Here is a 43,462-nt window from a genome sequence, read left to right as displayed (position 1 = left end):
GCCATGGCGCCCTTGATCAGCGGCACCAGCTGCGCCTTGTCCCCCGAGAAGCTGCGCGCGACGTAGGTCGCACCCAGTTGCAGCGCCAGGGCGACGAGGTCCACCGGGCTGTCGCTGTTGACCACGCCCTTCTTGCTCTTGGAGCCGCGGTCGGCGGTGGCCGAGAACTGGCCCTTGGTCAGGCCGTACACGCCGTTGTTCTCGACGATGTAGGCCATGCAGACGCCGCGCCGCATCGCGTTGGCGAACTGGCCCAGGCCGATCGACGCCGAGTCGCCGTCGCCGGAGACGCCGAGGTACAGCAGGTCGCGATTGGCGAGGTTGGCGCCGGTCAGCACCGACGGCATGCGGCCGTGCACGGTGTTGAAGCCGTGCGAGGCGCCGAGGAAGTAGTCCGGCGTCTTGGAGCTGCAGCCGATGCCCGAGAGCTTGGCCACGCGGTGCGGCTCGATGTCGAGCTCCCAGCAGGCCTCGACGATCGCCGCGGAGATCGAGTCGTGGCCGCAGCCGGCGCACAGCGTCGAGACCCGGCCCTCGTAGTCGCGCCGGGTGTAGCCGACCTTGTTGCGGGTCAGCGTCGGATGGTGCAGGCGGGGTTTGGCGATGTAGGTCACACGAGCTCCTTGCGGGCGCGCTTGCCGGCGGCGGCAGCGGCCTTCTCGACGTTCTGGCGGATGGCGTTGGTGATGAAGCGCGCCGTGATCGGCGTGCCGTCGTAGTGCAGCACCTTCACCAGCCGGGCCGGATCGATCTCCAGCTCGTTGACCAGCAGCTGGCGCATCTGCGCGTCGCGGTTCTGTTCGACGACGAACACCTTCTCGTGCGCCGCGATGAACTCGGGCACCGAGTCCGGGAACGGGAACGCCTGCAGCCGCATGGCGTCGAGGTGCACGCCCTCGCCCTCCAGCACGTCCAGCGCTTCGCGCATCGCCGGGCTGGTCGAGCCGTAGTAGATGACGCCGAACGGCGTCTTCTTCGGCGCCGCGCGCACGATCGGCTGCGGCACCAGCGTGGCGGCCGTCTTGAACTTGCGCAGCAGCCGCTCCATGTTGTAGATGTAGTCCGGCCCGCGCTCCGAGTAGCGCGCATACGGGTCGCGGGTGGTGCCGCGCGTGAAGTAGCTGCCCTTGGTCGGGTGCGTGCCGGGAAGCGTGCGCCACGGGATGCCGTCGCCGTCGACGTCCTTGTAGCGGCCGAAGTCCTTGCCCGCCTCGAGTTCCTCGGCGGTCATCACCTTGCCGCGGTCGTAGTCGCGTCCTTCTTCCCAGACGAACGGCTTGCACAGCCGCTGGTTCATGCCGATGTCCAGGTCGGTCATGACGAACACCGGCGTCTGCAGGCGGTCGGCGAGGTCCAGCGCGGCGGCCGAGTGCGTGAAGCACTCGTGCGGGTCCTGCGGGAACAGCAGGACGTGCTTGGTGTCCCCGTGCGAAGCATAGGCGCAGGCGATCAGGTCGGACTGCTGGGTGCGCGTGGGCATGCCGGTCGACGGGCCGCCGCGCTGCACGTTGATGATGGTGACCGGGATCTCGGCGAAGTACGCCAGGCCGATGAACTCCGTCATCAGCGACACGCCGGGGCCGGAGGTGGCAGTGAACGACCGGGCGCCGTTCCAGCCGGCGCCGACCACCATGCCGATCGAGGCGAGTTCGTCCTCGGCCTGCACGATCGCGAAGTTGTGGCGGCCGGTGGCCGGGTCGACGCGGTACTTCGAGCAGTATTTCTGGAACGCTTCCGGCACCGACGACGACGGCGTGATCGGATACCAGGCCGCCACCGTGGCGCCGCCGTAGACGCAGCCCAGCGCCGCGGCGCTGTTGCCGTCGACGAAGATCTGGTCGCCGACGTTGTCGCAGCGCCGCACCTTGATGCCCAGCGGCTGCAGGTGCTCCTGCGCGAACTCGCGCCCGAGCTGCAGCGCCCGCAGGTTCGAATCGAGCAGCTTCTCCTTGCCCTTGTACTGCTCGGAGAACAGCTTCTCGAACACGCCGCCTTCCATGTCGAGCAGCACCGACAGCGCGCCGACGTAGATGATGTTCTTGAACAACTGGCGCTGGCGCGGATCGGAATACACCGCGTTGGTGATCTCGGTGAGCGGCATGCCGATCACATGCAGGTCCTCGCGGAACTTCGAGGCCGGCAGCGGCCGCGTGCTGTCGTAGAACAGGTAGCCGCCCGGATCGACCTCGGCGACGTCGGCGTCCCAGGTCTGCGGATTCATCGCGACCATCATGTCGACGCCGCCGCGCCGACCGTGGTAGCCCTGTTCGCACACGCGCGCCTCGTACCAGGTCGGCATGCCCTGGATGTTGCTCGGGAAGATGTTGCGCGGGCTGACCGGCACGCCCATGCGCATCACCGCCTTGACGAACAGCTCGTTCGCCGAGGCCGACCCGGAGCCGTTGACGTTGGCGAACTTGATGACGAAATCGTTGACTGCTTCGATGCGCTTCATGCCAGCTCCCTCTGCGGTTGGCGTTGGTCCCGGCACCCGGGTCCAGCCTTTGTCATGTTCAACAGGAATTTCTGCATGTCCCACGCGCCCGTGGGGCAGCGCTCCGCGCACAGTCCGCAGTGCAGGCACACGTCCTCGTCCTTCACCATCACCCGTCCCGTCTTCAGGCCGCCCGACACGTACAGCGCCTGGGCCGGGTTCAGCGCCGGGGCCTTCAGGCGCTGGCGCAAGTCGGGTTCCTCGCCGTTCACGGTGAACGTGAGGCAGTCCATCGGGCAGATGTCCACGCAGGCGTCGCACTCGATGCACGCCGTTTCGGTGAACACGGTCTGCACGTCGCAATTCAGGCAGCGGCCGGCTTCCTTGAAAGCCGTCGCGGCGTCGAAGCCGAGCTCGACCTCGATCTTGATGCTCGCCAGCGCCTGTTCGGCCTTGGTCCACGGCACCTTGAAGCGCTGGTCGTTCGAGGTGTCGTTGTCGTAGCTCCACTCGTGGATGCCCATCTTCTGGGACACGATCCGAACGGCGGGCGCCGGGCGGACAGCGACGTCCTCTCCGCTCAGCAGCCGGTCGATCGACACCGCCGCCTCGTGGCCATGGGCCACCGCCGTGATGATGTTCTTCGGGCCGAACGCGGCGTCGCCGCCGAAGAAGACGGTGGGCACCGTCGACTGCAGGCTGTCCTTGTTCAGCACCGGCAGGCCCCATTCGTCGAAGGCGATGCCGCAGTCGCGCTCGATCCAGGGGAACGCGTTTTCCTGGCCGACCGCCACCAGCACCTCGTCGCATTCGAAGAAGGCATCGGGCTGGCCCGTGGGCAGCAGCTTGCGCCGGCCCTTCTCGTCGTAGACCGCCTTGACGATCTCGAAGGTCATGCCCTTGAGCTTTCCGTTCTCGTGCACGAACTCCTTTGGCACGTGGTAGTTGATGATCGGGATGCCTTCGTGCATCGCGTCTTCCTTCTCCCAGGGCGACGCCTTCATCTCCTCGAAGCCGCTGCGCACGATCACCTTGACGTCGGCGCCGCCGAGCCGGCGCGCGGAGCGGCAGCAGTCCATCGCGGTGTTGCCGCCGCCCAGGACGATGACGCGCTTGCCGATCGACTTGACGTGGCCGAACGAGACCGACGCGAGCCAGTCGATGCCGATGTGGATGTTGCGGGCCGCCTCGGTGCGGCCGGGGATCTGCAGGTCGCGCCCGCGCGGCGCGCCGCAGCCGACGAACACGGCGTCGTAGCCTTCGGCCATCAGCGCCTTCATCGAATCGATGCGCTGGTTGTTGCGGAAGTGCACGCCCATGTTGAGGATGTAGCCGGTTTCCTCGTCGAGCACCTCCTCGGGCAGCCGAAAGCGCGGGATCTGGGTGCGCATGAAGCCGCCGGCCTTCGGCTCGCCGTCGTACACCGTGATGTCGTAGCCGAGCGGCGCCAGATCGCGCGCCACGGTCAGGGATGCCGGGCCCGCGCCAACGCACGCCACCCGCTTGCCGTTCTTCGGCGCGATCTTGGGCATGCGCGCCGCGACGTCGTCCTTCATGTCGGCGGCGACGCGCTTGAGGCGGCAGATCGCCACCGGTTCCGGATGCTCCCCGTTGTTCTCTTCCACGCGCCCGCGCCGGCAGGCGGGTTCGCATGGCCGGTCGCACGTGCGTCCCAGCACGCCCGGGAACACGTTCGAGTTCCAGTTGATCATGTAGGCGTCGCTGTAGCGGCCCTGCGCGATCAGTCGGATGTACTCGGGCACCGGCGTGTGCGCGGGACAGGCCCACTGGCAATCGACGACCTTGTGGAAGTACGCGGGGTTGGCAATATCTGTTCGGTGCAAAACTGACCTCCTAGCCTTATCCACGCTGCCCCGGGTGCCGGAGCCTGAGGGTGCGCGGACAGTCTACGCGACGCGTGCAAAAAAGTACGCTCGGGTTGAACCCCAAGCGTGACGATGGGAGGCCAGCTGAACGACTGCGGTGCTGCACTTCCATGAGCACGCATTTAATCCCTCCCAGCTGCAGAGTGCATTGACTCTCATCAACTGGGCGGATGAGGTACCTGGTCAGGTTGGAGCGTCGCCGCGCGCGAGTGTTTCGAACGCGTTGATCAGCTCCGGCGGCGCCTGCACGAGTTCGATCAGCACGCCTTCGCCGCCGACCGGAAACTGCTCGTTGCCCTTGGGATGCACGAAGCAGATGTCGAAGCCGGAGCCGCCGCGACGGATGCCGCCGGGGGCGAAGCGAACGCCGTTGGCGGCCAGCCACTGCACGGCGCGCGGCAGGTCGTCGATCCACAGCCCCACGTGGTTCAGCGGCGGCTGGTGCACCGCGGGTTTCGCGTCGGGATCGAGCGGCTGCATCAGGTCCACTTCCACCCGGAACGGGCCGCTGCCCATCGCGCAGATGTCCTCGTCGACGTTTTCGCGCTCGCTCTTGAAGGTCCCCATCACCTCGAGCCCGAACATGTCCACCCACAGCCTCTTCAGCTGCTGCTTGTCGGCGGCGCCGATCGCGATCTGCTGGATGCCCAGCACCTTGAATGGCCGGTCGCTCATGGAGTCCTCCGAACGATGGTTGTACGCTTGCGGCTCAGCCGCGGACCTGCAGTTCCTCGAACGCGACGCGCTGCGCGCGCGCCGCCTCGCCTTGGCTGTCCTTGACCGACAGCTGCACGGCGCGGCCGGCCCAGTCGATGTCCACCATGCCGTAGTGGAGATCGCCGAACGGCGCGCCCAGCCGGTTGGGCCCGGCTTCGGCCGCGTCGCGCCAGCTGTGGGTGACGCCGCTGGCGGTGACTTCGTACAGCGGATACGCGGTGCCGGCCGGCTCGCGATAGATCGCGCCGAAATGGCGGTCGCCCGACAGCAGCACCACGCAGCCGGCCCGGGTGTCGGCGATCAGCCGGTACAGCCGCTGCCGCTCCAGCGGAAAGTTGCCCCAGCGCTCCCAGCCGTGGCCCTCGGCGACCACCTGGATGCCCGACATGAGCAGGCGCAGCTGGGCCGGCTCGCGCAGCTGCGCCTCCAGCCAGCGCCATTGGGCCTCGCCCAGGATGGTGCGGGCCGGATCGGCGTCCGGCAGGTAGCGCTCCTTGCCCGGCTTGCCGCGCTCGTCGGTCGGCTTCCAGGGCGAGCGGAACCAGCGCGTGTCGAGCAGGATCACCTGGACGCGCCGCCCCGGCGGGCCGAACATCCGGGCGTGGTAGATGCCTTCGCGCGTGCGCCGCGGGTCGTCGGCCGCCACCTGCCAGAAGCGCAGGAACGCCTCCTTGGACTCGCGCTTGTGCGCGAACTCGGCGCCGCCGTCGTTGAGGCCGTAGTCGTGGTCGTCCCAGATCGCCAGGTGCGGCACCGCGGCGCGCAGCCGCGCGAACTCAGGCACCGCGGCCTCCAGCGCATAGGCGCGCTCGAGCGCCGCGCGCGACCACGGCTGGTCGCTGGCATAGACGTTGTCGCCGCCGAACAGCATCAGGTCGGGCCGGTCGGCCAGAACGCGATCCCACAGCGGCTGCGGCCTGGTCTCGTCGGTGCACGAGGCGAACGCGACGCGATGCAGCACCGCCGCGCCGGCCGGCTGGCGCGCCCCGGGCCAGGTGCCGCAGCCGGCCAGCGACAGCGCGCCCGCCGCCGCCAGCCACTCACGCCGCCGCCAGCCGGACCTCATGCGAATTCGATGATCGGCTGGTCCACGGCCAGGCTCTCGCCCTTGTTCGCGAGCACCTTGCCGACGACGCCGTCGGCGGCCGCGAACAGCACGTTTTCCATCTTCATCGCCTCGATCACGGCCAGCCGCTCGCCAGCCTGCACCTTCTGGCCCGGCTGCACGGCGATGTCCACCAGCAGCCCCGGCATCGGCGAGAGCAGGTAGCGGCTCAGGTCGGGCGGCGCCTTGTACGGCATCAGCGCATGCAGTTCCGCGGCCCGGGGCGTGAGCACCAGCGCGTCGAGGCGCGTGCCGTTGTGCACGATGCGGATCGCCAGCGGGTTCTTGCCGACGCCGCGTTCGACCTGCGCGGTGAACGGCTGGCCGTTGACGCTGCCGCGGATGCGGTTGCCGCCGAGGTGCCAGTTGCTGCAGATGTCGTAGCGCCGCTCGCCGATGGTCACGGTGCTGGAGCCGGAGTCGGCGCGGAAATCGTGCACCCGCGCGGGCTGCCGCCGATGGTCGCCCGCCGCGTCGAGCACGACCACGACGAACTCCTGGCCCACCTCGAACTCGTGGCCCGGCATCTGGCCGCTGATGCCGATCGCGCGCTGCAGGATCCTGCGCTTGACGTAGGCGGCCAGCGCCGCCAGGAAATCGGGATCATCGTGCGGCACGTCCTCGGCGCGGAAGCCGTGCGCGTAGTGCTCCGCGATGAAGCCGGTGTTGAAGTCGCCGGCGACGAACCGCGGATGCGCCAGCAGCGCCGCCTGGAACGGGATGTTGCTCGAGATGCCGCGGATGACGAACCCGTTGAGCGCCTCGCGCATCTTCGCGATGGCTTCCTGGCGGCTGTGGCCGTGCACGATCAGCTTGGCGATCATCGAGTCGTAATACATCGGGATCTCGCCGCCGTCCTGCACCCCGGTGTCGACCCGCACGCCGTACAGGTGCTCGGTATCGCCGGCCCACATCGTTTCCTTGGGCGGCTGGAAGCGCACCAGCCGGCCGGTACTCGGCAGGAAGCCGCGGAACGGATCCTCGGCGTTGATGCGGCACTCGATCGCCCAGCCGCGGCGCTGGACGTCGGCCTGCGCGAGCGGCAGCCGCTCGCCGGCCGCCACGCGGATCATCAGCTCCACCAGGTCGAGACCGGTGATGCACTCGGTCACCGGATGCTCCACCTGCAGCCGCGTGTTCATCTCCAGGAAGTAGAAGCTCTGGTCCTTGCCGACCACGAATTCCACCGTGCCGGCGCTCTCGTATCGCACCGCCTTGGCCAGGGCCACCGCCTGCTCGCCCATCGCCTTGCGGGTCGCCTCGCTGATGAACGGCGACGGCGCCTCCTCGATCACCTTCTGGTGGCGGCGCTGGATCGAGCACTCGCGCTCGTTCAGGTAGATCACGTTGCCGTGGCTGTCGCCCAGCACCTGGATCTCGATGTGGCGCGGCTCCTCCACGTACTTCTCGACGAAGACCCGGTCGTCGCCGAAGCTGTTGCGCGCCTCGTTGCGGCAGGAGGTGAAGCCGTCGAATGCCTCCCGGTCGTTGAAGGCCACGCGCAGGCCCTTGCCGCCGCCGCCGGCCGACGCCTTGATCATCACCGGGTAGCCGATGCCGTTGGCGATCTCCACCGCGTGCTCCGCGGTCTCGATCGCGTCGTTGTAGCCGGGGATGGTGTTGACCTTCGCTTCCTTGGCCAGCCGCTTGGAGGCGATCTTGTCGCCCATCGCCGCGATGGAGTGGTGCTTGGGCCCGATGAAGACGATCCCTTCCTCTTCCACGCGGCGCGCGAAGCCCTCGTTCTCCGACAGGAAGCCGTAGCCGGGGTGCACCGCCTGGGCCCCCGTCTGCTTGCAGGCGGCGACGATGCGGTCGGCCAGGAGGTAGCTCTCGCGGCTGGGCGCGGCGCCGATGTGGACAGCCTCGTCGGCGAGTTCGACGTGCCGCGCGTCGCGGTCGGCGTCGGAGTACACGGCGACGGTCTTGATGCCCATCCGGCGCGCGGTCTTGATGACGCGGCAGGCGATCTCGCCACGGTTGGCGATCAGAATTTTCGTGAACATGGGATCTCCTTAAACCCGACAGCCGAACGCAGAGGGCGCAGAAGCACGCAAAAGACGCGGAAAAGAAAAGAGGGAATGACTCATTTTCTTCTTCTGCGTCCTCTGCCCATTCTTTGCGTCCTCTGCGTTCGGCTGCTGGGGTTGGCTGTTCAGAGAGGGATGTTCCCGTGCTTGCGCCACGGGTTCTCGAGCTTCTTGTCGCGCAGCATCACCAGCGAGCGGCAGATCCGGCGGCGCGTCTCGTGCGGCAGGATCACGTCGTCGATGAACCCGCGCGCGCCGGCCACGAACGGATTGGCGAAGCGCGCCGAGTACTCGGCCTCACGCGCCTTCAGTTTCGCCGGATCGTTCTTGTCCTCGCGGAAGATGATCTCCACCGCGCCCTTGGCGCCCATCACGGCGATCTCGGCGTTCGGCCACGAGAAATTCACGTCGCCGCGCAGGTGCTTGGAGCTCATCACGTCGTAGGCGCCGCCATAGGCCTTGCGCGTGATCACGGTGATCTTCGGCACGGTGCATTCCGCGAACGCATACAGCAGCTTGGCGCCGTGCTTGATGATGCCCCCGTACTCCTGGCTGGTGCCCGGCATGAAGCCCGGCACGTCGACGAAGGTGATCACCGGGATGTTGAAGGCGTCGCAGAAGCGCACGAAGCGCGCCGCCTTGATCGAGCTCTTGATGTCCAGGCAGCCGGCGAGCACCAGCGGCTGGTTGGCCACGATGCCCACCGTCTGGCCTTCCATCCGGCCGAAGCCCACGACGATGTTCTTGGCGTATTCGGGCTGCAGTTCGAAGAAATCGCCATCGTCCACCGTCTTGACGATCAGCTCCTTCATGTCGTACGGCTTGTTCGGGTTGTCGGGCACCAGCGTATCCAGCGACAGGTCCATGCGGTCGGCCGGGTCGTTGCTCGGGCGCACCGGCGCCTTCTCGCGGTTGTTCAGCGGCAGGTAGTTGTACAGGCGGCGCAGCATCAGCAGCGCCTCGACGTCGTTCTCGAACGCCAGGTCCGCGACCCCGCTGCGCGTCGTGTGGGTCACGGCGCCGCCCAGCTCCTCGGACGTCACTTCCTCGTGCGTGACGGTCTTCACCACTTCCGGCCCGGTGACGAACATGTACGAGCTGTCCTTGACCATGAAGATGAAATCGGTCATCGCCGGCGAGTACACCGCGCCGCCCGCGCACGGGCCCATGATCATGCTGATCTGCGGGATCACGCCGGACGCCATCACGTTGCGCTGGAACACGTCGGCGTAGCCGCCCAGCGACGCCACGCCTTCCTGGATCCGGGCGCCGCCGGAGTCGTTCAGGCCGATCACCGGCGCGCCGACCTTCATCGCCTGGTCCATCACCTTGCAGATCTTCTCGGCGTGCGCCTCCGACAGCGCGCCGCCGAACACGGTGAAGTCCTGGCTGAACACGAACACCAGCCGGCCGTTGATCATGCCGTAGCCGGTCACCACCCCGTCACCCGGGATCTTGTTGTTCTCCATGCCGAAATCGGTGCAGCGGTGCTCGACGAACATGTCCCATTCCTCGAACGTGCCTTCGTCCAGCAGCAGTTCCAGGCGCTCGCGCGCGGTGAGCTTGCCTTTCGCGTGCTGCGCGTCGATGCGCTTGCTGCCGCCGCCCAGCCGCGCCGCGGCGCGCTTCTTTTCGAGTTGTTCGAGGATGTCGTGCATGAATCTTCTCCGTGTCCTTATGCCGGACGCGCGGCATCGGCGCCGTCGTCCCCGGTTGTGTCCTGCCAGGCCCGCAGCAGCCGGCGGGCGGCGGTGGAGGCCGGCAGGCGCCCCTCGCCCACCTGCGCCACCATCTGCGGCAGCAGCCGCCTGACTGCGGCGTGCTGGCGGAAGTCGCGCTTGAGGCCGGCATCGATGCGCTCCCACATCCAGCCGAGCGCCTGCCGCTGCCGGCGCGCCGCCCATTGTCCGTTGGCCGTCTGCAGGTCGCGGAACTGCGTGACGGCCTGCCAGAAGGCGGCCACGCCTTCACCGCGCAGCGCGCTCAGCTGCAGCACCTGCGGTTGCCACCGGCCGGCGTCGTGCCGGGCGTGGCGCGGATCGCCATGCTGGCCGAAGATGCGCAGCGCGCTGGTGATCTGGGCCCGGGCCCGGGTGGCGGCGTCCGGGTCGAGATCGGCCTTGTTGATCACGACCAGGTCGGCCAGCTCCATCACGCCCTTCTTGATCGCCTGCAGGTCGTCGCCGGCGTTGGGCAGCTGCAGCAGCACGAACATGTCGGTCATGCCGGCGGCGGCCGTCTCGCTCTGGCCCACCCCGACGGTCTCGACGATCACCACGTCGTAGCCGGCGGCCTCGCACACCAGCATCGCCTCGCGCGTCTTCTCGGCGACGCCGCCGAGCGTGCCGCCGGACGGACTGGGCCGGATGTAGGCCTGCTCGTGCACAGACAGCTGCTCCATCCGCGTCTTGTCGCCGAGGATCGAGCCGCCCGAGACGGTGCTGGAGGGGTCGATGGTGAGCACCGCGACCCGATGGCCCTGTGCGATCAGGTGCAGGCCCAGCACCTCGATGAAGGTGCTCTTGCCCACGCCGGGGACGCCGCTGATGGCGAGCCGGAACGACCTGCCGCTGTGCGGCAGCAGCTCGGTCAGCATCTCGTCGGCCAGCGCGCGGTGGTCGGCACGGGTGGATTCGAGCAGCGTGATCGCCTTGGCGATGGCCCGGCGCTGGGCCGGACCACGGGCGGCAAGGACCTGCTGGGCGTGGCTCATCGAGGCACCGCCCAGCGCCGCTGGCCGGCGATGATCCGGTCGGCCAGCTGCCGCGCCCATTGTGGATACAACGCCGGCCCCGGATGAAAGCCGTCCGGCGCGAGCAGCGCCGGGTCGTCGGTCCAGCGCAAGCCGCAGTAACCGAGCTCCTGGCGCCGCGCCCATTCGCTGAGGGCGGCGTCGAAACCCGCCGCATAGCGGCCCAGGTACCAGCGCAGCGGCTGCGGCACGGCGCTGAGGCGGTGCATGGGCGGCAGGCCCGACAGCACTGCCCAGCGGGCGCCGGTGCGCTGTCGCAGGTCCGACCACAGTTGCGAGGTGTGGGTGATGAACGCGCCGGCCGACAGCTGCGCGGTCACATCGTTGACGCCGAGCGCCGTGACCACGACGTCGGCCGGCGCCAGGCGCGACCGCGCGAGCAGCGCCCGGGCGCCGGCCGTGTTCAAGCCGGTCTCGGCGACCAGTTGCCAGGCCACCGGCACGCGCAGCTCCTGCGCCATCAGGCGCGCGAGGGGCAGCGCCAGCGCCTGCGACTGGTGCTGCACGCCCACGCCCGCGGCCGACGAATCGCCGACCACCAGCAGGCGCAGGCCCGCTTCCCCCTCGCCCACCAGCCCTTCCCGTGCGCCGCCGGCCTCCGGCAGGCGCAAGGCGGTACGCCGCAGCGCGCCCGCCTGCTTCAGCAGCAGCGGCCCGAGCGCGAGCTTGGCGGCGGTCAGCATCAGGCGGCCAGCCCCTTCTTGATCTGTTCCAGCACATCCTTCGCGCTGGCCGGAATCGGCGTGCCGGGGCCGTAGATGCCCTTGACCCCGGCCTGGTACAGGAAGTCGTAGTCCTGCTGCGGCACGACGCCGCCGACGAACACCACGATGTCGCCGCCGCCCTGCTCGCGCAGCGCCTGGATGATGGCCGGCACCAGGGTCTTGTGGCCGGCCGCCAGCGTGCTGACGCCCACGGCATGCACGTCGTTCTCGATCGCCTGCCGCGCGCATTCCTCGGGCGTCTGGAACAGCGGCCCGATGTCGACGTCGAAGCCGAGGTCGGCGAAGGCGGTCGCCACCACCTTGGCGCCGCGGTCGTGGCCGTCCTGGCCCACCTTGGCGATCATCACGCGCGGCCGGCGGCCCTGCGCCTCGGCAAAGGCCGCGATCTCACCCTTCAGTCGGTCCCAGCCCTCGGCCGAGTCGTAAGCTGCTGCATACACGCCGGTCACCTTCTGCGTATCGGCGCGATGGCGCCCGAACACCTGCTCCAGGGCGGCCGAGACCTCGCCCACCGTGGCCCGCTGCCGCACCGCCTCGATCGCCAGCGCCAGCAGGTTGCCGGTGCCCGCTCGCGCGGCGCCCGTCAACGCCTCCAGCGCCGCCTGCACCTTGGCCGCGTCGCGCCGGCCGCGGATCTCCTTGAGCCGCGCGATCTGCTGCTCGCGCACCATCACATTGTCCACTTCGAGGATGTCGATCGGGACCTCGCGCTCCAGCTTGTACTTGTTGACGCCCACGATCACGTCCTGCCCGGAATCGATGCGCGCCTGCTTCTCGGCGGCCGCCGCCTCGATCTTGAGCTTGGCCCAGCCCGAGTCGACGGCCCGGGTCATGCCGCCCATCGCCTCCACCTCCTCGATGATCTTCCAGGCGGCGTCGGCCATTTCCTGGGTCAGCTTCTCCATCATGTAGCTGCCGGCCCAGGGATCGATGACGTTGGTGATGTGCGTCTCTTCCTGGATGATCAGCTGGGTATTGCGGGCGATGCGCGAGGAGAACTCGGTCGGCAGCGCGATCGCCTCGTCGAAGGAGTTGGTGTGCAGCGACTGGGTGCCGCCGAACACCGCCGCCATGGCCTCGATCGTCGTGCGCACGATGTTGTTGTACGGGTCCTGCTCGGTGAGCGACCAGCCCGAGGTCTGGCAGTGCGTGCGCAGCATCAGGCTCTTGGGGTTCTTCGCGCCGAAGCCGCTCATGATGCGCCACCACAGCAGGCGCGCCGCGCGCATCTTGGCGACCTCCAGGTAGAAGTTCATGCCGATCGCCCAGAAGAACGAGAGCCGCCCGGCGAACGCGTCGACGTCCAGGCCCTTGGCGATGGCCGTCTTCACGTACTCCTTGCCGTCCGCCAGCGTGAAGGCCAGTTCCAGCGCCTGGTTGGCGCCGGCCTCCTGCATGTGGTAGCCCGAGATCGAGATCGAGTTGAACTTCGGCATGTGCCTGGCCGTGTACTCGATGATGTCGCCCACGATCCGCATGCTGGGCTCGGGCGGGTAGATGTAGGTGTTGCGGACCATGAACTCCTTGAGGATGTCGTTCTGGATGGTCCCCGACAGCTGTTCCTGCGCGACGCCCTGTTCCTCGGCCGCCACGATGTAGCCGGCCAGCACCGGCAGCACGGCGCCGTTCATCGTCATGGACACGCTGACCTTGTCCAGCGGAATGCCGTCGAACAGGATCTTCATGTCTTCCACCGAGTCGATCGCCACGCCGGCCTTGCCGACGTCGCCGGTCACGCGCGGGTGGTCGCTGTCGTAGCCGCGGTGGGTGGCCAGGTCGAAGGCCACCGACACGCCCTGCCCGCCGCCCGCCAGGCCCTTGCGGTAGAAGGCGTTGGATTCCTGCGCGGTGGAGAAGCCGGCGTACTGCCGGATGGTCCAGGGGCGCGCGGCGTACATGGTCGCCTGCGGTCCCCGCAGGTAGGGCGCGAAGCCCGGCAGCGTGTCGGCGTAAGGCAGGCCCTGCAGGTCCTGCGCCGTATAGAGCGGCTTGACGGTGATGAAGTCCGGCGTGACCCAGTTCAGCGCGGCGAGGTCGCCGCCGGGCGCCGACTTGGCGGCGGCCTGCGCCCAGGTCTCGAGGGGGACGCGCTTGTATTCCGGTTCGCTCTGGCTCATGGGGACACTCCGATCAGCAGTGCACGGCTGCGCGAATTGTGCGTCGGCGCCGCGCGGTACCGGCGAATCTTAGCGCAACATGATTCATAATTATTGATAAATCATCCTGCGAGTCCTAGAATCCCGCCATGGCGTCCGCCCTCTCCCTGGCCCCGCGCGCGCTCTACGAAGAGGTCGCGGAGCTGCTGCGCCAGCGCATCTTCCGGCGCGAGCTCGAGCCGGGCAGCTGGATCGACGAGCTGAAGCTGGCCGAGCAGTACGGCATCAGCCGCACGCCGCTGCGCGAGGCGCTCAAGGTGCTGGCCGCCGAGGGCCTGGTCACGATGAAGGTGCGCCGCGGCGCCTACGTCACCGAAGTGTCGGAGGCCGACCTGCGCGACGTCTACCACCTGCTCTCGCTGCTGGAAAGCGATGCCGCCGGCGTGGCCGCCGGGCGCATCACCGAGGACCAGGTGCGCGAGTTGCAGGACCTGCACCAGCAGATGGAGGCGGCTGCCGGCGACACCGAGCGCTTCCTCGCGCTCAACGAGCGCTTCCACATGCGCGTGCTGGAGATTGCCGGCAACCGCTGGCGCAACCAGATGGTGACCGACCTGCGCAAGGTGATGAAGCTCCATCGGCGCAATTCCCTGCTGAAGTCGGGCCGCGTGCAGGAATCGATTCGCGAGCATCGCGCGATCATGCGGGCGCTCGCCAAGGGCGACGCGGGCGCCGCCGCCCAGAAGATGCAACTGCACTTCCGGCACGGGCTCGAAGCGGCGGGCTGAGCCTGCCGCGGCCGCGCGCGGCGGCTACGTGGTATCCCTCATGCGAGGCGCGCGCCCGTGTACGTGGTTCCACGGATAGGCGTCCGCTAGCACCAAAGAAGCAAGCGTTTCTCAGGTTGACACTGCGTTCGGGCGCCACCTAGCATTGGTCCGCTCGTTTGACTTGGCGCCGCCCGCGGGCGGCGCCGCATTCTTCCCGGAGACCCAAGAACCATGTTTCGACATTTGATGCGCATCTGCGTGGCGATCGCGGCCCTGGCATTTGCCATGGGGGCGATGGCCCAGAACATTTCGATCGGCACCGGCGGCACCGGCGGCGTCTACTACCCGATGGGCGGCGGCCTCGCGGCGGTGCTGTCCAAGTACGTGCCCGGCATGCAGGCCACGGCCGAAGTGACCGGCGGCTCGGTCGACAACCTCAAGCTGATCGGCACCGAGAAGCCCTACATCGGCTTCACCATGGCCGACGCCGGCCTGGACGCGCTCAAGGGCGAGGACAAGTTCAAGGGCCACAAGGTGCCGCTGCGCACGCTGATGGTGCTCTATCCGAACCGCATGCATCTGGTGTCGGTGGACGGCCGTGGCGTGAACAAGCTGTCCGACCTGAAGGGCAAGCACGTCTCCACCGGCTCGCCCGGCAGCGCCACCGAGGTGATGGCGTTCCGCATCCTCGAGGCCGCCGGCATCGACAAGGACAAGGACGTCAAGCGCGAGCGCCTGGGCGTCGCCGAGTCCGTCAACGCGATCAAGGACAACAAGATCGACGCCTTCTTCTGGGTGGGCGGCCTGCCGACGGCGGCCGTGACCGACCTGGCCAACACCCCGGGCACCAAGATCAAGATGATCGACCACTCGGAAGTCGTGCCGAAGATGAACCAGAAGTACGGCCAGCTGTACGTGCAGGACACCATCCCGAAGGCGATGTACAAGGGCATGGACGCGGACAACAAGCAGGCCACCGTGATGAACCTGCTGGTGGCGCACGAGAAGATGGACGACAAGACGGCCTACAACATCGTCAAGGCGGTGTTCGACCACAAGCCGGAACTGGTCGCCGTCCACAAGGAAGCCGAGAACTTCAAGATGGAGAACCAGAAGGCGGCCGCGACGCCGATTCCCTTCCACCCCGGCGCCGTGAAGTACTTTGCCGAAAAGGGCATCAAGATCAACTGAGCGCAGGCCCGCGCCGACGCCCCGCCGCCCACCGGCGGGGTTTTTTGTTTCAGCAACGAGATTTCCGACGTCACCCATGACCGGCACCAACAACCACCCGCACATGACTGACCAGTCCGCCGCCGTCGCCAGCGAAGCGGCCATCGTGAGCGACGAGGCGCTGCAGAAGGCGCAGGAGTTCATCGAGGAAGAGGAAGGCGCGGCGAACCAGCTGGCCGGCTGGCGCGCCGCCTTCGTCACGCTGCTGGCCGTCGGCGTCTCGATCTACCACCTGTATGCGGCCTACGGCATCGTGCCGGCGCAGGTGCTGCGGCCGGTGCACGTGGGGGTCGTGCTGCTGCTCACGTTCCTGCTGTTCCCGATCGCCAAGCGCTATCGCAACCGCATCCTGTGGTGGGACCTCGCGGCCGCGGCGCTCGCCATCGGCTCGATCGTCTACATGATCCAGGGCGGCGACGACCTGATGGACCGAAACACGACGCCCGACCCGTGGGACATCTTCTTCGGGGTCGCGCTGATCGTGCTGGTGCTCGAAGGCATGCGGCGGACCGCGGGCTGGATCATGCCGGCCGTCACCGGCGCCTTCATCGCGTACGCCCTGTTCGGCGCCTATCTGCCGCACCCCTGGACCCACAAGGGCTACGAGGTCTCGCGCCTGGTCGGCCACCTCTACATGACGCTGGAGGGCATCTTCGGCGTGGCGGTGGACGTCTCGTCCTCGCTGATCATCCTGTTCACGATCTTCGGCGCATTCCTGCAGTACTCGGGCGCGGGCAAGTTCTACATCGACTTCTCGTTCTCGGCGATGGGCGGCAAGCCCACCGGCGCCGGCCGCACCGTGGTGCTGGCCTCGTTCCTGCTCGGCGGCCCGTCCGGCTCCGGCGTGGCGACCACCGTGACGCTCGGTTCGGTGGCCTGGCCGATGCTGGCCAAGGTGGGCTACGAGCGCAACGCCGCCGGCGGCCTGCTGTCGGCCGGCGGCCTGGGCGCGATCATCTCGCCGCCGGTGCTGGGCGCCGCGGCCTTCCTGATCGCCGAGTTCCTCAAGATCTCGTACCTCGACGTGCTGCTGATGGCCGTCATCCCCACCTTCCTGTTCTATCTCGCCCTGTTCCTGATGGTCGAGATCGACGCGCGCAAGTACGGGATGCACGAGGCGGTGTTCGAGAAGGTCGACTCGCTGTGGCACCTCACCCGCCGCTACTGGTTCCACTTCCTGTCGCTGATCTCCATCGTGATCTTCATGATGTGGGGCTTCTCGCCGGTGCTGTCGGTGTTCTGGGCGACCCTGGTGTCGGCCGTCGTCAGCCTGCTGCGGCCGGAATGCTCGCTGATCCCCTACGACGTGTTCCGCGGCCGCGGCGCCGTCTTCCGGCAGCTGTGGAACTCGAACCTGGTCAAGGCGCTGGAAGGCGGCACCATCGGCGTGCTCAACGTGGCGGCCACCTGCGCCGGCGCCGGCATCATCGTCGGCGTCGTGACGCTGACCGGCCTGGGCCTGAAGTTCAGCTCGATCGTGATCGACATGGCCGGCGGCTCGCTGTTGCTGACCGCGATCTACACCTCGCTGGTGGTGTGGGTCGTGGGCCTGGCCGTGCCGGTGACGGCGTCGTACATCATCTCGGCGGTGATCGCCGCGCCGGCGCTGATCAAGCTGGGCGTGCCCGATTTCGCCGCGCACATGTTCATCTTCTATTACGCGGTGCTGTCGGAAGTCTCGCCGCCCACCGCGCTGTCGCCCTTCGCGGCGGCGGCCATCACCGGCGGCGATCCGTACAAGACCACCTTGCAGTGCTGGAAGTACACCGTCCCGGCGTTCCTGGTGCCGTTCATGTTCGTGCTGGACCCGAGCGGACAGGGCCTGCTGCTGATGGGATCGACGAAGGCGCTGGCCAGCGCCAACTGGTGGTCGATTGCCGAAGTGACCTTCACGGCCGCCGTGGGCGTCGCGGCGCTCGCGGCGGGCTTCCAGGGCTGGGCCGTCAAGAAGACGACGGTGATCGAACGGGTGATGTTCATCGTCGCGGGCTTCGCGCTGGTCTATCCGACGGCGGTGGCGGACGTGGTGGGGCTCGGCCTGGTCATCGCGGCGCTGGCCCTGCAGTTCTTCCGCAGCCGCTCGGTGGCGGCAGCCGGTACGCCCAGCTAAGGCCCAGGCGGCGCCAAAGAAAAAGGGCTGCGGCATGCCGCAGCCCTTTGCACGTCAGGCGCCGCCGCTCAGAACGCCGGAATGCCGGTCTGCGCGCGGCCCAGGATCAGCGCGTGCACGTCGTGCGTGCCTTCGTAGGTGTTGACCACCTCCAGGTTCACCAGATGGCGGGCGATGCCGAATTCGTCGCTGATGCCGTTGCCGCCCAGCATGTCGCGCGCCATCCGCGCGATGTCCAGCGACTTGCCGCAGGAGTTGCGCTTCATGATCGAGGTGATCTCGACCGCGGCCGTGCCCTCGTCCTTCATCCGGCCCAGGCGCAGGCAGCCTTGCAGGCCCAGCGTGATCTCGGTCTGCATGTCGGCCAGCTTCTTCTGGATCAACTGGTTGGCCGCCAGCGGCTTGCCGAACTGCTTGCGGTCCAGCACGTACTGGCGGGCCCGGAACCAGCAATCCTCGGCGGCGCCGAGCGCACCCCAGGCGATGCCGTAGCGGGCGCTGTTGAGGCAGGTGAACGGCCCCTTCAGGCCGCGCACCTCGGGAAACGCGTTCTCCTCGGGACAGAACACGCCGTCCATCACGATCTCGCCGGTGATCGAGGCGCGCAGGCCCACCTTGCCGTGGATCGCGGGCGCCGTCAGGCCCTTCCAGCCCTTTTCCAGCACGAAGCCGCGGATCTGGCCTTCGTCGTCCTTGGCCCAGACCACGAACACGTCGGCGATCGGGCTGTTGGTGATCCACATCTTGCTGCCGGACAGCGAGTAACCGCCGTCGACCTTCTTGGCGCGCGTGACCATGCTGCCGGGGTCGGAGCCGTGGTTCGGCTCGGTCAGGCCGAAGCAGCCGATCCACTCGCCGGTGGCCAGCTTGGGCAGGTACTTCTGCTTCGTGGCCTCGTTGCCGAACTCGTTGATCGGCACCATCACCAGCGAGGACTGCACGCTCATCATGGAGCGGTAGCCGGAGTCGACGCGCTCGACCTCTCGCGCGACCAGGCCGTAGCAGACGTAGTTCAGGCCGGCGCCGCCATAGGTCTCGGGAATGGTCGGCCCCAGCAGTCCCAGCTCGCCCATTTCGCGGAAGATGGCCACGTCGGTCTGCTCGTTGCGGAAGGCCTCGAGCACGCGCGGCGCCAGCCGCTCCTGGCAGTAGGCGTGGGCGGCGTCGCGCACGGAGCGCTCGTCGTCGGTGAGCTGCTGTTCCAGCAGGAGTGGGTCGGCCCAGTTGAAGCTTGCTTTGGAAGTTGCCATGGTTGTCTCGTCCAGGGAATGCGTGTGAGTTTAATGGCGACAAATTCTGGGGACAAACGTAAAATCAGCTTGTTATGCATGAATTTTACGAATGAACCGGCATCGGCTGCTGCCCTCCATGTCCTTGCTGACGGCTTTCGAGGCGGCGGCGCGCCACCAGAGCTTCACCCGGGCCGGGGAAGAGCTGGCGCTGACGCAAAGCGCCGTCAGCCGGCAGGTCCAGGCGCTGGAGGCGCTGCTGCAGGTGGAACTGTTTCGGCGGGCCGGCCGGCGCATCACGATCACCGACGTGGGCGCCATGTACGCGCGCGAGACGGCCGCGGCCATGGAGCGCATCCGCAGCGCCAGCTCGCAGGTGGCGGCGTTTCGCTCGGGCGTGGGTTCGCTGCACCTGGCCACCCTGCCCACCTTCGGCTCCAAGTGGCTGCTGCCGCGCCTGAGCGCCTTCTATGCCCGCCACCCCGGCATGCTGGTGCACATGCACTCGCGCATCGGCGAGCTGGACCTGGACAAGGCCGGCATGGACGTGGCCATCAACGTGGGCGACGGCCACTGGCCCGGCCTGCTGTCGCACAAGCTGGCCGACGATCGGCGGGTGGTGATCGCCAGCCCCGCCCTGCTGCAGCGCGAGCCGCTGGCCGCTCCCGGCGACGTGCCGCGGCACCTGTTGCTGCAGGTGGCCACGCAGCCGCAGGCCTGGCACGAATGGTGGCAGGGCCAGGCGCTGCCGATGCGCGCCATGCGCCTGGGGCCCCAGTTCGAGTACGTGGCGCACATGATCCAGGCCGCGATGTCCGGCATCGGCATCGGGCTGGTGGCGCGCAGCCTGGTGGAAGAAGAGCTGCGCAACGGCTCGCTGGTGATCGCGCTGGACATCCCGGTGCCGACCCAGCGGGCGTATTACCTGCTGTACACGCCCGAGAAGGCCTCGTTCCCCCCGCTGGTGGCATTTCGCGACTGGCTGCTCGAACAGGTGGCCAGGACGCCCGCGCAGCACTGACCGGGCCGCCGCGCGCTCAGTCCGGCAGCACGGCCGTGCATTCGATCTCGACCTTGGCACGATCCTCGATCAGGGCCCTCACCTCCACCGCCGTCATCGCCGCGTTGTAGGCGCCGATGATGTCGCGATACGCCCGGCCCACTTCTCGCGAAGCAGCCAGGTACTCCCGCTTGTCCGTCACGTACCAGGTCATCCGGACGATATTTTCGGGCTTTCCGCCCGCTTCCCTCAGCACGTCCGCAATATTTTGAAGGGCTTGCCGGGCCTGGGCAGCGAAATCGTCGCTGTGGAACTGCCCGTCGGCGTCCCAGCCGATCATGCCGGCGATGAAGAGCATCGAGCCGCGGGCGACCACCCCGTTGGCATAGCCTTTCGGGCGCGGCCAGCCCGGAGGGAGGATCACTTGCATCAGACGTCCTTTCCGGCCGCGGCCAGGTCCTTGAGCAGTTCGCGCGCGATGATCAGCTGCTGCACCTCGCTGGCGCCCTCGTAGATCCGCAGCGAGCGGATCTCGCGGTAGAGGCGCTCCACCGGCTGCTCGCTCACCACCCCGAGCCCGCCGAAGATCTGCACTGCGGAATCGATCACCTGCTGGGCGCCCTCGGTCGCCGTGAGCTTGGCCATCGCCGCCTCCCGGGTGATGCTGTGCCCGCCGTCGCGCATCCAGGCGGCGCGGTACACCAGCAGCGCCGAGCTGTCGATGGTGGTGGCCATCTGCGCCAGCTTGGCCTGGGTCAGCTGGAAGTCGGCCAGCGTCTGGTTGAACATCCGGCGGGTGGTGGCCCGGTGCAGCGCCTCGTCCAGCGCCCGGCGGGCAAAACCCAGCGCGGCGGCGGCGACCGAGGTGCGAAACACGTCCAGCGTGCGCATCGCGACCTTGAAACCCTCGCCCGGCTGGCCCACGCGCTGCGTCAAGGGCACGCGGCAGTTGGTGAAGCGCAATTGCGCCAGCGGATGGGGCGCGATGACGTCGATCCGCTTGGCGATGTCCAGTCCGGGCGTGCCGGCATCGACGATGAAGGCCGAAATTCCGCGCGAGCCGGCCGCTTCGCCGGTGCGGGCGAACACCACGTAGAAATCCGCGATGCCGCCGTTGGAGATCCAGGTCTTTACGCCGTCGATCACGGCATGGCTGCCTTCGATGCGGGCGCTGCACTGCAGCGCGCCGACGTCGGATCCGGCCTCGGGCTCCGACAGCGCGAAGGCGGCGATCGCCTCGCCGCGGCCGACCCGCGACAGATAGCGCTCGCGCTGCTCGGGGGTGCCCTGCAGGCTGATCGCGCCCGATCCCAGCCCCTGCATCGCGAAGGCGAAGTCCGCCAGCCCGCTGTGCCGCGCCAGCGTCTCGCGGATGAGGCAGATGGCGCGGGTGTCGACGGTGTCCAGGTTGCCGTAGGGCATGCCGGCCACCGCGTTCTTGAGCCAGCCGTCGGCGCCCAGCGCGCGCACCAGCGCGCGGCACTCGGCGTCGACGTCGTCACCGTGCCGCTGCGGCACGTGCGCCTGCGCCCAGGCCTCCAGCTCGCGGGCCAGCCGCCGGTGCCGCTCCTCGAAGAAGGGCCACTCCAGGTAACGGGTGTCGCTCATGGTCGCCTCCTTCAGTTGCCGGCGAAGCGGGGCTTCTCCTTCGCGACGAACGCGTGGTAGGCGCGCGCGAAGTCCTCGGTCATCATGCAGATCGCCTGGGCCTGCGCCTCGGATTCGATCGCCTGCTCGATCGTCATGGCCCATTCCTGGTGCAGCATGGTCTTGGTGATGCCGTTGGCGAACGTCGGGCCCTGCGCGAACTCGCGCGCCATCGCCTGCGCCTGTTCGAGCAGCGCCTCGGGCGGGCACAGCCGGTTGAAGAAGCCCCAGCGCTCGCCCTCCTCGCCGCCCAGCGCGCGGCCGCTGTACAGCAGCTCGCTGGCGCGGCCGTGGCCGATCAGGCGCGGCAGGATGGCGCACGCGCCCATGTCGCAGCCGGCGAGGCCGACCCGGTTGAAGAGGAATGCGGTCTTGCTGCGGGCCGTGGCCAGCCGGATGTCGGAGGCCATCGCCATGATCGCCCCGGCGCCGGCGCAGACGCCGTCGACCGCCGCGACGATCGGCTGCGGGCAGGCGCGCATGGTCTTGACCAGCTCGCCGGTCATGCGGGTGAACATCAGCAGCTCCGGCGCCTTCAGCCGCACCAGCGGGCCGATGATCTCGTGCACGTCGCCGCCGGAGCAGAAGTTGCCGCCGGCCCCGGTGATGACCACCGCCGTCACGTCGTCGGCGTACTTCAATCCGCCGAACAGGTCGCGCAATTCCGCGTAGGAATCGAAGGTCAGCGGATTCTTGCGCTCCGGCCGGTTCAAGGTGACGGTCGCCACCTTGTCCTGCACCTGCCACTGGAAATGCGTGGCGCGATAGCCCGCCAGCGGCCGACGGTTGCCCGCGGCCAGCGCCGGGTCGAGCCGGTCGGTTGCGTCGTTCATGGAAGCTCCTCGTTGGTGATCAGACACCTTCGGCCTGCCTGGCCTGCTCCAGCGGCGACAGCCCGGCCGCCTGGGCGGCCATCTGCTTCTCGCGGTCCAGGTTGCGCTCGAGCTGGCTCTTGGCCGACCGGTACTGGTGGGGCCACGCCAGGTCGTGGTAGCCGATTTTGGCGGCCTCCAGCAGCGTCCAGGACGGATTGGCCAGGTGCGGCCGCGCGATGGCGCACAGGTCCGCCCGGCCGGCCGCGATGATGCTGTTGACGTGGTCGGCTTCCGAGATCGCGCCGACGGCGATGGTGGGGATGCCGGCTTCGTTGCGGATGCGGTCGGCAAACGGCGTCTGATACATGCGGCCGTACACCGGCCGCTGCTTCGGGCTGACCTGGCCCGAGGAGCAGTCGATCATGTCGGCCCCGGCGGCCTTGAAGGCGCGGGCGATCGCCACCGCGTCGTCCGGCGTGATGCCACCCTCGACCCAGTCGTGGGCCGAGATCCGAACCGACATCGGCAACTGGTCCGGCCAGGCGGCGCGCATCGCGCGGAACACCTCCAGCGGGTAACGAAGCCGGTTGTCCAGGCTGCCGCCGTATTCGTCCGTGCGCTGGTTGGTCAGCGGCGAGATGAAGCTCGACAGCAGGTAGCCGTGGGCGCAGTGCAGTTCCAGCCAGTCGAAGCCGGCCTGCGCGGCGAACCGCGTGCTGCGCACGAAGTCGGCCAGCACGCGGTCCATGTCGGCCCGGTTCATGGCACGCGACCAGTCGCTGACGCCGTCGTGGTACTGCTGCGGCGAGGCCGAGATCAGCGGCCAGTTGCCGGAAGCGAGCGGCTGGTCCTCGCCCTCCCACGGCACGCGGGTCGAGCCTTTCGCCCCGGCGTGCCCCAGCTGCAACGCGATCCTGGCGTCGGTGTGCGCATGCACGTAGTCCACGATCCGCTGCCAGCCGTCGCGCTGGGCCTCGTTCCACAGGCCGGGGCAGCCGGGGGTGATCCGCGCATCGGCCGACGGGCAGGTCATCTCGGCCACCACCATGGCCGCGCCGCCCATCGCCCGCGCGCCCAGGTGCACCAGGTGGTAATCGGCCGGCAGCCCGTCCACGCAGGAGTACTGCGCCATCGGCGAGACGACGACGCGGTTCTTCAGCGTCACGTCGCGCAGCCGGAACGGCGTGAACATCGGCGGCACCGGCTGTTGCGGCGGCGCGCGGTGCAGGCCCGCGTGCTCGGCGATCCAGTCCTCGTAGCGTTCGACATAGGCCTTGTCGCGCAGCCGCAGGTTCTCGTGGCTGATGCGCTGGCTGCGCGTGAGCAGCGAATAGGCGAACTGCTCCGGCGGCAGCTGCGCGTAGCGGGCGACGTTCTCGAACCACTCGGTCGAATTGCGCGCCGCGTTCTGGATGCGCAGCACCTCGACGCTGCGCACCGCCTCGTAGTCGGCCAGCGCCTGCCTCAGGTCGCCCGGCGCGCGCTCGATGCAGCGCGCCAGCTCGATCGCATCCTCCAGCGCCAGCTTGGTGCCCGATCCGATCGAGAAATGTGCGGTGTGGGCCGCGTCGCCCATCAGCACCACCGGCGCGCGGCCGTTGTGGTGCACCCAGGTGCGGCAGACGACGCGCGGGAACCGGATCCACTGCGCCGAGCCGCGCAGGTGCGAGGCATTGGACAGCAGCGGCTGGCCGTCGAGGTACTTGGCGAAGAGCCGCTCGCAGAACGCGATCGCCTCTTCCTTGCTCATGTCCTCCAGCCCGGCCCGGCGCCAGACCTCCTCGGGCGCCTCGACGATGAAGGTCGACGTGTCGCCGTCGAACTGGTACGCATGAGCCTGGAACCAGCCGTGCTCGGTTTCCTCGAAGGCGAAGGTGAAGGCGTCGAAGCGCTTGTGCGTGCCAAGCCAGACGAAGCGGCAGCGGCGCAGGTCGATGTCGGGCTGGAACGCCGCCGCGTACTTGCCGCGGATGCGGCTGTTCAGGCCGTCGCTGGCGATGATCAGATCGGCATCGGGAAAGCCCAGGTCGTCCTGGACATCGGTCTCGAACACCAGGCGCACGCCCAGTTCCTCGCAGCGCCGCTGCAGGATGTTCAGCAGGCGCTTGCGGCCGATGCCGCAGAAGCCGTGGCCGCCGGAGCGGATGGTGCGGCCGCGGAAATTGACCTCGATGTCGTCCCAGTGGTTGAAGGCGCCGAGGATCTCCGACGCGGACGGCGCATCCGCGGCCTGCAGGTTGCCCAGCGTCTGGTCCGAGAACACCACGCCCCAGCCGAAGGTGTCGTAGGGTCGGTTGCGCTCGACGACGGTGACCTGGTGCCCCGGGTGGCGCTTTTTCATCAGCAGCGCGAAATAGAGCCCGGCCGGTCCGCCGCCGATGCACACGATGTTCATCACGCCTCCAGGTGAATGCTTCAAGTCTAAAGCATCGACCGGCCCGCGGTCCCCCTGGATATCCCTCAGGCAGCCGCGGCGGTGGCCCGGTGGGCCCGCTCCATCACCGCGCGCGCCGGCAGCTGCTTCAGGCGGTGGTCGCTCCAGACCTGCCGCCAGCGCCGCGCGCCCGGCAGCCCGTGCCGCAGGCCGAGCATGTGGCGCGCGATCGAGGCCCAGGGCGTGCCGTGCGCGGCTGCCTCCCGCTCCATGTACGCCACCAGCTGGGCCTCCACCCGCTCCCGCGTCAAGCCAGGGTCGGCCGCCGCACCGTAGAAGCGGCTGTCCCATTCCGCCAGCCACCACGGGTTGTGGTACGCCTCGCGGCCGACCATCACGCCGTCCAGCAGCCGCAACTGCTCGTCCACCTGCTCGCTGGTGGTGAAGCCGCCGTTGATGGCGATTGTGAGCTGCGGAAACTCGCGCTTGAGCCGATGCACCTGCTCATAGCGCAGCGGCGGCACTTCGCGGTTTTCCTTGGGCGAGAGCCCTTTGAGCCAGGCGTTGCGCGCATGGACCAGGAACACCCGGCAGCCGGCTTCGGCGACCTGCCCGACGAAGTCGCGCATGAACTCGTAGCGCTCGTCCCGGTCGATGCCGATGCGGTGCTTCACCGTCACCGGGATCTGCACCGCGTCGACCATCGCCTTGACGCAGTCGGCCACCAGCTGCGGCTCGGCCATGAGGCAGGCGCCGAACGAGCCGCGCTGGACCCGTTCGCTGGGGCAGCCGCAGTTGAGGTTGATCTCCTGGTAGCCCCAGCGCTCGCCCAGGCGCGCGCAGTGCGCCAGTTCCTGCGGTTCGCTGCCGCCCAGCTGGAGGGCGACCGGCTGCTCGGCCGGGTCGAAATCGAGGTGGCGCGGCACGTCGCCGTGGATCAGCGCGCCCGTGGTCACCATCTCGGTGTACAGCAGCGCGTGCCGCGACAGCAGTCGGTGGAAGTACCGGCAGTGCCGGTCGGTCCAGTCCATCATCGGCGCGACGCTCATGCGCCATGGGGTGTGGTCAGTCGTCTGCCGGGAATGCGAAGTGGCCTTCATCTCTTCCGCAGGATAACGCTTCGCGAAAGCTGGCACTCTCGCCGTGCATTTCCCCGGAGAACCTCGCCGGGCCGGCGTAAGGCGTGCGGCTACGCGGAACCTCGGCCCTCCGGATCGACAGCGATGACCGCAACGTAGCTCGATCGGTTCGGGCCTCGGGGGAGCCCGAGCGGATGCCCCCCGATCGAATGAAATCTCTCCACCCACTTGTCAGGATCTTGCTTCAAGGAGGCTGATCGAATGGAGACGCGAATAGCTGAAACTATGGGAGCGCCTTGAAGATCGCCGGATTGAGCGTCTTTGGCTTCCCTTCTATCCCACGGGACAGATCAATAACTATCGGAACGTCCGTTGGCGCGTCTAGTGCGCTAATCTGTACGATATATCGATCTGGATAAAGAAAATGAAACAGCTTCTTTGGCGCTTTGCCTACTATGGTCATCGTACTGCCCACGGGAATCAGCTTACGAAAAACTATTTCTGGGCCGCTGAGCCGAAGCGGAACCACAGAAATAATTGAAATTTCACTTGATCCAAGATCATCCCTCACCCCGTGCGCGTAAAGCGTTCCGATGATCTCAAATCTTTGGCCCTCTTGAAGCCCAAGCTCGCCGGAGCTTGTCAGGCCACCAGACGAGCAGATGACCGTGAGGATCACGACCAAGAAGCGCGCAAAATTTCTGTTCATGGCGAACACATCGGGGCAGGCTGCCTGGCAAGCTGCAGAGTTCTAAGAATTTCCAAGCCGATGCCGACGAGGTACGCCGCAGGCATAGTCGGCACGTTGGCTACAAGATCTGGAACACCCGCTTCTGACCTAAGGTTCTTCCAGCCGCGCCGCCGGCGTCGTACTCGCCCAGCAGCGCCCAGGACGGCAGCGGTCCATCCGCGTGAACGAACGCCTTCCCCATGCCGTTCTTCGCCCTGGCAGTGCCGAACAGCCAGCCGAAATTGGTTCTCAACCAGTCCACGAACTCGTTGCCCAAGACGTCTTCCCGTGGCTCGGACTGTTCAAATTCCGGCTCGCTCTTGAATACCCCGTGTCCCATGGCATTGTGCAAGTAGCTCACGAAGGCGGGGGTCTTGACCTTGACCAAGCGCCGGCTTTCATCGTACTGGAAGGTGCGCAGCCCGTCGCCAGTCAGTGCCCCGCTGTCGTCGAGTGAGCACGCGATAGAAGTGGCGGTTTCCGTCTGCTTCTTCCCGTTCGCCGCGACCTCCACCGTTTGGTGGAAGCCAAGCAGCCTGTTGTTTGCAGATCGATCGTGAGATCCTGGCGCAAGGTACGGTTGCGGTTGCCGCCCTCGAGCACTCCCTTAAGGCGCGGCGGCAGGGTCATTGCGCAGCGGTATTCATCGCGTCCGCAGTCCCTGCACCGTAGAAGGCGGACGCGCCCGCGTACAGCACGGCGGGGAACTGTGGGCTCCGTCCGACAGCCGCGGGCGCCAGCCTGCGCCTTTAATGACTCACTCCGACACTCAGGGAGCCGCCATGAAACCATTTGCAATCGAACCGGGCATGCTGACCTTGCGCGGGGTGTTCTATCCGACGGGCCATCTGTTCCTGATGTTTCCGACCGAGCAGGACGCCCGCAACGCCGAGCGGGCGCTGGAGGACGCCGGCCACAGCGGCGAGCACATCTGCCTGCTCACCCCGGCCGAGATCCGGGACAAGATCGGCCGCACCGTGGCCAGCGAAGACGCGCCGCTGCCCTCGCCGGGGACCGAAGTCGAGACGGTGCGCCGCTTCGACGAGCTGGCCCACCAGGGCCACTATGGTCTGCTGATCCACGCGCCCTCGCACGACGAGACCGAGCACATCATGCAGACGCTGCGCGGCCACCCCGTCTCCTATGGCCAGAAGTACCGGCACCTGGTGATCGAGGACCTGGTCACCTGAGGCGCGGCTCCCGCGCAAGGACAGCGGCTCGCGCGGGGGCTCCGCGCTCCGCTCCCGGCGCCGAGCGCCTTCAGCTCATGTGCAGGCCGCCGTTCACCGAGAACTCGGCGCCGGTGGAATAGCCGCTTTCCTCGGAGGCCAGCCAGGCGATGATCGACGCGATCTCGGCGGGCTCGCCCAGGCGCTTGACCGGAATCGTGCCGACGATCTTGTCCAGCACGTCGGACCGGATGGCCTTGACCATGTCGGTGCCGATGTAGCCCGGGCTGACGGTGTTCACCGTGACGCCCTTGGGCGCCAGCTCCTGCGCCAGTGCCATCGTGAAGCCGTGCATGCCGGCCTTGGCGGCCGAATAGTTGGTCTGCCCGGCCTGGCCCTTCTCGCCATTGACGGAGCTGATGTTGATGATGCGGCCCCAGCCCTTGTCCACCATGTCCCCGACCACCTGCTTGGTGACGTTGAACATGGAGTTGAGGTTGGTGTCGATCACCGCGTCCCAGTCCTCGCGCGTCATCTTGAGGAACATGCGGTCGCGGGTGATGCCGGCGTTGTTCACCAGCACGTCAATCGGGCCGTGCTCGGCCTTCGCCTTGCTGAACGCCTGAACCGTGGAATCCCAGCTGCCGACGTTGCCGACCGACGCGTGAAAGGCGTAGCCCTGCTCCTTTTGCTCGCCCAGCCAGCGGCCGTAGTCGCGCGTGGGCCCGCAGCCCGCTATGACCTTGAAGCCCTCGCGGTGCAGGCGCTGGCAGATCGCCGTGCCGATGCCGCCCATGCCGCCGGTCACGTATGCGATTTTCTGGCTCATCGATGTTCTCCCAGGTAAGGGCGTGAGCTTCGCACAACGGCGCGCGGCGGGCAAAGGCCCCGCGCCGCGCTCAGGTGCGGGCGACCGCCATCGAGACCCCCATGCCGCCACCGATGCACAGCGCGGCCACGCCTTTTGCCGCCTCGCGCCGGCGCATCTCGTGCAGCAGCGTGACCAGGACGCGGCAGCCGGACGCGCCGATCGGGTGCCCCAGCGCAATGGCGCCGCCATTGACGTTGACGCGCACGGTGTCGATCCCCAGTTCCTTGTTGACCGCGCACGCTTGAGCTGCAAAGGCTTCGTTGAGCTCGAACAGGTCGACCTCGCCCGGCTGCCAGCCGGCGCGGGCCAGCGCCTTGCGCGTGGCAGGCACCGGACCCATGCCCATGGTGGCCGGATCGAGGCCGCTGGTGGCGAAGCCGGCGATGCGCGCCATCGGCTTCAACCCCAGTTCGGCCGCCTTGCGGGCGCTCATCACGACCACGGCCGCCGCGCCGTCGTTGATGCCCGAGGCGTTGCCGGCCGTCACCGAGCCGGCTTTGTCGAAGGCAGGCCGCAGCCCCGCCAGCGCTTCGGCGTTGGTCTTCTTGTTGATGAACTCGTCCTGCTCGAACACCACCGGCTCGCCCTTGCGTTGCGGGATGGCCACCGGGACGATCTCGTCCTTGAAGCGCCCGGCCTCCTGCGCCGCCGCGGCCTTCTGCTGGCTCCCCAGCGCCAGCGCGTCCTGCGCCTCGCGGCTGATGCTGTGCATGCGCGCCACGTTCTCGGCGGTGATGCCCATGTGGTACTGGTTGTAGACGTCCCACAGCCCGTCGACGATCATGGTGTCGACCAGCCGCCAGTCGCCCATGCGCTGGCCCTCGCGCGAGTTGGGCAGCACGTGCGGCGCGGCGCTCATGTTCTCCTGGCCGCCGGCGACGACGATCTCGGCATCGCCACAGGCGATCGCCTGGGCCGCCAGCATCACCGCCTTCAGCCCCGAGCCGCAGACGGCGTTGATCGTCAGGCCCGGCACTTCCTTCGGCAGCCCGGCCTTCAGCAGCGCCTGCCGCGCCGGGTTCTGGCCCGCGCCGGCCGCGAGCACCTGGCCCATGATCACCTCGCTCACCAGCGCCGGGTCGACCTTGGCCCGGGCCAGCGCCTCCCTGACGACGATGGCGCCCAGCTCCGGGGCGGCCACCCGCGCCAGCGAGCCGCCGAACTTGCCGATCGCGGTGCGGACCGCCGAAACGATGACGATGTCTTCCATCCGAGTCTCCTTGCTGTCTGGGCCTGCCAAACGGTGAACTGTCGCGGTTCCTGCGCTTCGCACTCTGACGTGCGTCAAGCCTTGGCGCGGACGTAGCGGCCGGGGGCCGGTTCGACCGGCCGGTATTTCGCGCCGCCGAGGCGCTTTGGCGCGGCGATCTGGCGGCCGGCATGGGGCTTCAGCCAGGCCGCCCAGTCGGGCCACCAGCTGCCGGGATGCTCCTGTGCGCCGGCCAGCCACTGCGCATGGGTTTCCGGCAAGCGCTCGTTGGTCCAGTACGAACGCTTGTTTTTGGCCGGCGGGTTGATCACCCCGGCGATGTGGCCCGAGGCGCCCATGACGAAGCGCTTCTTGCCGGGCAGGTGCCGGGTCGATGCATACGCGCCGGCGATCGGCACGATGTGGTCCTCGCGCGAGCCGTAGATGTACACGGGGATCCCGATCCGGGCCAGGTCGACCGGCTCGCCGCAGACCACGCACTTGCCAGGCTTGACCAGGTTGTTCTCGAAATAGGTATTGCGCAGGTACCACGCGTACATGGGCCCCGGCAGGTTGGTGGAGTCGCTGTTCCAGTACAGCAGGTCGAACGGCGGCGGCGTCTCGCCCTTCAGGTAGTTGCCGACCACGTAGTTCCACACCAGGTCGTTGGGCCGCAGGAAGCTGAAGGTGGACGCGAGCTCCTGCCCGCGCAGCAGCCCGCCGCGCCCCAGCTGGGCCTCGCGGAACTTCACGAAGGCGTCGTCGATGAACACGTCGAGCACGCCGGTGTCGGAGAAATCGAGGAACGCGGTGAGCAGCGTCGCCGAGGCCACCGGCTGCTCGCGGCGGGCGCCCAGCACGGCCAGCGCGGTGCCCAGGATGGTGCCGCCCACGCAAAAGCCCAGGGCGTTGATCTGCGGCGCGCCGGTGATCTCGCGCACGACCTCGATCGCCTTGATCGCGCCGTCGCCCACGTAGTCGTCCCAGGTCTTGGCGGCCAGCGACTGGTCGGCGTTGCGCCAGCTCACGAGGAACGTGCGGTGGCCCTGCTCCACCAGGTAGCGCACCAGCGAGTTCTCGGGCTGCAGGTCGAGGATGTAGAACTTGTTGATGCAGGGCGGCACGAACAGGAACGGCCGCTCGTGCACCTTGGCGGTCAGTGGCTTGTATTCGATCAGCTGGAACAGCTCGTTCTCGAAGACCACCGCGCCCTCGGTCGTCGCGACGTTGCGACCGACTTCGAACACGCTCTCGTCGGTCATCGAGACATGGCCCTGCTGGATGTCCTTGAGCAGGTTCTGCACGCCGCGGGCGATGCTCTCGCCCCGGGTCTCGATCGCCTTGCGCTGGGCCTCGGCGTTCAGGGCCATGAAGTTGCTGGGGGCCGAGGCCGCCATCCATTGCTCCACCGCGAACCGCAGCCTGGCCCTGGTCTTTTCGTCGGTTTCGGCCGCTTCCGCCAGGCCGAGCAGCGCCCGCGCATTGAGCAGGTAGACGGCAGCGCAATAGGCGGCGACCGGATTGGCGCGCCACGCGTCGGCCGCGAAGCGCTTGTCGCGGGCCGCCGGGGCGGCGGCCAGGCCCTGGTTCCAGAGTTCGGCGGCTTCCTTGAGATAGGCCTCCTGCAGGGCCTGCAGCTTGTCGGGCGCGAACCGCAGGCCGGGGGCCGCCGCGGCGGCGGCCCGCGGCGGGACCAGCGCGCCGAAGGACTGCATGGTCTTGCTCCACTGCTCGCCGAGGTCTTGCTGGAACTGGCGAGCGGCGGCCGACCAGTCTGCTTCAGAATTCATTCTGTCTCCTCACGGCTGCGCCCGGGCTGGCGAGTATCCCATCAACAATGTTGCGTCGCAACAAACCACATTCTTCCTGATGTACCTGGTCGCGATCGGCTGGCTCTACGTGGCGCTGATGATGGCCGTCGCCGAGGCCACCCACAGCAATGGCAGCGTGCTCGGCGCCATCATCACCTTTGTACTCTATGGCGTGCTGCCCGTGGCGCTGGTGATGTATCTGCTGGGAACGCCGGCGCGCCGCAAGGCGATCCGGGCGCGCGAGGCGGCCGACCTCGCGCAGCGGCGCGCCGCTGCCTCAGGCGCGCCAGACGGCGGCGGCGAACCGGCCGCTGAGGCCCCGGTCGCGCCGGTGCGAAAAGAACCTTGAAGGGTTGGCGACGGTGCACCAGCGCTCGGTGCCGTCATTGCCGTAGATCTGGCTGACGCCGAGCGTGCGCAGCCGCAGCCGGGCCAGGCCCGGCAGGTCGGCGAGCCACTTGCCCGGCCCGTGCGGGCGGAACATGGCGGCCGCGGCGGCGTCGATCGCCTCGAACGCCGCCTTGACCTCGGCCCCGACCTCGAACGCCGCCGGTCCGATGCAGGGACCGAGCCATGCCTGCAGCTGCGTGGCGGATGCGCCGCTCGCCCCCCGCAGCGCGCGGCAGGCCGACTCCAGCACCCCGCCGGCGAGCCCGCGCCAGCCGGCGTGCGCCGCCGCCACCGCGCTGCCGTCGCGCGTGGCGAAGAGCACCGGCAGGCAGTCGGCAACCATGATCGTGCAGGCCACGCCCGGCTCGGTGGTGACGCACGCGTCGGCCTGGATGCCGTCGGGCGTCGCGGCGGTCAGCGGCGCCGCCTGCGTCCCGTGCACCTGCTGCATGAACACCGGGCGGGCCTGCAGCGCCTGGGCGAACCTGGCCCGGTTGGCGGCCACCGTCACCGGCTGGTCGCCGACGTGGTCGCCGAGGTTGAGGCTGGCGTACGGCCCGACGGACACGCCGCCGTCGCGGGTCGTGCACGCCGCGCGCACGCCGGGCGGCAGCGGCCAGTCCGGCACGATCCAGGCGGCGGGATACGGCATCTTCAGGCTTCGTTGTCCGGACAGCTCGACGGCTGGGCGCGTTGGAAGGCCGGCAGCGCCATGCACGCGTCGAAGGCCGCCATGGTGCGCGGCAGGCCATCGAAGCTCACGTCGAAGCGCCGGCCGTTGAAGATCTGCGGCACCAGGCAGCAGTCGGCCAGGGTCGGCGTGTCGCCGAAGCAGAAGCGGCCGGCCGGCAGTTGCGCCAGTTCGCGCTCGAATGCCTCCAGCCCCTCTCGCACCCAGTGCCGGTACCAGGCGGTCTTCGCCGCTTCGTCGACCTTCAGCGCGCGCACCAGGTACTTGAGCACGCGCAGGTTGTTCAGCGGATGGATTTCGCAGGCGATCAACTGCGCCAGCGCGCGCACCCGCGCGCGGGCCAGCGGATCGGGCGGCAGCAGCGCCGGCTCGGGATGGGTCTCGTCCAGGTATTCGATGATGGCCATCGACTGGCCCAGGTGCTCGCCCGCGTCGGTCTCCAGCGACGGCACCAGCATCGCCGGCGACACGGCGGCATAGCCCGCCTGCTGGTGCTCGCCCTTGACCAGATGCACCGGCACGTACTCGTACGGCAAACCCTTCAGCTCCAGCGCGATCCGAACGCGGAAGGAGGCCGAGGACCGGAAGTAGTTGTACAGTTTCATGGCGCAAGCATAAGGGAAGCTCCGGCGCCGTGCCGGGGATCGGCGCCTCCCACACAACGAGCCGGAGACCCACGACATGCTGCATCCCCAGGCGCGCGCGCTGCTCGACCTGATCGAGCGCAAAGGCGTTCCGCCCACCCACACCCTGAGCCCCGCCGAGGCCCGCGCCCTGTACCGCGAGCGTCGCCTGTTCACCCAGCCCGCGCCCCCGGACATCGGCGCCACGCGCGACCTCACGATGCCCGGACCGGCCGGCGCCATCGCGTTGCGGCTGTACCGGCCGCTGGGCAGCGCGAACGATGCCTTGCTGCCGGTGCTGGTCTACTACCACGGCGGCGGCTGGGTGATCGGCGACCTCGAGACCCACGACACGCTGTGCCGCGAGCTCGCCAACGGCGCCCGCTGCGCGGTGGTCTCGGTCGATTACCGGCTGGCGCCCGAGCATCGCTTCCCCGCGGCCGTCGACGACTGCGTGGCGGCCCTGCGCTGGGTCCACGCGAACGCGGCCTCGCTCCATCTGGACGGCTCGCGCATCGCCGTCGGCGGCGACAGCGCCGGCGGCAACCTGGCGGCGGTCGCGGCGATCGCCGCGCGCGACGACGGCGGCCCCGCCCTCGCCTTCCAGCTGCTGATCTACCCGGCCACCGACATGCGCCGCACGGCGCCTTCGCACCAGTCCAACGGCCAGGGCTACCTGCTCACGCGCGACACCATCGGCTACTACCACGACCATTACATCGTCGACGCGAGGGACGACCTCGACTGGCGCGCCTCGCCGCTGCTGCACGAGGACCTGACCGGGCTGCCGCCCGCCCTGGTGCTGACGGCCGGCTTCGACCCGCTGCGCGACGAGGGCCTGCAGTACGCCGACCGGCTGTCCGCCGCGGGCAACCGCGCCGCGCTGGTGTGCTTCGAGCGGCAGATCCACGGCTTCGTCCCGATGGGCAAGGTGCTGGACGAGGCGAATACCGCCGTGCACCTGTGCGCCGACCAGCTCCACCTCGCATTCCAGCGGCAAGGCGCGCCGCGAGAAGGCTGAGCGCAACGCGGCCTGTCGTCAGATCCGGCCGGGAGAACCTTCGCGCCCTCGCCGAGCGCTACAGTGCCACTTTTCAGCAAGGACCCAAGCATGATTCTCGAGATCGCGGACATCCGCATCCAGCCCGGCCAGCAGGCCGCCTTCGAAGCAGCCATCCAGCAGGCCCTGGCCACGGTGCTGCCAAAGGCGCAAGGCGTGCACGGCTTCAAGGTCAACCGCTGCATCGAGACGCCCGAGCGCTACGTGCTGCAGATCTTCTGGGACACGCTCGAGGACCACACGGTCGGCTTCCGCCAGGGCCCCCTGTTCGCGCAGTGGCGCGCGATCATCGGCCCGTTCTTCGCCGGCCCGCCGCTGGTGGAGCACTTCGAGCTGGTCGCCACATCGGCCCAGCCCGAATGAAGACAGGCCGCCCGCGGGCGGCCTGCCGACCAGGCGCCGACGTGCTCAGCGGTGGGCGACGTCCGCCCGTTCGCCCAGGAAGATTTCGACGCGCCGGTTGCGGGCGCGGCCGGCCTCGGTGATGTTGTCGGCCACCGGCTCGCGTTCGCCGCGGCCGGCGATCACGATCCGGTTCGGATCGACCCCGCGCGACGCCAGGTAGTTCTTGGTCGCCTGCGCCCGCTGCACCGACAGCGGGTCATTGACCGCCGGCGAGCCCGTGCTGTCGGTGTGGCCGATGATGCGCACTTCGGTGTTCGGCTGGCCCGACAGGCCGCTCGCGAACTGATCCAGGATCGGCCGCATGTTGGGCCTGATGTCCGAGCGGCCGGTGTCGAACGACAGGTCGCTGGGCACGTTGAGCTTGAGCTGGTTGTCGGTGGTCTGCGAGACCTGCACGCCGGAGCCGGCCGTCGCCCGTTCCATCGCGGCTTTCTTCTCCTGCATGTGCCTGGACCACACGTAGCCGCCGGCCGCGCCCACCAAGCCGCCGATCGCGGCGCCGCGCGTGTCGCCGCCGATGGCCGCGCCAGCCAGCGCGCCGACGCCCGCACCGATCGCCGTCCCCTTCGCGGTCGGGGACATGCTCCCCATGTTCATGTCCGCACAGCCGGCCGTGAGCAGCGCCGCCGCGCCCAACCCCACCGCCAGGGCATCCCTGCTGAACTGATTCTTGCTCATCGCGCTTTCCCTTTCCACAGGCAGATTCACCATCCATTGAAGGTCAGGATGCGGCAAAACTCAAACCGGCGCCGGGGAAACAGCCTGTAAGCGCGACCGGCGCGATCGATGCTGCGGCGCGGGCAATCCCCGGTGCGCCCCCGTCGACGGGCCGGGTAGCATCCTGTCTTCGCTTTCGCCCGAACGACCCGCCATGACGCAGCCACCGCACCTTCTCGTCGCCGGCGGCGGCATCGGTGGGCTGGCCGCCGCCTTCGTCCTCGGACGCGCCGGCCACGCCGTGACGGTGCTGGAGCAATCGCCGGCATTCGGCGAGATCGGCGCGGGCATTCAGCTCGGACCGAACATCTTCCGGATGTTCGAGTACCTCGGACTCACCGCGGCGGTGAACCAGGCGGCGTTCTTCCCGCCCGGCATGTGCATGAACGACGTGCGCACCGGCGAGCGGGTGGTGCGCGTGCCGCTGGGCGAGGTGGCCCGCGCCAGCTACGGCTTTCCGTACGGCGTGATCTACCGCGCCGACCTGCACCAGGTCTTCCTCGACGCCTGCCGCGCCCTGCCCAACCTGACGCTGCGCACCTCGAGCAAGGTGGAAGGCTTCGCGCAGGACGCCGGCGGCGTGACGGTGCGGACCGCCGGCGGCGACACGCTGCGCGGCGACGCGCTGATCGGCGCCGACGGCCTGTGGAGCCGGATCCGCGAGGCGGTCGTCGGCGACGGCAAGCCGCGCGTGTCCGGCCATGTCGCCTATCGCGCGGTGCTCAGGCGCGCGGACGTGCCCGGCCACCTGTGGAGCGACGACGTCACGCTGTGGGGCGGCGAGAAGACCCATCTGGCGCACTACCCGCTGCGGCGCGGCGAGCTGTTCAACCTGGTGGCGGTCTTCCACAGCGACCGGTACGACGAGGGCTGGAACACGTTCGGCGACCCGGCCGAGCTGACCGAGCGCTTCGCCGCGGCGGTGCCGCAGGTGCGTGAGCTGCTCGGCAAGATCGAGACCTGGAAGATGTGGGTGTTGTGCGACCGCGAGCCGGTGAAGAACTGGACCGACCGGCGCGTCACGCTGCTCGGCGACGCCGCGCACCCGATGCTGCAGTACCTCGCGCAGGGCGCCGGTCAGGCGATCGAGGACGCGGTGGTGCTCGGTGCCGCGCTGCGCGCCAGCGCCGGCGAGATCGAACCGGCGTTTCGGCGCTACCAACAGGCGCGCTACCTGCGCACCGGCCGCGTCCAGCTGACGGCGCGCTTCTATGGCGACATCTATCACGCCGCCGGCGTCGCGCGCGAGCTGCGCAACCAGATGTTCGAAAGCGGCCAGGAATCGGCCGGCTTCGCGGGCGTGAAGTGGATGTACGACGGGATCGATCCCGACCGGCTTTTTCCCGAGGACGCATGCAGACAGTGACGGAACCGGCCCGGCAGACGCCGGTGTTCGGCGAATACGAGGTGGTGGTCCTGGGCGGCGGGCCGGCCGGCATGGCCGCGGCGGTCGCGGCAGCCCGCGCCGGACGCTCGACGCTGCTGCTCGAACGGCACGGCTTCCTGGGCGGCATGGGCACCGCGGCGGGCGTCACCAATTTCTGCGGCCTGCACGCCAACGTGCACGGCGATATCCGGCAGGTGGTGCACGGCGTCGCCGACGACCTGCTCGATCGGATCGCCGGCCTGGGCGGCCTGAACGCGCCCCACCCGCTGTTCGGCAAGACGGTGGCGCAGGCCTACGACACCGCCGCCTACAAGATCGCGGCCGACGACCTGCTGCTGTCGGCCGGCGTGCAGGTCCTGTTCCACGCACTGGCCACCGGCGTGCTGATGGATGGCCCGTCGCGCGTCACGGGTGTGCTGATCGAAACCAAATCGGGCCGGCGCGCGGTGCTGGGGCGGACCTTCGTCGACTGCTCGGGTGACGGCGACCTCGCCGCCTGGGCCGGCGCGCCCTTCGACAAAGGCGATGGCGACGGCCACATGCTCTATCCCTCGACCATGTTCCGCGTCAACGGCGTCGATCCGCGGCGCGCCGGCAAGGCCTGGGAGGAGATCCCGCGCCTGATGGCGCAGGCCGAGCGCGCGGGCCGCTGGCGCTTTCCGCGCAAGGGGGCGATCGTCAGACCGCAGAAAAGCGGCATCGAGTGGCGGGTCAACCTGACGCAGCTGGCCAATGCGCAGGGCGACGCGATGGATGGCACGGATGCCCGCGAACTGAGCGATGCCGAGATCCTCGGGCGCCGGCAGATCGCCAGCGTCGCCGGTTTCCTCAGGGAAGTGCCCGGCTTCGAGGCGTCGTACATCGTCGACATCGCGCCGCAGGTCGGGATCCGCGAGACCCGCCGCGTGCGGGGCCGCTACCTGCTGACCGAGCGCGACGTGCTGGACTGCGCCAGCTTCGACGACACGGTGGGCGTCAACGGCTGGCCGCTGGAGCTGCACATCAAGGGCGACGTGGAGTTCCGCTGGCCGAAGATTCCCGACAGCCGCGGCTTCAACCAGCTGCCCTATCGCATGATCGTGCCGCTCGCTCTGGACAACGTGTGGGTGGCCGGACGCTGCGCGTCCATGACGCACGAAGCGCAGTCGGCGGCGCGCGTGAGCGGCGCCTGCTTCGTGATGGGACAGGCGGCCGGCACCGCCTGCGATCTCGCGCTGGCCAGCGGATGCGATGCGGCCGATGTCGATGTCGCCGCGCTGCAGGGCCGGCTCGAAGCCGGCGGCGCCTACCTGGGCCGCAGCTGGTAGGACCACGGGAGACACACATGAACGCACCGCATCCGACGGCGCCATTGCGCCAACAGCTCTATCGCGAGATGGATCCCCTGAACCTGACGCCGCTGTGGGAAGTGCTGCACGCGCTGGTGCCGCGCGAGCCGGCCTCGCCCTGCGTGCCGGCGCTGTGGCGCTACGACGAGGTCCGGCCCTTCCTGATGCGCGCCGGCGAGGTCATCACCGCCGAGGAAGCGGTGCGCCGCGTCCTGATCCTCGAGAACCCGGCGCTGCGCGGTCAATCGGCCGCGACCCAGTCGCTGTACGCGGGATTGCAGCTGATCCTGCCGGGCGAGGTGGCGCCGAGCCACCGCCACACCCAAAGCGCCCTGCGCTTCATCGTCGAAGGCGCCGGCGCCTACACCGCGGTCGATGGCGAGCGCACCACCATGCGCCCGGGCGATTTCATCATCACGCCGAGCTGGACCTGGCACGACCACGGCAACGAAGCGGCCGAGCCGGTCGTCTGGCTCGACGGGCTCGACATCCCGATGGTGCGTTTCCTGGACGCCGGCTTCGCCGAGAACGACGCCCGCCGTTCGCAGGTGGTGACGCGGGCCGAGGGCACCAGCCTCGCCCGCTTCGGCCACAACATGGCCCCGGTGCGCCACGAGGCGCCGTTCGGGCCGGCCTCGCCGATCTTCAGCTATCCGTACGAGCGCAGCCGCGAAGCGCTCGACCGACTCGAACGCGACGCGCCGGTCGACGAATGGGACGGCGTCAAGCTGCGCTACCTGAATCCGCTGACCGGCGGCTCGCCGATGCCGACGATGGCCACCTTCATGCAGAAACTGCCGGCCGGCTTTGCCGGCAAGCCCTGGCGCCAGACGGACGGCGCCGTCTACAGCGTCGTGGAGGGGCGCGGCGACATCGCCATCGAGTCGGCCGGCGGCGGCACCTGGCGCTTCGCGTTCGGGCCGCGCGATCACTTCGTCGTGCCGTCATGGCACACTGCGCGGCTGAGCTCCCAGCCCGGCTGCGTCCTGTTCAGTTTCTCCGACCGGCCGGTCCATCAGGCGCTGGGGCTCCACCACGAAGAAAGGTTGTCATGAGCTACGTTTTCAATCCCGCCCCGGTGGCCAGCGTCCCGGTGCTGGGCCGTCCCGAGCGCTTCCCCGTCCACCGCATCTATTGCGTCGGCCGCAACTACGCCGAGCACGCCAAGGAGATGGGGTTCACCGGCCGCGAGGCGCCCTTCTTCTTTCTCAAGCCGGCCGACGCGGTGCTGCCGGTGAACCAGGGCGAGACCGGCTCGCTGCCCTACCCCACGCTGACAAAGGACCTGCACCACGAGATCGAACTGGTGGTGGCGATCGGCACCGGCGGCAAGAACATCAAGGCCGCCGACGCGCAAAAGCACATCTGGGGCTATGCCGTGGGCCTGGACATGACGCGCCGCGACCTGCAGGGCGAAATGAAGAAGCAGGGCCGCCCCTGGTGCATCGGCAAGGCCTTCGAGAAGTCGGCCCCGATCGGCCCGATCACGCCGGCGGCACAGGCCGGCGACGTGACCAAGGCCGAGATCTGGCTGCAGGTGAACGGCAAGGACCGCCAGCGCAGCACCGTGACGCAGCTGATCTGGAACATCGGCGAGGTGATCGAGCACGTGTCCGCCGCCTGGGAACTGCAGCCCGGCGACCTGATCTTCACCGGGACCCCCGAAGGCGTGGGAGCCGTGCAGGCCGGCGACACGCTGGCCGGCGGCGTCTCCGGCCTCGGCGAGCTGTCGATCAAGGTCACCGCCGCCTGAGGGCTGCCGGGCACGCCTGGCGTGCCCGGCCCGCAATCGCCCGTGATCGCGCCGGAGCGGCCGGCGCGGCCGGGATCGCCGTCCAAGACATTCGGAGGAGCGCCCAGTGCCCATCCTGGAGAGACTGGCCAAGTTGTGCGCGGTGCTCGCCGGCGTGCTGCTCACGGTCATCACGCTGATGACCTGCGTGAGCCTGATCGGCCGCAACACGACCGGCTGGACGCTGGTGGGCGATTTCGAACTCACGGGCGTGGCGGCCGGCGCCGCCATCGCCCTGTTCTTGCCGTGGTGCCAGGTCCGCCGCGGCAACATCATCGTCGACTTCTTCACCGCGAAGGCCGGCGACCGCACCAACGCGGCGCTGGACCGCTTCGGCGCCCTGCTGCTCGGCGCGGCCATGGGACTGCTGGCGTGGCGTGCGACGCTCGGCGGACTCAATGCCTATGCCAACCACTCGGGCACCATGATGATCGGCTTTCCCGAGTGGATCGTGTACGCGGCGATGGTGCCGCCGCTGGCGCTGACGGCGGTGATCGGGCTCGTCCAGGCCGTGGCCGGATTCGCCCCGCAGGTGCGCGAATGAGCCCGCTCGCGCTCACGCTGCTGATCTTCGCGATCATGCTGCTGCTGATGGCGGTCCGCGTGCCGATCGCCATTGCCATGTTCGCCGCCGGCGCGACCGGCTACGTGCTGCAGGCAGGCTGGCTGCCGCTGGCGAACTTCCTGAACACGCAGGCGTTCGCCCGCTTCGCCAGTTACGACCTGTCGGTGATTCCGCTGTTCATCCTGATGGGGAATTTCGCCACCCAGGGCGGGATCTCGAAAGCGCTGTTCGAGGTCGCGAGCGGCGTGATGTCGCGCTTTCGCGGCGGCCTCGCGATGGCGGCCGTGATGGCGTGCGCGGCCTTCGGCGCGATCTGCGGCTCCTCGGTGGCGACCGCCGCCACGATCACGTCGGTGGCGCTGCCGGAGATGAAGCGGCACGGCTACTCGGGGCGTCTCGCGACGGGCACGCTGGCGGCCGGGGGCACGCTGGGCATCCTCATTCCGCCGTCGGTGCCGCTGGTGATCTACGCGATCCTGGCCGAGCAGAACATTGCCAAGCTGTTCGCCGCGGCGATGGTGCCCGGCCTGATCGCGATGGCCGGCTACATGATCGCCATCGGCGTGTACGTACGGCTGGTCCCCGGGCATGCCCCGGACCACGAGGACGGGCCGAAACTGACGGCGCGCGCCGGCATCGCGGTGCTGCCGATCGCCATCATCTTCCTGATCGTGTTCGGCGGCATCTACGGCGGCCTGTTCACGCCGACCGAAGGCGCGGCCGTCGGCGCGGCGGCAACCTTCATCGCCGCCCTGCTGCGGCGCGAGATGACCTGGGGCAAGTTCAAGCACTGCTTCTACGCCACCGCCGAGGGCTCCGCGATGATCTTCATGATCTTCCTCGGCGCCGACCTGATGAACGCGGCGCTGGCGCTCACCCAGGTGCCCAACCAGCTGGCGGCCGTGGTCGGCAGCTGGGGGCTGTCGCCGCTGGCGGTAGTCGGCGCGATCCTGCTGTTCTACGTGGTGCTGGGCGCCGTGATGGATGAGCTGTCGATGATCCTGCTCACCATCCCGATCTTCTTTCCGATGGTGATGGGCCTGGACTTCGGCATGCCCAAGGAGTCGGTGGCGATCTGGTTCGGGATCATGGTGCTCATGACCGTGGGTTTCGGCCTGCTGGCGCCGCCGGTCGGACTCAACGTGTACATCGTCAACGGCATGGCGCGCGACGTGCCGATCGGCGAGAGCTACCGCGGCGTCATGCCGTTTCTCATCAGCGACACGCTGCGCACGCTGTTGCTGCTGTTCTTTCCTCCCATCTCGCTCTGGCTCGTGAAGTACATCGGTTGAGGGAAAGCCCCGAGCGCCGGGCCTGGTCCCCTGCAGTACCGTTGCGGCTTTTCAGGGAGAACCGAGCATGATCCAGCGTCGTACCCTCTTGCAGTCGTCGGCCGCAGTGGCCCTGGGCGTGCCGGGGCTCAGCGGCCTCGCGCAGCAGTCCGTCACGCTGAAGTTCCACACCTTCATGGCGCCGCAGTCGAACGTGTGGCTGACGATGCACAAGCCGTGGATGGAAAAGGTCGAGAAGGACTCGGGCGGCCGCATCAGGTTCGAGGGCTATCCCGCCATGCAGCTGGGCGGCACGCCGGTGCAGCTGTACGACCAGGCGAAGGACGGCGTGGTCGACATCGTGTGGACCTTGCCGGGCAACACGGCGGGCCGCTTCCCGCGCGTCGAGGTGTTCGAGCTGCCCTTCGTCATGAACAATGCCGAAGCCACGTCGAAGGCCTACTGGGAATACGTGCAGACCATGGCGCCCGACGAATTCAAGGACACGCAGGTGATCGCCCTGCACGTCCACGGCCCCGGCATGTTCCACACCAAGGACAAGCTGGTGAAGACGGCGGCCGATCTGCGCGGCATGAAGCTGCGCGGCCCGACGCGCCAGATCACCAAGATGCTGGGCTACCTCGGCGCCACCCCGGTCGGCATGCCGCTGCCGGGCATTCCGGACGCGCTGTCCAAGGGCACGATCGACGGCTGCGTGATCCCGTGGGAAGTGGTGCCCTCGGTCAAGGTGCACGAGCTCGCGAAATTCCACAGCGAATTCGATCCGGCCGGCGGCGCGCTCTACACCACCACGTTCGTGATGGCGATGAACAAGGCGAAGTACAACTCGCTGGCGCCCGACCTGCGCAAGGTGATCGACGCCAACTCGGGGCTGGCCACGTCGGCCTGGCTGGGCAAGGTGCAGCAGGGCAACGACCCGGTCGGGCGCAAGGCGGCCGAGGCGATCCACGACACCAGGATCTACACCATTCCGGCCGCCGAGGCGCAGGAGTTCCGGCGCAAGGCGCGGCTGGTCGAGGTGGAGTGGGCCGAGGACATGACCAAGCGCGGCTTCGACGGCAAGAAGCTGCTGGAAGGCGCGCGGGCACTGATCGACAAGCACGGCAAGGGCGGCGCGGCGATCGCCAGGAAGGCCTGAGGAAGTCGCACCTGCCGGGGCCGCCGCCGCGGCCCCTTGCATTTTTTTTTGAGACGGCGCGGGGGTGCGCCCGGACCCCGCCGCCCGGCCATCGCGCCGGGCGTTTCAACTTAAACTCGGGCGATGCTGCGCAGCCCCATCAAACATTGCCGGAATTGCGGCGCGGCGGTGGTCTACCGGGTGCCCGACGACGGCGACACCCGCGAGCGGGCCGTCTGCCCTGCCTGCGACACCATCCATTACGAGAACCCGCTGAACGTCGTCGGCACCGTGCCGCACTGGGGCGATCGGGTCCTGCTGTGCAA

General features: G+C 68.7%; 40 protein-coding genes (1 of these 40 running past the window's edge). 16 read left to right on the top strand and 24 right to left on the bottom strand.

What is annotated here, in order from left to right; all coding sequences use genetic code 11:
* From VNT59_RS08725 to scpA, 10 genes are all read right to left on the bottom strand, one after another.
* Positions 1–614: thiamine pyrophosphate-dependent enzyme (locus tag VNT59_RS08725; protein WP_325497936.1), on the bottom strand; the 614-nt coding region annotated here is incomplete at its 3' end.
* On the bottom strand, positions 611–2,455 hold the full coding sequence (locus VNT59_RS08720; protein WP_325497935.1) for a 2-oxoacid:acceptor oxidoreductase subunit alpha: 1,845 nt from the start codon (positions 2,453–2,455) through the stop codon (positions 611–613). The genes VNT59_RS08720 and VNT59_RS08725, both read right to left, overlap by 4 nt.
* Complete coding sequence (locus VNT59_RS08715; RefSeq protein ID WP_325497934.1) at positions 2,452–4,278, bottom strand: FAD-dependent oxidoreductase; 1,827 nt, start codon at positions 4,276–4,278, stop codon at positions 2,452–2,454. Before VNT59_RS08715 ends, VNT59_RS08720 begins: the two co-directional genes overlap by 4 nt.
* A gap of 225 nt (positions 4,279–4,503) precedes the next feature.
* Positions 4,504–4,995 (bottom strand): VOC family protein, encoded by a 492-nt coding sequence (locus tag VNT59_RS08710; RefSeq protein WP_325497933.1) that lies wholly within the window; start codon positions 4,993–4,995, stop codon positions 4,504–4,506.
* A 34-nt stretch (positions 4,996–5,029) separates the two neighbouring features.
* Positions 5,030–6,103, bottom strand: a complete 1,074-nt coding sequence (locus tag VNT59_RS08705; protein WP_325497932.1) for an alkaline phosphatase D family protein — start codon at positions 6,101–6,103, stop codon at positions 5,030–5,032.
* Entirely contained in the window at positions 6,100–8,148 is a 2,049-nt protein-coding gene (locus tag VNT59_RS08700) for an acetyl/propionyl/methylcrotonyl-CoA carboxylase subunit alpha (protein WP_325497931.1), read from the bottom strand. Before VNT59_RS08700 ends, VNT59_RS08705 begins: the two co-directional genes overlap by 4 nt.
* A gap of 149 nt (positions 8,149–8,297) precedes the next feature.
* The gene (locus tag VNT59_RS08695) at positions 8,298–9,830 is read right to left on the bottom strand and encodes an acyl-CoA carboxylase subunit beta (RefSeq protein WP_325497930.1); all 1,533 of its coding nucleotides are present in this window, start codon (positions 9,828–9,830) and stop codon (positions 8,298–8,300) included.
* Between the two features lie 17 nt (positions 9,831–9,847).
* Entirely contained in the window at positions 9,848–10,885 is a 1,038-nt protein-coding gene (meaB, locus tag VNT59_RS08690) for a methylmalonyl Co-A mutase-associated GTPase MeaB (protein WP_325497929.1), read from the bottom strand.
* The gene (locus VNT59_RS08685) at positions 10,882–11,607 is read right to left on the bottom strand and encodes an SGNH/GDSL hydrolase family protein (RefSeq protein WP_325497928.1); all 726 of its coding nucleotides are present in this window, start codon (positions 11,605–11,607) and stop codon (positions 10,882–10,884) included. The genes meaB and VNT59_RS08685 overlap by 4 nt, the downstream gene beginning before the upstream one ends.
* Positions 11,607–13,766: a methylmalonyl-CoA mutase gene (gene scpA, locus VNT59_RS08680; protein ID WP_325497927.1), complete on the bottom strand. Its 2,160-nt coding sequence runs from the start codon at positions 13,764–13,766 to the stop codon at positions 11,607–11,609. The genes VNT59_RS08685 and scpA overlap by 1 nt, the downstream gene beginning before the upstream one ends.
* Before the next feature lie 128 nt (positions 13,767–13,894).
* Here scpA and VNT59_RS08675 point away from each other — a divergent pair, with 128 nt between their 5' ends.
* From VNT59_RS08675 to VNT59_RS08665, 3 genes are all read left to right on the top strand, one after another.
* A complete protein-coding gene (locus VNT59_RS08675; RefSeq protein ID WP_325497926.1) occupies positions 13,895–14,533 on the top strand; it encodes a GntR family transcriptional regulator in 639 nt (212 codons plus the stop codon).
* Between the two features lie 213 nt (positions 14,534–14,746).
* A complete protein-coding gene (locus VNT59_RS08670) occupies positions 14,747–15,706 on the top strand; it encodes a TAXI family TRAP transporter solute-binding subunit (protein ID WP_325497925.1) in 960 nt (319 codons plus the stop codon).
* Between the two features lie 103 nt (positions 15,707–15,809).
* Complete coding sequence (locus VNT59_RS08665; protein ID WP_325497924.1) at positions 15,810–17,855, top strand: TRAP transporter fused permease subunit; 2,046 nt, start codon at positions 15,810–15,812, stop codon at positions 17,853–17,855.
* A 68-nt stretch (positions 17,856–17,923) separates the two neighbouring features.
* Here VNT59_RS08665 and VNT59_RS08660 read toward each other — a convergent pair whose 3' ends face one another.
* Entirely contained in the window at positions 17,924–19,105 is a 1,182-nt protein-coding gene (locus tag VNT59_RS08660; RefSeq protein ID WP_325497923.1) for an acyl-CoA dehydrogenase, read from the bottom strand.
* 91 nt (positions 19,106–19,196) lie between these two features.
* Here VNT59_RS08660 and VNT59_RS08655 point away from each other — a divergent pair, with 91 nt between their 5' ends.
* The gene (locus VNT59_RS08655) at positions 19,197–20,105 is read left to right on the top strand and encodes a LysR substrate-binding domain-containing protein (protein ID WP_325497922.1); all 909 of its coding nucleotides are present in this window, start codon (positions 19,197–19,199) and stop codon (positions 20,103–20,105) included.
* Positions 20,106–20,121: 16 nt separating this feature from the next.
* On the opposite strand, the gene VNT59_RS08650 is transcribed toward VNT59_RS08655, so the two are convergent.
* From VNT59_RS08650 to VNT59_RS08620, 7 genes are all read right to left on the bottom strand, one after another.
* Positions 20,122–20,514: a RidA family protein gene (locus VNT59_RS08650; RefSeq protein ID WP_325497921.1), complete on the bottom strand. Its 393-nt coding sequence runs from the start codon at positions 20,512–20,514 to the stop codon at positions 20,122–20,124.
* Positions 20,514–21,692 (bottom strand): acyl-CoA dehydrogenase family protein, encoded by a 1,179-nt coding sequence (locus tag VNT59_RS08645; protein WP_325497920.1) that lies wholly within the window; start codon positions 21,690–21,692, stop codon positions 20,514–20,516. The genes VNT59_RS08650 and VNT59_RS08645 overlap by 1 nt, the downstream gene beginning before the upstream one ends.
* 11 nt (positions 21,693–21,703) lie before the next feature.
* Positions 21,704–22,564 (bottom strand): enoyl-CoA hydratase family protein, encoded by an 861-nt coding sequence (locus tag VNT59_RS08640; RefSeq protein WP_325497919.1) that lies wholly within the window; start codon positions 22,562–22,564, stop codon positions 21,704–21,706.
* A 19-nt stretch (positions 22,565–22,583) separates the two neighbouring features.
* A complete protein-coding gene (locus tag VNT59_RS08635) occupies positions 22,584–24,941 on the bottom strand; it encodes a bifunctional salicylyl-CoA 5-hydroxylase/oxidoreductase (protein WP_325497918.1) in 2,358 nt (785 codons plus the stop codon).
* Between the two features lie 65 nt (positions 24,942–25,006).
* Positions 25,007–26,020: a tRNA dihydrouridine(20/20a) synthase DusA gene (gene dusA / locus VNT59_RS08630; protein ID WP_325497917.1), complete on the bottom strand. Its 1,014-nt coding sequence runs from the start codon at positions 26,018–26,020 to the stop codon at positions 25,007–25,009.
* A gap of 262 nt (positions 26,021–26,282) precedes the next feature.
* Positions 26,283–26,708: a hypothetical protein gene (locus tag VNT59_RS08625; protein WP_325497916.1), complete on the bottom strand. Its 426-nt coding sequence runs from the start codon at positions 26,706–26,708 to the stop codon at positions 26,283–26,285.
* Between the two features lie 100 nt (positions 26,709–26,808).
* Entirely contained in the window at positions 26,809–27,243 is a 435-nt protein-coding gene (locus tag VNT59_RS08620) for a hypothetical protein (RefSeq protein ID WP_325497915.1), read from the bottom strand.
* Between the two features lie 268 nt (positions 27,244–27,511).
* On the opposite strand from VNT59_RS08620, the gene VNT59_RS08615 reads away from it, so the two are divergent.
* Positions 27,512–27,919 carry an RNA-binding protein gene (locus tag VNT59_RS08615; RefSeq protein ID WP_325497914.1) on the top strand — a complete coding sequence of 136 codons (408 nt, stop codon included), beginning with the start codon at positions 27,512–27,514 and terminating at the stop codon, positions 27,917–27,919.
* Between the two features lie 70 nt (positions 27,920–27,989).
* On the opposite strand, the gene phbB is transcribed toward VNT59_RS08615, so the two are convergent.
* The 3 genes from phbB to phaC all read right to left on the bottom strand — a co-directional run bounded on the left by phbB (position 27,990) and on the right by phaC (position 31,748).
* Positions 27,990–28,727, bottom strand: coding sequence for an acetoacetyl-CoA reductase (phbB, locus tag VNT59_RS08610; RefSeq protein WP_325497913.1), 738 nt, complete (start codon positions 28,725–28,727; stop codon positions 27,990–27,992).
* A 70-nt stretch (positions 28,728–28,797) separates the two neighbouring features.
* Complete coding sequence (locus VNT59_RS08605) at positions 28,798–29,979, bottom strand: acetyl-CoA C-acetyltransferase (protein WP_325497912.1); 1,182 nt, start codon at positions 29,977–29,979, stop codon at positions 28,798–28,800.
* A gap of 74 nt (positions 29,980–30,053) precedes the next feature.
* Positions 30,054–31,748: a class I poly(R)-hydroxyalkanoic acid synthase gene (phaC, locus tag VNT59_RS08600; RefSeq protein WP_325497911.1), complete on the bottom strand. Its 1,695-nt coding sequence runs from the start codon at positions 31,746–31,748 to the stop codon at positions 30,054–30,056.
* 79 nt (positions 31,749–31,827) lie between these two features.
* On the opposite strand from phaC, the gene VNT59_RS08595 reads away from it, so the two are divergent.
* On the top strand, positions 31,828–32,118 hold the full coding sequence (locus VNT59_RS08595) for a hypothetical protein (RefSeq protein WP_325497910.1): 291 nt from the start codon (positions 31,828–31,830) through the stop codon (positions 32,116–32,118).
* On the opposite strand, the gene pgeF is transcribed toward VNT59_RS08595, so the two are convergent.
* Both pgeF and maiA read right to left on the bottom strand, forming a co-directional pair.
* The gene (gene pgeF / locus VNT59_RS08590; RefSeq protein WP_325497909.1) at positions 32,047–32,811 is read right to left on the bottom strand and encodes a peptidoglycan editing factor PgeF; all 765 of its coding nucleotides are present in this window, start codon (positions 32,809–32,811) and stop codon (positions 32,047–32,049) included. The genes VNT59_RS08595 and pgeF overlap by 72 nt on opposite strands.
* 2 nt (positions 32,812–32,813) lie before the next feature.
* Positions 32,814–33,455 (bottom strand): maleylacetoacetate isomerase, encoded by a 642-nt coding sequence (maiA, locus tag VNT59_RS08585; RefSeq protein ID WP_325497908.1) that lies wholly within the window; start codon positions 33,453–33,455, stop codon positions 32,814–32,816.
* A 76-nt stretch (positions 33,456–33,531) separates the two neighbouring features.
* Between maiA and VNT59_RS08580 the strand changes: the two genes are divergently transcribed.
* Both VNT59_RS08580 and VNT59_RS08575 read left to right on the top strand, forming a co-directional pair.
* Positions 33,532–34,494, top strand: a complete 963-nt coding sequence (locus VNT59_RS08580) for an alpha/beta hydrolase (RefSeq protein ID WP_325497907.1) — start codon at positions 33,532–33,534, stop codon at positions 34,492–34,494.
* 90 nt (positions 34,495–34,584) lie between these two features.
* Complete coding sequence (locus tag VNT59_RS08575; RefSeq protein WP_325497906.1) at positions 34,585–34,896, top strand: antibiotic biosynthesis monooxygenase; 312 nt, start codon at positions 34,585–34,587, stop codon at positions 34,894–34,896.
* A 45-nt stretch (positions 34,897–34,941) separates the two neighbouring features.
* On the opposite strand, the gene VNT59_RS08570 is transcribed toward VNT59_RS08575, so the two are convergent.
* Positions 34,942–35,616, bottom strand: a complete 675-nt coding sequence (locus VNT59_RS08570; RefSeq protein ID WP_325497905.1) for an OmpA family protein — start codon at positions 35,614–35,616, stop codon at positions 34,942–34,944.
* 193 nt (positions 35,617–35,809) lie between these two features.
* On the opposite strand from VNT59_RS08570, the gene VNT59_RS08565 reads away from it, so the two are divergent.
* From VNT59_RS08565 to VNT59_RS08530, 8 genes are all read left to right on the top strand, one after another.
* The gene (locus tag VNT59_RS08565) at positions 35,810–37,021 is read left to right on the top strand and encodes a 3-hydroxybenzoate 6-monooxygenase (protein ID WP_325497904.1); all 1,212 of its coding nucleotides are present in this window, start codon (positions 35,810–35,812) and stop codon (positions 37,019–37,021) included.
* Complete coding sequence (locus tag VNT59_RS08560) at positions 37,009–38,349, top strand: FAD-dependent oxidoreductase (protein WP_325497903.1); 1,341 nt, start codon at positions 37,009–37,011, stop codon at positions 38,347–38,349. Before VNT59_RS08565 ends, VNT59_RS08560 begins: the two co-directional genes overlap by 13 nt.
* A gap of 17 nt (positions 38,350–38,366) precedes the next feature.
* Positions 38,367–39,425, top strand: coding sequence for a gentisate 1,2-dioxygenase (gene gtdA, locus VNT59_RS08555; protein WP_325497902.1), 1,059 nt, complete (start codon positions 38,367–38,369; stop codon positions 39,423–39,425).
* Positions 39,422–40,123 (top strand): fumarylacetoacetate hydrolase family protein, encoded by a 702-nt coding sequence (locus VNT59_RS08550; RefSeq protein WP_325497901.1) that lies wholly within the window; start codon positions 39,422–39,424, stop codon positions 40,121–40,123. Before gtdA ends, VNT59_RS08550 begins: the two co-directional genes overlap by 4 nt.
* Before the next feature lie 106 nt (positions 40,124–40,229).
* Positions 40,230–40,706 (top strand): TRAP transporter small permease, encoded by a 477-nt coding sequence (locus VNT59_RS08545; RefSeq protein ID WP_325497900.1) that lies wholly within the window; start codon positions 40,230–40,232, stop codon positions 40,704–40,706.
* Positions 40,703–42,019 (top strand): TRAP transporter large permease, encoded by a 1,317-nt coding sequence (locus VNT59_RS08540; RefSeq protein ID WP_325497899.1) that lies wholly within the window; start codon positions 40,703–40,705, stop codon positions 42,017–42,019. The genes VNT59_RS08545 and VNT59_RS08540 overlap by 4 nt, the downstream gene beginning before the upstream one ends.
* Before the next feature lie 67 nt (positions 42,020–42,086).
* Entirely contained in the window at positions 42,087–43,157 is a 1,071-nt protein-coding gene (locus VNT59_RS08535) for a TRAP transporter substrate-binding protein (RefSeq protein ID WP_325497898.1), read from the top strand.
* Between the two features lie 123 nt (positions 43,158–43,280).
* Positions 43,281–43,462 carry the 5' end (the start) of an NUDIX hydrolase gene (locus VNT59_RS08530; protein WP_325497897.1) on the top strand. Its footprint extends 364 nt past the window's final position, so the window shows 182 of its 546 coding nt (coding positions 1–182); the start codon lies at positions 43,281–43,283; its stop codon lies off the right edge, out of view.

The sequence above is a fragment of the Ramlibacter sp. genome (assembly GCF_035554825.1).
Taxonomy (GTDB): domain Bacteria; phylum Pseudomonadota; class Gammaproteobacteria; order Burkholderiales; family Burkholderiaceae_C; genus Ramlibacter.
Note: the sequence above shows the minus strand (reverse complement) of the source record. Positions and strands in the feature narration are given on the sequence as shown.

Bases quoted from the DNA above. Each gene is read 5' to 3' on its own strand.
- VNT59_RS08720 (WP_325497935.1), bottom strand. From the start codon at position 2,455: ATGAAGCGCATCGAAGCAGTCAACGATTTCGTCATCAAGTTCGCCAAC.
- VNT59_RS08710 (WP_325497933.1), bottom strand. From the start codon at position 4,995: ATGAGCGACCGGCCATTCAAGGTGCTGGGCATCCAGCAGATCGCGATC.
- VNT59_RS08705 (WP_325497932.1), bottom strand. From the start codon at position 6,103: ATGAGGTCCGGCTGGCGGCGGCGTGAGTGGCTGGCGGCGGCGGGCGCG.
- VNT59_RS08700 (WP_325497931.1), bottom strand. From the start codon at position 8,148: ATGTTCACGAAAATTCTGATCGCCAACCGTGGCGAGATCGCCTGCCGC.
- VNT59_RS08695 (WP_325497930.1), bottom strand. From the start codon at position 9,830: ATGCACGACATCCTCGAACAACTCGAAAAGAAGCGCGCCGCGGCGCGG.
- meaB (WP_325497929.1), bottom strand. From the start codon at position 10,885: ATGAGCCACGCCCAGCAGGTCCTTGCCGCCCGTGGTCCGGCCCAGCGC.
- VNT59_RS08685 (WP_325497928.1), bottom strand. From the start codon at position 11,607: ATGCTGACCGCCGCCAAGCTCGCGCTCGGGCCGCTGCTGCTGAAGCAG.
- scpA (WP_325497927.1), bottom strand. From the start codon at position 13,766: ATGAGCCAGAGCGAACCGGAATACAAGCGCGTCCCCCTCGAGACCTGG.
- VNT59_RS08675 (WP_325497926.1), top strand. From the start codon at position 13,895: ATGGCGTCCGCCCTCTCCCTGGCCCCGCGCGCGCTCTACGAAGAGGTC.
- VNT59_RS08670 (WP_325497925.1), top strand. From the start codon at position 14,747: ATGTTTCGACATTTGATGCGCATCTGCGTGGCGATCGCGGCCCTGGCA.
- VNT59_RS08665 (WP_325497924.1), top strand. From the start codon at position 15,810: ATGACTGACCAGTCCGCCGCCGTCGCCAGCGAAGCGGCCATCGTGAGC.
- VNT59_RS08660 (WP_325497923.1), bottom strand. From the start codon at position 19,105: ATGGCAACTTCCAAAGCAAGCTTCAACTGGGCCGACCCACTCCTGCTG.
- VNT59_RS08655 (WP_325497922.1), top strand. From the start codon at position 19,197: ATGAACCGGCATCGGCTGCTGCCCTCCATGTCCTTGCTGACGGCTTTC.
- VNT59_RS08650 (WP_325497921.1), bottom strand. From the start codon at position 20,514: ATGCAAGTGATCCTCCCTCCGGGCTGGCCGCGCCCGAAAGGCTATGCC.
- VNT59_RS08645 (WP_325497920.1), bottom strand. From the start codon at position 21,692: ATGAGCGACACCCGTTACCTGGAGTGGCCCTTCTTCGAGGAGCGGCAC.
- VNT59_RS08640 (WP_325497919.1), bottom strand. From the start codon at position 22,564: ATGAACGACGCAACCGACCGGCTCGACCCGGCGCTGGCCGCGGGCAAC.
- VNT59_RS08635 (WP_325497918.1), bottom strand. From the start codon at position 24,941: ATGAACATCGTGTGCATCGGCGGCGGACCGGCCGGGCTCTATTTCGCG.
- dusA (WP_325497917.1), bottom strand. From the start codon at position 26,020: ATGAAGGCCACTTCGCATTCCCGGCAGACGACTGACCACACCCCATGG.
- VNT59_RS08625 (WP_325497916.1), bottom strand. From the start codon at position 26,708: ATGAACAGAAATTTTGCGCGCTTCTTGGTCGTGATCCTCACGGTCATC.
- VNT59_RS08615 (WP_325497914.1), top strand. From the start codon at position 27,512: ATGAAACCATTTGCAATCGAACCGGGCATGCTGACCTTGCGCGGGGTG.
- phbB (WP_325497913.1), bottom strand. From the start codon at position 28,727: ATGAGCCAGAAAATCGCATACGTGACCGGCGGCATGGGCGGCATCGGC.
- VNT59_RS08605 (WP_325497912.1), bottom strand. From the start codon at position 29,979: ATGGAAGACATCGTCATCGTTTCGGCGGTCCGCACCGCGATCGGCAAG.
- phaC (WP_325497911.1), bottom strand. From the start codon at position 31,748: ATGAATTCTGAAGCAGACTGGTCGGCCGCCGCTCGCCAGTTCCAGCAA.
- VNT59_RS08595 (WP_325497910.1), top strand. From the start codon at position 31,828: ATGTACCTGGTCGCGATCGGCTGGCTCTACGTGGCGCTGATGATGGCC.
- pgeF (WP_325497909.1), bottom strand. From the start codon at position 32,811: ATGCCGTATCCCGCCGCCTGGATCGTGCCGGACTGGCCGCTGCCGCCC.
- maiA (WP_325497908.1), bottom strand. From the start codon at position 33,455: ATGAAACTGTACAACTACTTCCGGTCCTCGGCCTCCTTCCGCGTTCGG.
- VNT59_RS08580 (WP_325497907.1), top strand. From the start codon at position 33,532: ATGCTGCATCCCCAGGCGCGCGCGCTGCTCGACCTGATCGAGCGCAAA.
- VNT59_RS08575 (WP_325497906.1), top strand. From the start codon at position 34,585: ATGATTCTCGAGATCGCGGACATCCGCATCCAGCCCGGCCAGCAGGCC.
- VNT59_RS08570 (WP_325497905.1), bottom strand. From the start codon at position 35,616: ATGAGCAAGAATCAGTTCAGCAGGGATGCCCTGGCGGTGGGGTTGGGC.
- VNT59_RS08565 (WP_325497904.1), top strand. From the start codon at position 35,810: ATGACGCAGCCACCGCACCTTCTCGTCGCCGGCGGCGGCATCGGTGGG.
- VNT59_RS08560 (WP_325497903.1), top strand. From the start codon at position 37,009: ATGCAGACAGTGACGGAACCGGCCCGGCAGACGCCGGTGTTCGGCGAA.
- gtdA (WP_325497902.1), top strand. From the start codon at position 38,367: ATGAACGCACCGCATCCGACGGCGCCATTGCGCCAACAGCTCTATCGC.
- VNT59_RS08550 (WP_325497901.1), top strand. From the start codon at position 39,422: ATGAGCTACGTTTTCAATCCCGCCCCGGTGGCCAGCGTCCCGGTGCTG.
- VNT59_RS08540 (WP_325497899.1), top strand. From the start codon at position 40,703: ATGAGCCCGCTCGCGCTCACGCTGCTGATCTTCGCGATCATGCTGCTG.
- VNT59_RS08535 (WP_325497898.1), top strand. From the start codon at position 42,087: ATGATCCAGCGTCGTACCCTCTTGCAGTCGTCGGCCGCAGTGGCCCTG.